The sequence below is a fragment of the Streptomyces sp. V1I1 genome, from assembly GCF_030817355.1.
Classification (GTDB): Bacteria; Actinomycetota; Actinomycetes; order Streptomycetales; family Streptomycetaceae; genus Streptomyces.
This window is the reverse complement of the sequence record NZ_JAUSZH010000001.1, coordinates 6497114-6553316: the sequence shown is the minus strand read 5'-3', so window position 1 is coordinate 6553316 and position 56203 is coordinate 6497114. Positions and strand designations below refer to the sequence as shown.

The following is a 56203-nucleotide window of genomic DNA, read 5'->3' as shown; positions in this document are numbered from 1 at the left end:
CGGCGACCGGTCGTGGTCGATCGACATGCAGCGCTACAACTTCCAGTTCACCGGGCAGCGCTTCTTCCGCATCGAGAACGGCAAGCTGGCGGGTCAGCTGCGGGATGTCGCGTACCAGGCGACGACGACGGACTTCTGGGGCTCGATGGAGAAGGTGGGCGGCCCGCAGACGTATGTGCTGGGCGGCGCGTTCAACTGCGGAAAGGCCCAGCCGGGCCAGGTCGCGGCGGTCTCGCACGGCTGCCCGTCCGCCCTGTTCAGGGGCGTGAACATCCTCAACACCACGCAGGAGGCCGGTCGATGAGCGGTCACCCCGGAATTTGCCGGGGGTCCGGCCCGCGGCGAAGCCGCAATCGGATGCAGTGTCCCCCGGGCAAGCACAGTCTCAACACCACGCAGGAGGCCGGTCGATGAGCCGTATCAGCAAGCCGTACGAGATCGTCGAGCGTGCCCTTGAGCTGTCCACTGCCGACGGTTGTGTCGTCATCGCCGACGAGGAATCGTCGGCCAATCTGCGCTGGGCCGGCAACGCCCTGACGACGAACGGCGTCACCCGCGGCCGCACCCTCACCGTCATCGCGACCGTCGACGGTGCCCAGGGCACCGCGTCCGGTGTCGTGTCGCGGACCGCCGTCACCGCCGACGACCTCGAGCCGCTCGTACGGGCCGCGGAGGCCGCCGCGCGCGGGGCCGGGCCCGCCGAGGACGCTCAGCCGCTCGTCGAGGGGGTCCCCGCCTCCCCCGACTTCACCGACCCGCCCGCCGAGACCTCCTCCGCCGTCTTCGCGGATTTCGCGCCCGCGCTGGGTGAGGCCTTCGCCCGCGCCCGGGCCGGTGAGCGGGAGCTGTACGGCTTCGCCAACCACGAGCTGACCTCCACCTACCTCGGCACGTCGACGGGGCTGCGGCTCCGCCATGACCAGCCCAACGGGACGCTGGAGCTCAACGCCAAGTCCCCGGACCGCTCACGGTCCGCCTGGGCCGGCCGCTCCACGCGGGACTTCAAGGACGTGGACCCGGCGCTCCTCGACGCGGAGCTCGCGCAGCGGCTCGGCTGGGCCGAACGCCGGATCGACCTGCCCGCGGGCCGGTACGAGACGCTGCTGCCGCCCACCGCGGTGGCCGATCTGCTGATCTACCAGATGTGGTCGTCCACGGCCCGGGACGCGGCCGAGGGCCGTACGGTCTTCTCCAAGCCCGGCGGCGGCACCCGCGTCGGCGAGACGCTGTCGCCGCTGCCGCTGACCCTGCGCAGCAACCCGAACGAGCCGGGGCTCGAGTCCGCGCCGTTCGTGATCGCGCACGCGTCCGGCGACGACCACTCGGTCTTCGACAACGGCCTGCCGCTGTCGGCGACGGACTGGGTACGCGGCGGAAAGCTGGAGCACCTGATCACCACCCGGCACAGCGCCGGTCTGACCGGGCTGCCGGTCGCCCCCGGGATCGACAATCTGATCCTGGACGGCGGCGGTGAGCGCTCGCTGGACGAGATGGTCTCCGCGACCGCCCGCGGGCTGTTGCTGACCTGCCTCTGGTACATCCGCGAGGTCGATCCGGCGACGCTGCTGCTGACCGGCCTGACCCGGGACGGCGTCTACCTCGTGGAGAACGGCGAGGTGGTCGGCGAGGTGAACAACTTCCGGTTCAACGAGTCGCCCGTCGACCTGCTGTCCAGGGCCACCGAGGCGGGCCGCACCGAGAAGACGCTGCCGCGCGAGTGGGGCGACTGGTTCACCCGGGCCGCGATGCCCGCGCTCCGGGTCCCGGATTTCAATATGAGTTCGGTCAGCCAGGGCGTATAACCTCGGATACGTCTGCAAGCACACCGAAGGAGACGCGAGAGAAGTGACGGACATCGTCGACGAACTGCAGTGGCGTGGGCTGATCGCCCTCTCCACTGACGAGGACGCATTGCGCAAGGCGTTCGCGGACGGTCCCGTCACGTTCTATTGCGGCTTCGACCCGACCGCGCCGAGCCTGCACCTCGGCAATCTGGTCCAGATCCTCACCATGCGCCGGATCCAGCAGGCGGGCAACCGCCCGCTGGGTCTGGTCGGCGGGGCGACCGGTCTGATCGGCGACCCGAAGCCGAACTCCGAGCGCACGCTGAACGCGCCGGAGGTCGTCGCGGGCTGGGTGGAGCGGCTGCGCGGGCAGATCGAGCGGTTCCTCGACTTCGAAGGACCGCACGCCGCGACCATGGTCAACAACCTGGACTGGACGTCGGGTCTGTCGGCGATCGACTTCCTGCGCGACGTCGGCAAGTACTTCCGGGTCAACAAGATGATCGCGAAGGAGGCGGTCGCGCGGCGGCTGAACTCCGACGCGGGCATCAGCTACACCGAGTTCAGCTACCAGATCCTGCAGGGCATGGACTACCTGGAGCTGTACCGGCGGTACGGCTGCGTCCTGCAGACCGGCGGCAGCGACCAGTGGGGCAACCTCACCGCGGGCACAGACCTGATCCACCGGGTCGAGCCGGAGGCCGACGTGCACGCGCTGGCCACCCCGCTGATCACGAAGGCCGACGGCACGAAGTTCGGCAAGACGGAGTCCGGCACGGTCTGGCTGGACCCGGAGCGGACCACGCCCTACGCCTTCTACCAGTTCTGGCTGAACGCGGACGACCGGGACGTCTCCAAGTTCCTGCGGATCTTCAGCTTCAAGTCCCGCGAGGAGATCGAGGAGCTGGAGAAGCTGACCGAGGAGCGCCCGCAGGCGCGTGCGGCCCAGCGGGCGCTGGCGGAGGAGCTGACGACGCTGGTCCACGGCGCCGACCAGTGCGCGGCGGTTGTGGACGCGTCGAAGGCGCTGTTCGGTCAGGGCGAGCTGGCCGAGCTCGACGAGGCGACGCTGCGTGCGGCGCTCTCCGAGCTGCCGCACGCCCAGGTAGCCGAGCTGGCCCCGGTGGTGGACCTGCTCGCGGAGGTCGGCCTGGTCCCCAGCAAGTCGGCCGCCCGCCGCACGGTCAAGGAGGGCGGCGCCTACGTGAACAACGTCAAGGTCGCCGCGGAGGACGCCGTACCGTCGCGGGACGATCTGCTCCACGGCCGCTGGCTCGTGCTGCGCCGCGGCAAGAAGAACCTCGCGGCGGTCGAGGTCACGACGGCCTGATCCGGCGCACACACCTCACGGCGGCGGCCGGACGGGCATCGCGCCCGGTCGGCCGTCGCCGTTGCTGGATCAGGCTCTCTGCCTGCTGCCCCGTGCGGCGTTGTACGCCATCTCGCCCAGGAAAACGAGCAGAACGGCCGCCGCGATCTGAAGCAGATGGCGGCCCCAGTCGATGCCACTGGTCTCTGCGATCCCGAGCCCCATCGCGATCCAGTTGCCGAGCACAGCGCCGCCGATGCCCAGGATGGTGGTCAGCCAGAGGGGCATGTGCTGCTTGCCCGGCAGGATCGCCTTTGCGATCAGGCCCAGCACGAATCCCACGATGATCGCCCACAACCAGCCCATGGCTGCCTCCTCGTACGGCTCTACGTGAGCAGTGATGCCGCCAGTGTCAGCCGATCGGCCATACAGCGCATGTCGGGCGACGCCATACGCGCTACGGCGCAGCTGGGGACAGGCAGCCGGGCCATGACCCACTCTCGTAGGTGTCGCAGCCGCGGCGTACGGTGGAACACGTCAGGACCGGGGAGCGTCCGGCGCGGAATCCAGGTGGTGGAACGTGATGCGGAAGCACGGCGATACGGAGGTCTTCCGGATCACGGGAGCCCGGCAGGGGCTCGCCGACGATGTGCGCGGCCGACAGCGTCGCTATGTGATCTCGATGTCGGTGCGGACCGTGGCGGTGATCCTCGCCGCGGTCCTGTGGAATGTGGAACGCCACGTGGCGATCGTGGCGCTGGTGCTCGGTGGGGTGCTCCCGTACATCGCCGTGGTGATCGCCAACGCGGGCCGCGAGAACCCCCCTTCGCTGCCCTCGACGTTCGTCCCCACCCCGTCGCGGCCGATGATCGCGCCCGTCCCCGCACCCCCCGGCGCGGAACCCACCGCGGAACCCACCGCGGAAGCCGAGGCGGAAGCCGACGGCTTCGAACGGGACCGTCAGAGACCGGAACAGAGCTGATTCCACGGGGCCGCAAAGCTCAATAAGAGCTCAGATCAATCGTGAAGTTCCAGTGCACTCCACCCCGTTCCCCGTGACATACTTCGAAGCGCGCTCCGCATCCCCCGTCGGAGCGACGGACCGACGCCGGGCAGCTCCCCCCGTGGCTGCTCGGCGTCGCCTTGTTTGGGATGAATATCAATGAGTGACGAAACACCCATCTGCTCCGCCAAGGGCTGCCGCGCCGAGGCGGTCTGGGTGCTCGTGTGGAACAACCCGAAACTGCACACCCCGGAGCGCCGCAAGACCTGGCTCGCCTGTGAGGAGCACCGTGAGCATCTCTCCCAATTCCTGGGTGTGCGTGGCTTCTTGAAGGATGTCGTGACGCTCCCGGAGTGGGAGTCCTCAGCCGCCGATCGCTGACATCGGACGGTCGGGCTGCAAGAACGCCGGGTCGTCGAGGCCCGAGCCCGCCTTCTTGCCCCACATCGCCAGCTTCCATATACGGGCGATCTCCTCGTCGGGAGCCTCCGAGCGCAGCGCCGCGCGCAGATCCGTCTCCTCGCGGGCGAACAGGCAGTTGCGCACCTGGCCGTCGGCGGTGAGCCTGGTGCGGTCGCAGGCCTGGCAGAAGGGGCGGGTGACGGAGGCGATGACCCCGACCCGGTGCGGTCCGCCGTCCACGACCCAGCGCTCGGCGGGCGCGGAGCCGCGCTCCTCCTCGCCCTCGGCGGTGAGCGTGAAGCGCGTACGCAGCGACTCGAGGATGTCACCCGCGGTGATCATGCCGTCGCGCTTCCAGCCGTGCTGCGCGTCGAGCGGCATCTGCTCGATGAAACGCAGCTCGTAGTCGTTCTCCACGGCCCAGGCGAGCAGCTCGGGGGCCTCGTCGTCATTGAGACCCGGCATCAGGACCGTATTGACCTTGACCGGGGTGAGGCCCGCGGCGCGGGCGGCCTCCAGGCCGTCCAGCACGTCGTGGTGGCGGTCGCGGCGGGTCAGGGTCTTGAAGACGTCGGGCCGCAGGGTGTCCAGCGAGACATTGACCCGGTCCAGGCCGGCGGCCTTGAGGGCGGTGGCCGTGCGCTTGAGCCCGATGCCGTTGGTGGTCAGCGACATCCTGGGGCGGGGCCGCAGAGCGGCGCAGCGCTCGACGATCCCGACCAGCCCGGGCCGCAGCAGCGGCTCCCCGCCGGTGAAGCGGACCTCGGTGACGCCGAGGTCTGTGACGGCGATGCGAATCAGCCGGACGATCTCGTCGTCACTGAGCAGATCCGGCTTGGCGAGCCACTGAAGACCTTCTTCCGGCATACAGTACGTACACCGCAGATTGCACCGGTCCGTGAGCGAAACACGCAGGTCAGTGGCCACTCGGCCATAGGTGTCGATGAGCACTGTGGGCCCCTCCCCCATTCGCGGATCTGATGACTTCGAGCCTACGTCAGAGCTCTGACAACGGGGGGGCCCGATTGTCACGAGGTACGGCGCGGCCGCGTCGTAGGACTCTACGACGCGGCCGCGACCCCTGACTCGTACAACGGTCCTGCTCAGTGGGCTCCGGTGCCGGTCAGGGACTTGACCTCGAGCTCCGCGTACTTGCCCTTGTCGGGCTCCTCCTTGGACAGGAGAGAGCCGAGCCAGCCGAGCAGGAAGCCCAGCGGGATCGAGACGATGCCCGGGTTCTCCAGCGGGAACCAGTAGAAGTCCGCCTCCTTGAACATGGAGGTGGGCTTGCCGGAGACGACCGGCGAGAACAGCACCAGCACCACGGCCGAGGTCAGACCGCCGTAGATGGACCACAGCGCGCCCTGCGTGGTGAACCTCTTCCAGAACAGGCTGTAGAGGATCGTCGGCAGGTTCGCGGACGCGGCGACCGCGAAGGCGAGAGCGACGAGGCCGGCGACGTTCAGATCGCGGGCCATTGCGCCGAGCCCGATGGAGACGACGCCGATGGCGACCGTCGCCCAGCGGGCCGCGCGGACCTCTTCCTTCTCGGTGGCGTTGCCCTTGCGGATGACGTTCGCGTAGATGTCGTGCGCGAAGGAGGACGAGGACGCCAGGGTCAGGCCCGCGACCACCGCGAGGATGGTGGCGAAGGCGACCGCGGAGATCACCGCGAGCAGTATGGCGCCACCGGTGGATCCCGAGCCGCCGCCGATCTCCAGAGCCGCCAGCGGCGCCGCCGTGTTGCCCGCCTTGTTGGAGGCGATGATGTCGGCGGGCTTGAGCAGCGCCGCGGCGCCGAAGCCGAGCACGATCGTCATCAGATAGAACGCGCCGATGATGCCGATCGCCCAGTTGACGGACTTACGGGCGGCCTTGGCGGTGGGCACGGTGTAGAAGCGGATCAGGATGTGCGGCAGACCCGCGGTGCCGAGCACCAGGGCGATACCGAGCGAGATGAAGTCCAGCTTCGAGATGCTGGTGGCGCCGTACTTGAGGCCCGGCTCCAGGAAGGCCGACCCCTTGCCACTGTTCGAGGCCGCCGTGCCGAGCAGGTCGGACAGGTTGAAGTTGAACTTCAGCAGGATCAGGAAGGTGATGAGCAAGGTGCCCGCGATGAGCAGGACGGCCTTGACCATCTGCACCCAGGTGGTGCCCTTCATGCCGCCGATGGTGACGTACACGATCATCAGTACGCCGACCAGGGCGACGATCGCGATCTTGCCGGCGTCGCTGGTGATGCCGAGCAGCAGCGAGACCAGCACGCCCGCGCCCGCCATCTGCGCCAGCAGATAGAAGATCGACACGACGATGGTGGAGGTTCCGGCGGCAGTTCGGACCGGGCGCTGGCGCATGCGGTAGGCGAGGACGTCGCCCATCGTGTAGCGGCCGGAATTACGCAGCGGTTCGGCCACGAGCAGCAGCGCGACCAGCCAGGCGACCAGGAAGCCGATGGAGTAGAGGAAGCCGTCGTAACCGAACAGGGCGATGGCGCCCGCGATGCCCAGGAAGGACGCGGCGGACATGTAGTCGCCGGAGACCGCGAGGCCGTTCTGGAAGCCGGTGAACTGGCGGCCGCCCGCATAGAAGTCGGCGGCGTTCTTCGTCTGGCGCCCTGCCCACACGGTGATGATCAGGGTCGCGACGACGAAGCACGCGAAGAGCGTGATGATCAGCGGCCGGTGTTCGCTCGCACCCTCGGCGGCCAGCTGGACGGTGGGATACGCGGCGTACGCGGAGCTCATGCGTCGGCCTCCATGCGGGACTTGATCGCTTCGGCCTTCGGGTCGAGCTTCGCGGCGGCATGACGCGAATAGAGCCAGGCGATGAGGAAGGTGGTGGCGAACTGGGCGAGACCGAAGACGAGGGCGACATTGATGTTGCCGAAGAGCTTGGTGCCCATAAAGCCGCCGGCGTAGTTGGACAGCAGCACGTAGAGCAGGTACCAGGCGATGAATGCGACGGTCAGGGGGAAGGCGAAGGAGCGGTAGGTGCGGCGCAGTTCGCCGAATTCCGCACTCTCCTGCACCTCGACGAACGACTCTGTCGTGGGCTGAGCGGGGCTGGTGTCCGTACCGCCGGGGGGCGGCAGTGCATCGGTAGCCACGGAATCTCCTCGCGACGCGGGTGCGGTGGGGATGGACAAGGGGACCTCACAGTCGGGGGCGGTTTGATGTTGCTCCACCCCCTGACAACGGCACGGAGAGCGCACCGAACCGGTTCAACATCGGCCTTTTTCTTCTGGACACTCGCCGGACTTTCTCCGGCCTTTCCGCCGATTTCTTCCCCAACTCATTGATGGCAGCCCATGATCGGCGATAGCTTCGCTGGTCATGTACCCGACCATTCGCATTGTGCGTCTGGCCGGTTTGTCACGGATGATGTGGAGAACCCATGGCTCATCTGGGATCCAGACGGCGGCGCGTGCTTGCCCTGCCCGCCGGTCTGGCGCTCACGGCCTCGCTCGGCTTCCTCCCCGCGGGAGCCGCCTCGGCAGCTCCGGCGGACGAAGTACCCGCCGCGGTGGTTACCGACGGCCCGAAGCTGTCGTACGTCGTGAACGTCAAGGGCGGGCACGGCACCGCCAAATCGGTCAAGAAGGCAATAGCCAAGGCCGGCGGCTCGGTGGTGATCGCCTACGACCAGATAGGCGTCATCGTCGTCCACTCGCAGAACCCGGACTTCGCCAAGACGATCCGTACGGTCAAGGGCGTCCAGTCGGCCGGTGTAACTCGCACGGCCCCGCTGACCGCCGCGGCCGACACGGCGATCGATTCGGAGCGTCCGCTCACTGCCGCCGAGGCCAAGACCGCGGCCGCCCAGGCGGACGCGGACCAGGACCCGCTCGAGCCCCTGCAGTGGGACCTGCCCGCCATCAAGGCGGACAAGGCCCACGAGAAGTCGCTGGGCAGCAAGAAGGTCACGGTCGCGGTCATCGACACGGGTGTCGACGACACGCACCCGGACCTCGCGCCGAACTTCGACCGCGCAGCGTCGGTCAGCTGCGTGGGCGGCGCGCCCAACACCGCGGACGGCGCCTGGCGTCCGGGCCCGGGCGAGAGCGACCACGGCACGCATGTCGCGGGCACAATAGCCGCGGCGAAGAACGGCATCGGCGTCACCGGCGTCGCGCCGGGCGTGAAGGTCTCCGGCATCAAGGTGTCGCAGCCGGACGGCTTCTTCTACACCGAGGCGGTCGTCTGCGGCTTCGTCTGGGCGGCCGAGCACGGCGTCGATGTGACCAACAACAGCTACTACACCGACCCGTGGCTGTTCAACTGCAAGAACGACGCCGACCAGGCGGCTCTGGTCGAGGCACATGCCCGGGCCATCCGGTACGCGGAGCGCAAGGGCGCGGTGAACGTCGCCGCGGCCGGCAACTCCCGGATGGACCTCGCCGCCGACGAGCTCACCGACACGACGAGCCCGAACGACACCACTCCGGTCGAGCGGGTCATCAACCCGCGTGAGTGCCTGGACATTCCGACCCAGATCCCCGGTGTCGTCACCGTCTCCGCTCTGGGCGCGAAGAACCTGAAGTCGTCGTACTCCAACTACGGCCTCGGCGTGGTCGACATCTCCGCCCCGGGCGGCGACTCGACCCTCTTCCAGAAGCCGGACGCGCCGGCCGTCGACGGCCGGATCCTGTCCACGCTGCCTGGCGGCGGGTACGGCTACAAGGCCGGTACGTCCATGGCCTCGCCGCATGTCGCGGGCGTCGTCGCGCTGATCAAGTCGACGCACCCGCACGCTTCGGCGTCGGGCGTGAAGGCGCTGCTGTACGCGCAGGCCGACGACACCGAGTGCACCAACCCGTACGACATCAACGGCGACGGCACGGTCGACGCGGTGTGCGAGGGCGGCAAGCGCGACAACGCCTTCTACGGGACGGGCGTCGCGGACGCGCTGGACGCGGTTCGCCGGTAGAAGTGCTTGACCCGGGGCCGGGCGCGGGGTTCCGCGTCCGGCCCCCCTCTGCATGGCACCGAGTGCCATAGTGGCTGCATGGTTCAGGCAGCACTCAGTGGTACGGCCCAGGCCTGGGCGGCGCTCGGCGGCGATCCCGCTCTCCTCGACCGCGTCCGGTACGAAGGCACGGGCGGACTGCCCGCCGAACTGCCCGTCATGGAGCTGGCACGCTCCACCGTGGCGGTCTGCGCACTGGCCGCGGCCGAACTCGCCGCCCGCCGCACCGGCGGCCCCGTCCCGTCCGTCCGCGTCGACGACGGAGCGGTGACCGCGGCGTTCCTCAGCGACCGGCTGGTACGGGTCGACGGCGAGGCGCCGACGACCTTCGCTCCCCTGTCCCGCTTCTGGCAGGCGGCCGACGGGTGGGTCCGTACGCACGCCAACTACCCGCACCACCGCGCCAGGTTGCCGGCCGCCCTCGGGCTGCCGGCCGACGCCGGCGTGGAAGCCGTCGCGGACGTGATCGGCCGGCGCGGAGCCGCGGAGGTCGAGGAGACGGTGTACGCGGCGGGCGGTCTTGCGGTCGCCGCCCGTACGCCCGAGGAGTGGGCGGCACACGAGCAGGGGGCGCCGGCTGCCGCCGCGCCGCTGCTGACACGCACGTCGCTCTACGACTTTGGCGAGCAACCACCGCGCCGGCTCCCCGAGTTGACCGGAGACGTGACTCTGCCGGCCGCCGGGCTGCGGGTCCTCGACCTCACCCGCGTGCTCGCCGGGCCGGTCGCCACCCGCACGCTCGCGCTGCTCGGCGCGGATGTGCTGCGCGTCGATGCTCCCCAACTGCCGGAGAGCCAGGAGGCGCACAACGACACCGGCATGGGGAAGCGCTCGACGCGGCTCGATCTCGGCGACCGCGGTGACCGGGGCGGCGACCGGCGGACCTTCGAGGGCCTGCTGGAGAGCGCCGATGTGGTGGTGCTGGGCTACCGCCCCGGCGCCCTGGACCGCTTCCCGGGGCTGACGCCCGAGGCGCTGGCCGTCCGCCGGCCCGGGCTGGTCGTCGCCCAGCTCTCCGCCTGGGGACGGTACGGGCCCTGGCGCGAGCGGCGCGGCTTCGACAGCCTGGTGCAGGTGGCCACGGGCATCGCCGCGATCGAGGGCGATCAGGGACAGCCCGGCGCGCTGCCCGCGCAGGCCCTGGACCACGGCACCGGGTATCTGCTGGCGGCCGGCGTCCTGCGCGCCCTCACCGACCAGCACGACGAGAGCGGGGCCAGGCTGGTGCGGCTCGCCCTCTCCCAGACGGCGGCCTGGCTGGTGAACGGCCTTGAGAGAGGTAAGCCCGAGGAAGCGGCGTACGACCCCGGGCCCTGGCTCACCGAGACGGACAGTCCGGTGGGGCGGCTGCGGCACGCCCTGCCGCCGGTCTCCTTCGCGGGCGGCCCGGCCAACTGGGCGCGCCCGCCCGGCATTTGGGGCACGGACGCGCCCCAGTGGCGCTGAGTACGGTCGCGTGAGGGCTGCGCCGCGTCGGCCTCGTTATGGCGTGATCGCGTTACGGCTTGATCGCGTTACGGCGTGATGAGGACCTTCAGCGCGGTGCGCTCGTCCATCGCCTTGTAGCCGGCCGGGACGCCGTCGAGGCCGACCGACAGGTCGAAGACGGGCGACGGGTCGATCGTGCCGTCCAGAACGTCGGGGAGCAGCTCGGGGATGTACGCGCGTACGGGCGCGACGCCGCCGCGCAGGGCGATGTTCCGGTCGAACATCACGCTCAGGTCGAGGCCGGTTCCGCTGCCGTGCGGCACGCCGACATAGCCGATCGCGCCGCCGTCGCGGGTGATCCCGACGGCCGTACGCATCGACTGCTCGGTGCCGACGGCCTCGATCACGGCGTGCGCGCCCTGCCCGCCGGTCAGCTCGCGGACCGCGGCCACGGCCGCGTCGCCGCGCTCGGCGACGACGTCGGTGGCGCCGAAAGTACGGGCGATGTCGGTACGCACCTCGTGGCGGCCGAGCGCGATGATCCGTTCGGCGCCGAGCCGCTTGGCGGCCAGCACCCCGCACAGTCCGACGGCTCCGTCGCCGACGACCGCGACGGTCGAGCCGGCCGTGACCCCGGCGCCGACGGCGGCGTGGTGTCCGGTGCCCATCACGTCGGAGAGCGCGAGGAGCGCGGTCAGCAGCCGTTCGTCGGATGCGGCGTCGGCGGGGAGCTTGACGAGGGTGCCGTCGGCGAAGGGCACGCGTACGGCCTCGCCCTGGCCGCCGTCGGAGCCGACCGACCCCCAGAAGCCGCCCTGCGGGCAGGACGTCTGCAGGCCCTGCGCGCAGTACTCACAGCTGCCGTCGGACCAGACGAACGGCGCGACGACCAGGTCACCGGTCCGGAAGCCGGTGACAGCGGACCCCGCCTCCTCGACCACGCCGAGGAACTCGTGCCCGATGCGCTGCCCCGGCTGCCGGGCCGACTCCCCGCGGTACGCCCACAGGTCGCTGCCGCAGATGCAGGCGCGCAGGACACGCAGCACCGCATCGGTGGGCTGCTGGATCGCCGGATCGGGCACCTCCTCCACGCGGATGTCGTGCGGGGCGTGGATGACGGTGGCGCGCATGGATGAGGTCCTTGCTGATCAGACGGAGATTCGCCTCTCACGGTACGCCTGCGTGCTCCGGGCGAGCACGCCGGTGGCCAGCAGCAGCTGCGCGGCGCAGTAGGTGAGCATGATCCAGAAGTCGGGTACGGGCAGCTGCGGCCATTCGGCGACACCGGTGGCGATGAGCATGTCGGAGAGCAGGAACAGCGCCCCGCCCGCGCCCGCGACGAGGCCGAGCCCGCTCGACCGGTAGGCCATGGCGGTGAGCAGCACGGAGTACCCGGCTACCGGGATGCGCAGATCGGCGGGGAGGTCGGGCCACAGGAGCGCGACGGCGCCGACGAGAGCGATGCCGTATGCGCCCGCGAACAGCGGTGAGGTGCGCGTATGCCGGAACAGCAGCAGATAGCAGACGTGTCCCGCGGCGAAGGACCCCATCCCGACGAGGAAGGCCCAGTCCGCGCCGGAGAGCAGGAAGACATCGCCGCCCCAGCCGAAGAGGAGCGCGGCGAGGAGCAGGCGGGGTGCGCCGCGGGTGGCGGCGTACGCCGTGAGCAGCGGCATGAGCAGGGGCTTGGCGGCGGTGTGCCCGGCGTCGATGCCGAGGGCGAGCGAGGCGAGGTCGCAGCCGACGGCGAGGAAGAACGTGACGAGGAGTATTCGGCCGAGCCGCTCCCGCGAGGCGGAGCTGCCCCGGCTCACGCGACCCGCTCCGGCTCGGCAGCGGCCGTCTGGACGGCCGGCTGCCAGCCGGGTCCGCGGAAGACCCGTCCGGCCCGCTCGCGCCAGGTGCGGGCCGCCCGTACGTCCCGGGCGATCGCCGCGTACTCGTGCGTGGCCACCCGCAGCGGGTTGTACGTCTCGATGTTCTTGGTGAGCCCGAAGACGGGCCGCTCTGTCTCCGGCGCGAAGGACCCGAAGAGCCGGTCCCACACGATCAGGATCCCGCCGAAGTTCCGGTCCAGATAGCCGCCTTGTGACGCATGGTGCACCCGGTGGTGGGAGGGCGTGTTCAGTACGTACTCGAAGGGCCGCGGCAGCTTGTCGATCCGCTCGGTGTGCACCCAGAACTGGTAGACGAGGTTGGCGGACGAACAGAAGGCGAGCGCGGCCGGATGCACGCCGCAGGCGATGAGTGGCAGATAGAACGGCCAGACGGTCAGACTCGTCCAGGGCTGACGCAGCGCGGTGGAGAGATTGAACTTCCGGCTGGAGTGATGGACGACATGGCAGGCCCACAGGATCCGGATGACGTGGTGGCCGCGGTGGGACCAGTAGTAGAAGAAGTCCTGCGCGAGCAGCATCAGCAGGACGGTCCACCACAGGACGGGGACGCGGGCGGGGGTGAGTTCGTAGACCGCGGTGTAGATCGCGACGATGGGGATCTTCCACAGGACGTCGAAGACGAGACTGCCGAGCCCCATCCCGATGCTGGTGGCGGCGTCCTTCGTCTCGTAGCCGGCGGCGTCCTCGTCCGGACGGAACCGGTAGCTCACTATCTCCAGGACGGTGAGCAGCACAAAGGCGGGTATCGACCACAGCACGACATCGGGCAGGTTCGGCATGCGAGCACCGTAGAGGCGGAGGCCGGACCACGGCTAGACGTTGTTACCCACAAGTATGCGAGACGACTTGTCAGCTGCTATTGGTGACTTCTGCCAACTCGGCCGTCGGACTGTCCGGCCCTCAGACCCCCACCGCGCCGAGCAGCGACCCCGCGCCGTACGTCACGGCCATCGCCAGCGCTCCCCCGCCGACGTTGCGAAGCACCGCCGGTCCCACCGCCGCCGCGCCCAGGCGCGCGCTCCACCAGCCCGTCAGGCACAGGGCCGCGAGCACCGAGAGGACCGTGACCGGCAGGCGCAGGGACGAGGGCGGCAGAACGATCGCCAGCAGCGGGAGCAGCGCCCCCACCGTGAACGCCAGGAAGCTCGCGCCCGCCGCGTGCCACGGGTTGGCCAGCTCGTCCGGGTTGATGCCGAGCTCCATGCGCGCGTGGGCGCGCAGGGCGTCGCGTTCGGTGAGCTGGACGGCGGCCTCGCGGGCCACCTCCGGCGAGAGGCCGCGGTCCGCCAACATGCCGGTCAGCTCCTGAAGTTCCTCCTCCGGCTGTTCGCGCAGCTCGCGCCGCTCCACTGCCAGTGCCGCCTTCTCGGAGTCGCGCTGGGTGGATACGGAGACGTACTCACCGGCCGCCATGGACATCGAGCCGGCCAGCAGTCCGGCGAGACCCGCCGTGAGCAGAGTGGCGCGCGAGCCGGTGGCGCCCGCGACGCCGACGACGAGGCCCGCGGTGGAGACGATGCCGTCGTTGGCGCCGAGGACCGCGGCGCGGAGCCAGTTGAGGCGCACGCCGAGGGCCTCGCCGTGAGCTTCGTCGTGGGGTGCGCCCCGGGATGCGTCAGTCACCCGGGGAGGGTCTCACCCCGGGGTTCACCACACCCGCAACGACCCGCCCCCGGGCTCACCACACGCGCACCCCGCCCCGGGCGAACGCGGGGCTCGTCGCGTCCGCCGGGATCTCGGCCAGCGGCTCGGCGATCTCCTCGACCGTCGGGCCCACCTCGGCCGCGATCGCGTCGAGGAGACCGAGGTCGAAGCCGTAGACGCGGGCGGCGTTGCCGCCGGCCATCGCCGCGACCTCGTCCCTCGGCAGACCCGCGTAGGCGATGCGAAGGCCTTCGCGGGAGTACGGGGTGGTGCCTTCGTCGTGCGGATAGTCGCTGCCCCACATGATCTTGTCCAGGCCGATCCGGTGGCGCAGCGGCACCTCGTGCGGACACATGAAGCTCGCGCCGACGAAGCAGTTGTCGCGCCAGACCTCGCTCGGGCCCTTGCCCATCGAAGCGGCAAGCCCGGCACCGAACTTGGACTCCGCCCTGGAGGCTCGCGAAGCCGCCGCGACCAGCCGCCCGTGGTAGTAGTCCAGCATGTCGAGCACGCCCGGGATCCAGCCCGAGCCCTGCTCGGTGAGGACCAGCTTCAGGTCCGGGTGGCGGCGGAAGGCCCCGCCGAAGATCAGATGCCACAGGGCCCGGTGCGAGAACCAGGTGGTCTCCACCATGAACACCGCGCGGGCGGCCGGTTCTTCGCCGAGCGGCGGCGACGCCGAACCGCCGTGGTGGTTGACCGGTACGCCCAGCTCGTCGCCGACCGCCCAGATCGGGTCGTACGTCCGCGAGTACAGCTCCGGCAGGCCCGACGCGTTCCGCGACCCGCCCCTTCTGGTCGGAGGTCTTCTCGCCGATGGTGAGTTCGACGACGCGGCGTACGGGGAGGTCCGCGACGGGGTCGTACACGGACTCGCGCAGCACCACATCGCCGGTGAGCCTCTCCAGCCTGCGGATCTTCTCGTTGCGGGTGCAGTGGACGAGTACGGGGTCGGCGTCGAAGCCCCGGCCGTCGACCGCGGGCAGGAACTTGAAGTAGATGTCGAGCTTTTCGGCGGGCTCGGGCAGCGGAAGCGGTCCGTCCACCGTGCCCCGCACCTCGACGAAGGTGATGCCGTGCCGGGCGAGCACGGCCCGTACGACCAGGCCGTCGCGCTCGACCGTGATCTCGCCCAGCTTCTTCGGCTCGCCGAACACCTCACGTCCTCCGTTCAGCGCGCGCTCGTGGGTGGCCCGTACGAGGGGCCGCCCGGTGGGCTTGAGCGGCGGCGGCAGTTTGGCCGCCACCGCGTCCGGGTCGCTCTCCCACACCGCCACCACGCTGGTGGACCAGATGTCGGGGAGCTTGGAACTGGATGCGCGGGCCGCGGCGATCTCCGCCTCGGTGCGCGCGCCGTACCGTACGCGTGGGATGTTCCATTCCGGGGGGCTATAACACAGTTACACCGCTGCGGATGAAGGGTAAAGAGCCCTGCGCGCCCGAGAATTGGGGGCACCATGCCACGCACCGCCCTGACCCGCGACGAGGTCCTCGACGCGGCGGCCGCCCTCGTCAAGCAGCACGGCCCGCAGGCCCTGACGATGCGGGGGCTCGCCGCCGAGCTCGGCACGGCGGTCACCTCGATCTACTGGCATGTCGGCAATCGCGAGTCGCTGCTGGACGCACTGGTCGAGCGCACGGTCCAGGAGATGGGCGCGATCCGGCCCGTCGGCCGCACGCCCGCCCAGCGCGTCGTCTCGGTCGCCCGCAGGCTCCGCCGCGAGCTGCGCGAGCGGCCCCATCTGATCGCGATGGTCCACGAACGGGGGCTCACGGAACGGATGTTCCTGCCCGCGCAACAGGCGCTCGTCCACGAGGTGCACGCCGCGGGGCTGCGCGGGGCGCGCGCCGCCGAAGCGGTGCGGGCGGTGCAGTTCCAGGTCGTCGGCTTCGTACTCGTCGAGCGCAACCGCGAACGCTCACCGGTCCAGTCGCCGGGCGAGGGCGAGCTGTGGGACGCGAGGACGGCGGAACACGACCCGGCCCTGGCACGGGCGCTGGCCCGGCCGGCCGATCCGGAGAGGCTTTTCACCTCGTCCGTACGGGCGTTGGTGAACGCGTTGCTGAAGCCGTGACATCCGGCTCCGGCGGGCCGCGCGGCGACCGGGCCGATCCGGAGTTGTCAGTGCGGGCCCGTATTCTCTGTGACCATGCTCGACGACCGTACAACCGCAGCAACGGCGTGGCCGGCCGCGTATCCCCAGGGGTACGCGGTCGTCGACGTGGAGACCACCGGACTCGCTCGCGAGGACCGGATAATCTCCGCTGCCGTGTACCGCCTCGACGCCCAGGGCAATGTCGAGGACCACTGGTACACCCTCGTCAACCCGGAGCGGGATCCGGGTCCGGTGTGGATCCATGGTCTGACGAGCGATGTGCTGGAGGGCGCGCCGCTGTTCGGCGAGATCGCCGGTGAGTTCGCCGAGCGGCTGGACGGCCGGGTCCTCGTCGCGCACAACGCCATGTTCGACTGGTCGATGATCGCCCGGGAGTACGCGCGGACGCAGCGCACCGCGCCCACCCGGCAGCGGCTGTGCACCATCGCGCTCTCCAAGGAGCTGCGGCTGCCGCTGCCCAACCACAAGCTGGAGTCGCTCGCCGCGCACTTCGGGGTCGTGCAGCAGCGGGCGCACCACGCGCTGGACGATGCGCGGGTGCTGGCCGAGGCGTTCCGGCCGAGTCTGCACAGCGCGGCCCGCGACGGGGTGCGGCTGCCGCTGCTCGAGTGCCGTCCCCTCACCGAGTGGTCGGACTCCCCCGCGACCCCGCGGATCGGCTACCAGGCTTCGTACGGACAGAGCAGCTGGCGGCCCTCGCGCAAGCGCCCGGCCTGCCCCTACCCCAACCCCGGGCGGTACGAGGTGGGCGGGCCGCTGACGCAGGGGATGCGGGTGGCGTTCTCCGGCGACACCTCCGTCGACCGGGAGCTGCTGGAGGACCGGGCGATCGAGGCGGGGCTGCACATCGCGACCAGCGTGTCCCGGCTGACCAGTCTGCTGGTGACCAACGATCCGGAGGCGTCGACCTCGAAGACGCTCAAGGCGAAGTCGTACGGCACGCCGGTCGTCGACGAGGCCGCCTTCACGCAGCTGTTGCGTGACGTGGCACCGGCATCATCCGCACCGGCACCAGCGCCAGTACCCGCACCCGCACCCGCACCCGCATCGGAGTGAACCCGGCGCGACTCGCCCGCCGCCCGCTCGCCGAGCGGCGGCCTCGCGTCCCACCCTGTGGCGCATGGCACGTTGCGAGGTATGCGGAAACGACTACGGGATGTCCTTCGAGGTGCACGCGCAGGGCGCGGTGCACGTCTTCGACTGCTTCTCCTGCGCCATTCACCGCATGGCGCCCATCTGTGAGCACTGCCGGGTCCAGATCATCGGTCAGGGCGTCGAGGTCGATGGCCACTGGTACTGCGGCGGGCACTGCGCCCGCGCGGAGGGGAGGGCGGGCATCGTCGACAAGGTGTGACCGGGCACCCGGACGTGGACCCCGCGTCCGGGCCGCAGGCCGCGGCAGGTACGGTCGAAGCCGTGTACCGCTTCCTGTTGTCCCGCCAGTGGGTGATCCTCACCCTCATCGGTCTCGTGCTCATCCCCACGATGATCGAGCTGGGCTTCTGGCAGTTCCACCGCCATCAGCACCGGGTCGCGCAGAACACCCTGATCGCCGAAAACCTTGAGGCGAAGCCCGTCCCCGTGACCGAGCTCACCTCCCCCGGGCACACCGTCCCGCGCGCCGACTACTGGCGGCAGGTCACCGCCACCGGCACCTACGACACCTCGCACGAAGTCGTCGTACGCCGCCGCACCTCCGCCGACGACCGGGTCGGCTTCCATGTACTGACCCCGCTGATCCTGGCCGACGGCCGGGCGGTCCTGATCAACCGCGGCTGGATCCCGGCCGCCGCCGACCAGCGAGCCTTCCCCTCCGTGCCGCCCGCCCCCAAGGGCACCGTGACCGTCACCGGCCGGCTCAAGGCCGACGAGACGACGAAGGCCAGCGGCATCAAGGACCTGGCCGGTCTGCCGCCCCGCCAGGTCATGCTGATCAGCAGCGCGCAACAGGCCAAGGCGCTGGGCCGGACCGTGCTCGGCGGCTATCTGGAGCAGTCCGCGCCCGAGCCCGCCGGCAGCAGCCCCGAACTGATCCCGGACCCCGACCACGACTCCATCGGCGCGCACATGGCGTACGCCGTCCAGTGGTGGCTCTTCACGGCCGCGGTACCCGTCGGCTGGGTGATTCTCGTACGGCGTGAGAAGCGCGACCGCGAGGCCGCGGCGGCGCAGGACGCCCCGGAGCCCGCCCCCGCGACGGTCTGACAGCCGCCAGTGGCAGGGGACACGGCTGCTTAACCCCCGCGCCCGGCGGGCACACGCCACAGCGTGACGTTACGTATCGAGGACTACGCCCTCATCGGCGATCTGCAGTCCGCCGCGCTTGTCGGCAAGGACGGCTCCATCGACTGGCTGTGCCTGCCCCGCTTCGACTCGGCGGCCTGCTTCGCCGCGCTGGTCGGCGACGAGGACAACGGCCACTGGCGGATCGCCCCGAAGGACGCGGGCCTTTGCACCAGCCGCCGTTACATCGGCGACTCGCTCGTCCTGGAGACGGTGTGGGAGACGCGCACCGGCACGGTCAAGGTCATCGACTTCATGCCACAGCGCGACACGACCCCCGATGTCATGCGGATCGTGGAGGGCGTCAGCGGCACGGTCGAGATGAGCGCCGTCCTGCGGATTCGCTTCGACTACGGCTCCATCGTTCCGTGGATGCGGCGCGCGGACGGCCACCGCGTGGCGGTCGCCGGCCCCGACTCCGTATGGCTGCGCAGCGAACCGAACGTCAAGACGTGGGGTCAGCAGTTCAGCACCCGCTCGTCGTTCACGGTCGGCCCGGGCGAGAAGGTCGCGTTCGTCCTGACCTGGTATCCCTCGCACATGCCGCGGCCGGAGCTCATCGACCCCCACGAAGCGCTGGAGAACAGCCTTGGGGACTGGGCCGCGTGGTCCTCGGACTGCGCGAGCGAGGGCCCGTACCGCGAGGCGATCATCCGCTCGCTGATCACCCTCAAGGCGCTCACCTACGCGCCGACCGGCGGGATCGTCGCCGCCCCCACCACCTCTCTGCCGGAAGAGCTCGGCGGCGTACGGAACTGGGACTACCGCTACTGCTGGCTGCGCGACTCCACTCTCACGCTCGGCGCACTGCTGACGGCCGGCTATCTGGACGAGGCGAAGGCCTGGCGTGACTGGCTGCTGCGCGCGGTGGCCGGCGACCCCGCGGACCTGCAGATCATGTACGGGGTGGCGGGCGAGCGCCGGCTGCCCGAGACCGAGCTGCCGTGGCTGAGAGGCTACGCGGGCTCCATACCGGTCCGCATCGGCAATCAGGCCGTGGAGCAGCTGCAACTCGATGTGTACGGAGAGGTCATCGACTCCCTCTTTGTGGCGCGGGAGGCGGGTCTGGCTTCGGAGAAGCACGCCTGGAATCTGCAGCTCAGCCTGCTCGGCTTCCTGGAGTCCAAGTGGCGCGAGCCGGACGAGGGCCTGTGGGAAGTGCGGAGCCCCCGCCGCCACTTCGTGCACTCCAAAGTGATGGCGTGGGTGGCGGCGGACCGTGCCGTGCGCACCCTGGAGGCGAATCCCTCGATACGCGGCGACGCGGACCGGTGGCGGGCGATGCGGGACGAGGTGCACCAGGAGGTCTGCGAGAAGGGGTACGACCCGCAGCGGAACGCGTTCATGCAGTCCTACGGCTCCGACGAACTCGACGCGGCGGCGCTGCTCATTCCGAGGGTCGGATTTCTGCCGCCGGACGATCCGCGGGTGATCGGGACGGTGGACGCGGTACGGGACGAGCTGGGGGCCAACGGCGCTCTCGTACGCCGCTACAGCACCGAGGGCAAGGCGGTCGACGGGCTGCCCGGAGGTGAAGGAGCATTTCTGGCCTGCTCGTTCTGGCTGGTGGACGCGCTGCGGATGACGGGGCAGGTGAAGGAGGCGCGGGAGCTCTTCGAGCGGCTGCTCCTGCTGCGCAACGACGTCGGGCTGCTCGCCGAGGAGTACGACCCGGTGGCCCGTTGCCAGCTCGGGAACTTCCCGCAGGCGTTCAGCCATATCGCGCTGGCGAACTCGGCCCTCGCGCTGTCCCAGGAGGAGACGGCAGGATAGGGACATGGATCTTGGACTGAAGGACCGCGTCTACGTCGTCACGGGTGCGTCGCGGGGGCTGGGCAACGCCAGTGCGCGGGCGCTGGTCGCGGACGGCGCGAAGGTCGTCATCACCGGCCGCGACGCGAAGTCCGTCGCGGACGCCGCCGCCGAACTCGGCCCGAACGCGATGGGCATCGCCTCGGACAACGGCGACCCGGCGGGGGCGGAGCGCCTTGTCGCCGCGGCGCGGGCGCACTTCGGCCGCTTCGACGGCATTCTGATCAGCGTGGGCGGCCCGCCGCCGGGGTTCGCCGCCGACAACACGGACGAGCAGTGGCTGGCCGCGTTCGAGACGGTGTTCCTGGGCGCGGTACGGCTGGCCCGCACGGCGGCCGCGGCGCTCGGCGAGGGTGGTGTCATTGGCTTCGTCCTGTCCGGCTCGGTCCACGAGCCGATCCCGGGCCTGACGATCTCCAACGGCCTGCGTCCGGGCCTGGCCGGCTTCGCGAAGTCCCTCTCGGACGAGCTGGGCCCGCAGGGCATCCGGGTCGTGGGCCTGCTCCCGGCCCGCATCGACACGGACCGCGTGCGCGAACTGGACGCGCTCTCGGGCGACGCGGACGCGGCCCGCACGGCGAACGAGTCCCGCATCCCGCTGCGGCGCTACGGAGCGCCGGAGGAGTTCGGCAACGCGGCGGCGTTCCTGCTGTCACCGGCGGCGTCGTACTTGACGGGCGTGATGCTCCCGGTGGACGGCGGCGCGCGACACGGTTTCTGACGCGGCGCGGGGGGTGCGGGTTCACCGCCGGGCGCGGGGGCCGGGCGGAGCGCTGACCTCGCCCCGCCGGGTGCGGGGTGCGGGTTCGACGCGGTGCGCCGACCTCTCGCCGCCGGGCGCGGCCCGGTGGGCGGAGCCCCCGCGCTACGCGCGGGGGCGTGCGTCCCACCCACCCGCCCGATCACTCCGGTCCACGAGTGCGGGCGCGGGCGCTGACCTCCCATACCCCGGGCGTGGCCCGGTGGGCGAAGCCCCGCGCTCCCCGATTACTCCCGCCCGCGAATGCGGGCAGGGCGGTAGACCGACCTCTCACCGCCGGGTGCGTCCCACTCCGCGCGTCCCCTCGGCGCGGAGCTGCCGCTCGGCCCGAGGGGTGTGGCTGGTGCCACGCACCCCCACACTTCACCTCCAGGGGTCCGGGCCGGAGCCCCGCGCCACCCTCAACTCACCCTCTGCGCCCGGTGCTTCGCCGCCCGCAGGCGGACCTCCGCCGGCAGCACCGCCAGGCCCGCCGAGTCTCGCGCGTGACCCACCGCCTCCTCCGTGAGACGCGTCAGCGTCTCACCCGGCGACGCGTACGGCTCAAGGAGCAGGCTCACCTGTGCCTCGGGCTCGCTCCGGCGGCCCGTCAGCGTCACATGCACACGGGACACGCCGTCCAGGGATTCCGCCTCGCCCTCCAGCACGCCCTCCAGCGCACGGCCCCGCAGCAGCGCGCCCTCGCCGTCGCCGCTGTCGACGAGGACCTCCGCCAGCCGGGGGCGCCGGAGTTGGGCGATCAGCCACCACAGCGCCAGAAGCACCACCACCGTGAGCCCCGCGATGACCGCGGGCCACCACCAGCCCTCGTCGCGCCAGCGGTCGCGGTCCGCCTCGCTCAGCAGCACATCGCTCGGCCCGTCCCACGGCCACCAGGACGGCACCGGCCACCCCGCCCCCGCGGCGAGCACCGCACCGCCCACGCACAGCAGCACCAGCCCGGCGAGGCCGAGCAGTACGCGATTGATCACCCGAAGCATCCGGCCTCACCCCTTCTTCGCCGGCGGCCGGCTGACGTGCACGGTCAGGGCGGGCGGCTTGGCCAGGCCGAGTTCCCTGATACCGGCGCCCAGCGCTGCGTCCAGGTCCGCGCGTACGTCGTCGAGTTCGCGGAAGTGGGACAGCGCCCGCGCCGAGACTTTCGTACGCCCCATCCGTACGCGCGCGGACTGCACCCCGGACACCTCCATCGCCCGGTCCCGCAGCACGAGCGCCGCGGCCTCCCGGTCGAGCCCCGCTCGTACGGACGCGATGTCGCGGCGCATCGGCAGCAGCGCCCGCAGTCCGGGCGTGACGGCGATGACGATCAGGCAGACGCCGACGGCCATCGCGGTCACCGCGGCCACCAGAACCCCCAGATCGTCCACCCGCCACGTCGCGAGGTCGCCCGCGAGAGCGCGGCGCCACTGCATGGCGGGGCGGTCGGCCCGTACCGCCGCGATGTCGTACAGCAGCAGCCCCGCGCCGCCGAGTACCACCAGGGCCAGCAGCCCGGCCGGCACCCGGCGCGCGGACCAGAAGCGCCCGGCCTTGCCGCCGTCGCCGTCGCCCGACGCCGCAGGCGGCTCGTACGCCGCGGCCGACGCCGACTGGTCCAGATCGAGTACGGGCCGTACGGGCTCGCTCATCGGATCCTCCCCTGTGCCGCCCTGCGCGAGTGCACCGAGTGCAGCCGTTCGACCTGCACGGCCACCTCGGGCACATCCATCCCCGCCAACGCCTTTACCCGCTCGGCGACTCGGTGACGCACGGCACCGCACTGACCGCCGATGTCGGAGGGGTAGTCGAGCTCCAGGCTGACCCGCACCCGGGCGGTGTCATGGTGCACCGTGACCGTGGCACGGGGCGGCACGCCGCCCTCCGGCACGCGGTCGAGCGCCTCCCGCGCCGCCTGCGCGGCGATCTTCGCCACCACCCGGTCGGCGATCGCGGTGGCTCCGCGCTCGGCGGCTGCGACGCTCCCCCTGTCTCCGGTGGGGGTACCCCCCGCGGCCACGGCGTGTCACCGCCGCCGGTCGCCGCGATCGCGACCGTGGAAGAAGTCGCCGAGTTCGATGTCGCCGTCGAGGATCCGGCCCGCCACGAAGCCGACCGCCCCCAATGCGGCGACCAGCAGAAAGGCACCGAATCCGCCGAAGTATCCGGCGAAGGCGAGCGCCATGCCGGCCAACATGCCGACCACCGCCATGCTCATCGTGGGCTCCTCTACTGGAGACGCGGCTCCGGCTCGTCCTCTTCTTCATCGGGCAGCTTCACATCGCTGACCGCGATATTGACCTCGACGACTTCGAGTCCTGTCATACGTTCCACCGCGGAGATGACGTTCTCGCGAACCGCGCGGGCGACATCGGCGATGGAGACGCCGTAATCGATGACGATCTCCAGGTCGAGGGCCGTCTGCACCTCACCGACCTCGGCCTTCACCCCGCGGGCGGCAGTGGACTTGCTGCTGCCGGGCACCCGGTCGCGGACCGCGCCGAAGGTGCGGGAGAGGCCGCTGCCCATCGCGTGGACGCCGAGCACATCGCGGGCGGCGAGCCCGGCGATCTTCTCGACCACGCCGTCGGCGATGGTGGTACGGCCACGGGACGCGGGATCGCCACCCCCGCGCTTGGTCACTGAGGTCCTCCTGGGCGTCTCGCCGGAGCCGGACGGCTCGCCGACCGGGTTCTCGGGACGGTTTCGCTGAGCGGGGTCGGTCATGGCCGTGCGTCCTTTCCGGGCGGTGGGGGGCTCCCTTTCCGGGTGGGTGACTCCCTTCCGGTGTGGGGACTCCGCTGCCCACACTAAGTGCGCTTGCCCGGTCTCGCGCCGTGGATGCGGCAGGCTGGAGTAATGACCACTGCTGATGCGGTAAGGCGACGGCTGGGGCTCGGCAGGCTGCTTCCGCTGGGCGGAGCGGCGGACGGGGCCTGGCTGGCCGAGCGGGCGGCCGAGGCGGTGCTGCGGCGGGCGGCGGCCGAGGTACCGGGGGTGGCTCCCGGCCGGCTCAGGCTGGCGCTGGTGGATCCCGGCGCGGCGGCTGCTCCCGCCGTGCCTGCCCCGCCGAGCGCGCTGCCGCCGGGGCCGCTGCGGATCGAGGCGGATTTCGCGGCCGTGGCGCGGGACCCGCTGCCCGTGACCGCGGCCGCGCTGCGCACCGCGCTGTTCACGGCCGCGGTGGGGCTGCTGGATCTGGAGGTCGCGGAGGTGGATCTACGGGTGACCGAGCTGCTGGATGCCGCCCCGGAATCCCTCGCCCCCGCTCTCCCAACCGAGGTACGGGCCGCCGCCCCGACGGACCAGGCGGGCGCCGCGGCGTCCCGGGTCCCGGGAGTCGCGCATCTGACGGCCACCCTGGGCACGGCGGTGCACCACGCGCCCGACCATGTACGCATCGAGGTGGCGACAGCGAGCGGCCACCGCCCCCTGGATGTGGTCCGGGCGGTCCGCGAGGCGGTGACGACGGCGCTCGCGGACGGCCGCCCGGTGGCTGTACTGGTCAGCTCGGTCTCGGTCTGAAGGGGGAAGCGGGGGGAGCGGGGCAGACGGCAGGGATTCAGTCCCCGATGCCCGCGAGATCGCGCAGCCGGCGCGCCTGCGCCGCCCGCTCCGCGGTGCGCTGCTCCTCGTACGAACGCTCGCCCGCACCCTGCAGCAGCGCCTTCGTCTCGATGACCGCGTCCCGCGGAGCCGCGAGCAGCGCGCCCGCCAAGTCCCGGACCGCACTGTCGAGTTCGTCCGCGGGCACGACGAGGTTGGCGAGGCCGGTGCGCTCGGCCTCCTCGGCGTGCACGAAGCGGCCCGTCGCGCAGATCTCCAGCGCGCGGGCGTAGCCGACGAGTGACACCAGCGGGTACGTGCCGGTGAGGTCGGGGACGAGCCCGAGGCTGGTCTCGCGCATGGCGAACTGCACGTCCTGCGCGACGACCCGGAGGTCGCAGGCGAGGGCGAGCTGGAATCCGGCACCGATCGCATGACCTTGGACGGCCGCGATCGTGACGATGTCACTGCGGCGCCACCAGGTGAACGCTTCCTGGTACTCGGCGATGACCGCGTCGAGCTCCTCGTCGGAGCCGCGTGCGAGGTCGAGGAAGGACGGCTCGCCGTCGAAGCCCTCGGGCGTGAACGCCCGCCGGTCGAGACCGGCGGAGAAGGACTTGCCCTCGCCGCGCAGCACCACGACCCGCACATTGCCCGGCAGCGACCGACCCGCCTGCGCCAACGCCCGCCACAGAGCGGGAGATTGGGCGTTGCGCTTGTCCGGGTTGGTCAGGGTTACCGTGGCAACCGCGTCCTCGACGGTGAGCCGTACGCCGTCCTTGTCGAGCACAGAGTCGAGCGAAGTCATGGGGCGCCTCCGGTTCGGGTGCAGTCAGTACAGACGAAAATAAGTGACTGCACAGTAACCACCCGGCCGAGCGAGCGACCGGCCGGGTGGCCACCGTGAAAACCGGTGGACCGAAGGAGCCCGGCCGTCAGGCCGTAGCGGCCTTCTTGCCTCGCGTCGCTCCGCCGCGTCCCCGCAGCGTGACTCCGGACTCGCTGAGCATCCGGTGGACGAATCCGTAGGAGCGGCCGGTCTCTTCGGCCAACGCCCGGATGCTCGCACCGGAGTCGTACTTCTTCTTCAGGTCTGCCGCGAGCTTGTCGCGCGCGGCGCCGGTAACCCGGCTGCCCTTCTTCAGAGTCTCGGCCACCCGTGCCTCCTCATGGGAAGTGCGCTCTGGACTCTCATGATCACCCCTCGAGGGCTTCCTGGCCACCCATTCGGCAAGGTCCGTGCGACAAGCTTTGCCGTGAACCAGCCGGCCGCCACGACCGGAATTTCTCATTCCGGGCGCTAGTGCGCGCATGTCCGAGCGGGATCCCGACAGAAGTAGCAGGTCAGCGACGCGCCGGGGAGACAGGCGCGGCGCGACACCGGACGGAGAGGATCCGCTCGCTGCCACGCCGTGGTACGAGACGCACTCACTCAGATGATGGATCACCCGTAGGCCGAATGATCCATACCGAGTGGATCAGCGCAGGACCGGACCGGAAAGCCCGGAACGAGCCGGGTCAGGCGAGCGCCACCAGGTCCGCGTAGTCCGCGCCCCACAGGTCCTCGACCCCGTCCGGCAGCAGGATGATGCGCTCCGGCTCGAGCGCCTCGACCGCCCCCTCGTCGTGCGTGACGAGGATGACCGCGCCCTTGTAGGTGCGCAGCGCGCCGAGGATCTCCTCACGGCTGGCCGGGTCGAGGTTGTTGGTGGGCTCGTCGAGAAGCAGGACGTTCGCGGACGAGACGACCAGCGTGGCCAGTGCGAGGCGGGTCTTCTCACCGCCGGAGAGGACCCCGGCCGGCTTGTCGACGTCGTCGCCGGAGAACAGGAACGAGCCGAGCGTCTTGCGCACCTGGACGAGATCGAGGTCGGGCGCGGAGGAGCGCATGTTCTCCAGGACCGTGCGGTCCGGGTCGAGGGTCTCGTGCTCCTGGGCGTAGTAGCCGAGCTTGAGGCCGTGGCCCGGGGTGACCGCCCCGGTGTCCGGCTTCTCCACTCCGGCGAGCAGCCGCAGCAGGGTCGTCTTGCCCGCTCCGTTGAGGCCGAGGATGACGACCCGGGATCCCTTGTCGATGGCGAGGTCCACATCGGTGAAGATCTCGAGTGAGCCGTACGACTTGGACAGGCCCTCCGCGGTCAGCGGGGTCTTGCCGCAGGGCGCGGGCTCCGGGAAGCGGAGCTTGGCGACCTTGTCGGAGGCCCGGACCTCTTCGAGACCGGCGAGCAGCCGCTCGGCCCGCTTGGCCATGTTCTGCGCGGCCACGGTCTTGGTGGCCTTGGCCCGCATCTTGTCGGCCTGCGAGTTGAGGGCGGCGGCCTTCTTCTCGGCGTTCTGCCGCTCGCGCTTGCGGCGCTTCTCGTCGGCCTCGCGCTGCTGCTGGTAGAGCTTCCAGCCCATGTTGTAGATGTCGATCGTGGAGCGGTTGGCGTCGAGGTAGAAGACCTTGTTGACGACCGTCTCGACGAGATCGACGTCGTGGGAGATGACGATGAAGCCGCCGCGGTAGGTCCTGAGGTAGTCGCGCAGCCAGACGATCGAGTCGGCGTCGAGGTGGTTGGTCGGCTCGTCGAGGAGCAGGGTGTCGGCGTCCGAGAACAGGATGCGGGCGAGCTCGACGCGCCGGCGCTGACCGCCGGAGAGCGTATGCAGCGGCTGGCCGAGTACCCGGTCGGGCAGGCCGAGCGCGGCGGCGATGGTGGCGGCCTCGGCCTCGGCGGCGTAACCGCCCTTGGTGAGGAACTCCGTCTCCAGGCGCTCGTACTTCTTCATCGCCTTCTCGCGGGTGGCGCCCTTGCCGTTCGCCATCCGGTCCTCGTTCTCGCGCATCTTCTTCAGTACGGAGTCGAGGTCGCGGGCGGAGAGGATCCGGTCGCGGGCGAGTATGTCGAGGTCGCCGGTGCGCGGGTCCTGCGGGAGGTAGCCGACCTCGCCGGAGCGGGTGATGGTGCCGGCGGCGGGGATGCCTTCGCCCGCAAGGCACTTGGTGAGGGTGGTCTTGCCCGCTCCATTGCGGCCTACCAGCCCGATGCGGTCGCCTTTGGCGATACGGAAGGAAGCGGACTCGATGAGGACGCGGGCGCCGGCGCGCAGCTCGACGCCGGAAGTGGTGATCACGGAAAGACTCCAGGGCGGTATGGACGGCGGAAGGGACGGGCGTAGGAGCTTCGACGCCGTCTAATGCGCAAGGAGAATTGCCATACCGGCCAGTCTAGCCGGGCCGTGCAAGTGGTTTTGCGCCGCGTTTCCCGGCTGCATCCGGGCTCGGTCCCGGCGTGGCCCGGTGCAACGCCTTCCGCTGAGTGTCAGTGGCGGCTGCGAGACTGAGACGCAGATCACATTCCACCGTCGAGCATGAAGGAGTGATCGAGATGTCGGAGTCTCCAAGCATCTGTCCGACGCTGCTGTACGCGGACGCGAAGGCTGCGATCAAACAACTCACCGAGGCCTTCGGCTTCGCCGAGCACGCGGTGTACGAGGACGAGGCGGGCGCGGTCGTGCACGCCGAGCTGACTTTCGGCAACGGCATGGTGATGCTGGGCAGCAAGGGCACCGGCAGCGAGTTCGACAAGCTGATGAAGGACGCCGGTCCGGTGGGGGTGTTCGTCCATGTCGACGATGTCGACGCACACCACGGCAGGGCGGTGGAGCGCGGGGCGGACATCATGATGCCGCCGACCGACCAGGACTACGGCGCGCGCGACTATATGGCGCGCGACATCGAGGGCAATGTGTGGAGCTTCGGCACGTACACACCAGGGGCACAGGGGTCTTAGCCTCCCTCGCGGCCCGCGCGTTTTCCTCAATCCCCGGACGGGCTTGGGATCAAGCCCGTCCGGGGATTGAGGAAAGCCGGCTCGCCGTCGCGGGACCGGTCGCTGGGCTAGGCGTCTCCGGTGTGCACCTGGAACGCCGCCCGGCGTACGGCCTTGGCCAGAGCCGGGTCCGGGTGCGCGGCCGCCAGGGCGACCAGGACCTGGACGGTGCGGGGGTGGCCCCCGGCACGGACCTCTTCGAGCAGCGCCGGGACCGTGCCCTGCACCGCGGAGTCGAGATGACGCAGCAGCAGCTGGGGCTCCCCGTGGTCGGCGACGGCCGCCGCGGTGTCCACCCAGAGCCAGGTCGCTTCCTCGCGGGTGAGGACGTCGGCGGCGTCCTCGGGGTCCGCGCCTTCGTACTCGGCGAGCCAGAGCAGGACGTAGGGGCGCAGCGAGGGCTCGTCGGCGGCCGCGCGGACCTCGGCCTCCGCGGGGGCGCCGACGACGCGCAGCGCCTCGAAGGCGAGCCCGCGCAGCAGGGCGTCCTCGCCTCGGGCGACGGCGAGGAGTTCGGTGACCGCGCTGGAGACGGTGCGGGCGGCGAGCCAGGCGCGGTACTCGGCGCGGGCCGGGCCCGGGGTGAGGCGGGCGCAGCCGCGCAGCATGTCCTCGGCTGACTGCTCGATGTTGCCCGCGGGGCTCTGGGCGGCGACGCAGATCTGCTCGAGCTTGACCCAGACCGCCCAGTTGCCGAGGGGGGTGAGGGTGGCGGACCGGCCCTTGTCGAGAGTCAGGGCGCCGACGGCGGACAGGCCCTGAAGGGCCCAGTCGAGAAGCGCGGAGACAGGGATGTCCTGCCCGGCCTCCGGCAGGTCGGACTGCGGGCCGTAGGGCACTTCGCAGCGCTCCTCGCGCAGTTCCGCGACGCGCTGCTGCAACAGGTCCAGCAGGAGCGGTACGAGCACGGGCCCGGCCGAGAGCTGAAGGAGGGAGAGCACCTGGGGCACGGCCTCGACGACCTCGGCGACCGCAGTGGGGGCGACGTCGTCGGGGGCTGGGTGGACCAGCGACCAGGCGTCGAAGAGGGCGACCCAGCCGCGCAGTACGGCCATGTCGTCGCGGTCCCAGGCGCGCAGCCGCCAGCCCGGGCGTGCGGTGTCGCCGTGCAGCTCGACCAGGCCGGCGAGGCGGGCCCGGTCCCAGCCCGCGCGCACCTGGAGCGGGGTCAACTCCAGTGCGGTGGCTGCCCGTTGCTGTGCCCGCTCGGTGAGCTGGGTGGTGCTGGCGTCCCGCTCGACGGCCGCCCAGCGGGCGATCCGTACGGCGTCGGCGAGGACCGCCCTCGCCTGGCGGGCCAGCTCCGAGGGGGCGGGAGTGCCCTCGGGAGGCCGGGGGGCCGTCCGGGTGCGCCGGGTCGTCACGGCCCGCCGTGCGGTGGCCAGCGATTGCGGGCGGACAAGACGGAGTCTGGAGTTGCGCGCCAATTGCTCATCAGGCTTTCGGGACGTCACGGGGAGCAGTCTTCCCGCTGACGGCCCGAAAGCCCAAACGGAACCTGGTCGGCCGTGCTGCGCGGCCGTCTCGCCAGGGCTGCGCCGGACGCCGTCAGGACGCGTCAGGACCTCGTCAGGACTGTGTCAGGACCTCGTCAGGGCTACATCAACGGGGTGAGGAAGCGGCGGAGGGCTTCTTCGTAGCGTGCCGGGTCGGCGTTCCACATGGCGGCGTGCGGGGCGTGCTGGACCGTGTGCAGGCTGATCAGTTCGGGGCGGCGGGCGGCCAGTTCGCGCGACCGCTGCCAGGGGGCGAGCGTGTCGTCCGGGCCGTGGAAGATGAGTGTCGGCACGCGCAGGGACTTCGGGTCCGAGGCGTTGAGCAGCCGGTCGCCGTGCAGTCCGGTCCTGCCCTGCGCCGCCCTGACGGCGAGCGGCAGCAGGGCCGCGGGGGTCCGGTGGGCGGCCAGATTGCGCAGGGTGGCCTCCCAGTCGAGTACCGGGGAGTCCAGGACGAGCCCGCTGATCCGGTCGCGCAGCGCGGAGTTGGCGGCGGCGTGCAGGGCCATCGACGCGCCGGTGGACCAGCCGTGCAGGACGATGTGCTCGGCGCCGTGGCGCACCGCGAAGCGGATGGCCGCGTCCAGGTCGCGCCACTCGGAGTCGCCGAGGTGCCCGAGCCCGTCGGGGGGCCTGGGGGCGCCCTGGTCCCCTCGGTAGGCGATGTCGAGGACGGGGAACCGCTGGGCGTGCAGGAACGGCAGGAGGTTCAGCGGGTGTTCCCGGGTGGCGCCCAGGCCGTGCACGGTGATCACCCACGTCTCCCGCGGGCCCGGCACGAACCAGGCGGGCAGCGTGCCGAGTTCGCCGGGGATGTCGACATCGCGGTGAGCGAGGCCGAGCGCGCTCCACGGGTCGCCGCTGTGCACCTGCGGGGTGAGCCGCACCCGGCTGCCGGGCTCCAGGCTGCCGCGGCTGACCCGCTCCAGGCGGCGTACTACGGTGTCGACGGGGTGCGACACCCCGTTGAGTACGGGGCCGACGACCGCGTGGACGTCCTTGCCGTGGAGTGCGTACGTGCCGGGGCGCTGTGTGGCGAGGCTGCGGGTCAGGGTCACCTGACCGTCGGCCGTGGCGTGCACGGTCGGCCGGGGCTCGCCGGGCAGCGGCTGCCCTGGCCGCGCTTTGAGCACGGCGTCGCTTGCGTAGCGGCCGGCCGCGATCGCGGCCGCGCCGAGACCTATCAGGGTGGTGACGGCCGCTGCCGTCGCTGTAGCCGGGCGCACCGTTCCAGTGTCGGCATCAGCACGCCTCGCTGCCAGTGGACGGCGGTCGCAGATGGTGTCAGCCGGGCTGGCCGTACCCCTGGAGCTTCTCCGCGGCCTCGCGCAGCTGGGAGCCGGAGAGCAGGCTGGGCGTGTGTCCGGGCAGCGATGCCGCGGCCAGCCAGAGGCGGCACATCCACTCCAGCTGGGCGGTGCGGTCGTATGCCTGGTCGAGGGAGTCGCCGTAGGCGACGGTGCCGTGGTTCTGCAGGAGGCAGGCGGTGCGCTCGCGCAGGGCGTGGAGCATGTTCGCGGCCAGCTCGTCCGTTCCGTACAGGGCGTACCGCGCGACACGGACTGTGCCGCCGAGGGCCGCGGCCATGTAGTGGATGGGCGGGAGCTCGGGGACGAGGGTGGAGACGGCGGTCGCGTGCACGGCGTGGGTGTGGACCACGGCACCGGCGTTCGTGTTGCGGTAGACCTCCAGGTGGAGCGGCAGCTCGCTGGTGGGCGCGAGCTCGCCGAGGAGCTGGTTGCCGTCGAGATCGACGGCGACTGCGTCCGCGGGGGTGAGCCGGTCGTAGGGGACTCCGCTCGGGGTGACCAGGACGAGTCCGCCGACCCGCGCCGAGACATTGCCCGATGTGCCCACCACCAGGCCTTCCGCCGCCGTCCTGCGGGCCGTGGCCACGAGGTCTTCCCACGCCCGTTCGATCGCGTCCTGCCGCACCTGATCGGTCATGCGGGCGATCCTGTCAGGCGGGGCCGCGGCGCCGCAGGGGCAGGCGGGTGACGGAGATCACGCAAACCGCCGCAAAGGGCCGTTTTTCGCTTCCGCGCGGCGTCGGTACCGCACTCCCCCCTTACTGTCACCGAGCCGGCACAAAGCCGTCCGACAAGCGGAGTCACGAATCCTCACTTGAGGACACCGCAACGCCCGTCCCAGTTCATCTTCCGTTCACTCAGGTTAACTACGTTCGCCGGGCCACTGACGTCAAACGATTGCCTGGGTAAATGGAACACATCACCTTGCTGCTCGCGATTGTGATCGTGACAGCGCTCGTGTTCGATTTCACGAACGGTTTCCACGACACCGCCAACGCGATGGCGACGACCATCTCGACCGGCGCTCTGAAACCCAAGACGGCGGTGGCCATGTCCGCCGTGCTCAACCTCGTCGGCGCGTTCCTGTCCGTGGAGGTCGCCAAGACGATCTCCAGCGGCATCGTCACCGAGGACGGCATCACACCAGAGGTCATATTCGCGGCGCTCGTCGGCGCCATCCTGTGGAACCTGATGACCTGGCTGATCGGCCTGCCCTCCAGCTCTTCGCACGCCCTCATGGGCGGACTGATCGGCGCCACCATCGCCTCGGTCGGCGTCGGCGGAGTCAACGGCGGCACCGTCGTCACCAAGGTTCTGATCCCCGCGATCGCCGCCCCGCTGGTCGCCGGCATCGCGGCGTTCCTGGCCTCCCGGCTGACGTACAGAATCGGCAAGAACGCCGACGAGAAGGCCACCGCGAAGGGCTACCGCGCCGGCCAGATCACCTCGGCGGGCCTGGTCTCCCTGGCCCACGGCACCAACGACGCGCAGAAGACCATGGGCATCATCACGCTGGCGCTCATCGCCGGCGGCGTGCTCTCCCCCGGCTCCAACCCTCCGATGTGGGTCATCCTCGCCGCCGGTCTCGCGATCGCGCTGGGCACCTACCTCGGCGGCTGGCGCATCATCCGCACCATGGGCAAGGGCCTGACCGACCTCCAGCCGCAGCAGGGCTTCGCCGCCCAGACCAGCGCGGCCAGCGTCATCCTCGCCTCCTCCAACCTCGGCTTCTCGCTGTCGACCACGCACTCCTGCTCCGGCGCCGTGATGGGCGCGGGTCTCGGCCGCAAGGGCGGCGTGGTCCGCTGGTCCACCGCCACCCGGATGTTCGTCGCCTGGGGCCTGACCCTGCCGGCCGCCGGTCTGGTCGCCGCGGGCTCGGAGTTCGTGACCAAGCAGGGCGACTGGGGTGTCGCGGCCGTCGCGGCCTTCCTGATCGGCGCCTGCGTCGCCATCTGGCTCGTCTCCCGCCGCCAGGTGGTCGACCACACCAATGTCAACGACGTGGACGGCGACGCCGAGCCCGCCGGTGTTGTGACCGCCGCCATCGCGGCCGTCAGCCCGCCGCCGGCCGGCACGCCCGCGCAGGACCTCAAGACGACCATCCCGGCTCAGCCCCACGCGGCCGACTCCGAGCCGACGACGCAGCCGGCCACGGTGTAAGGACAGATCAGCATGAAAATCGACTGGGCAGCACTCGGCTCCGTCTTCGGCGTGAGCCTCGTCGCCACCGTCGCCCTGGTGGGCCTGTTCACCCTGGGCGTCGTGGGCCTGACCAAGCAGGAGTCGGCGGCCGGAGGACGCGGCGGCTCCGCGGTCCTGGCGCGCACGGGCGCATACGCCTGCTTCGCGCTCTGCGCGGCGGCCGTGGCGTACGGGATCTATCTGATCGTCGTCTGACGGCGGCTCACTCAGCACAAGGTCGGGCCGGGCACCCCTTCGGGTGACCCGGCCCGGCCTTTTCCCGTGCCGTAGATGTGGGGCTCGGCACACTGTCCCACCGCAGGTCAAGGGCGAGTTGACGGGCGTTCTCGCACGTGGTGGACTGCCGAGGCCATCTACGGCGACAGAAGAGGAAGCCGGTGCGAATCCGGCGCGGTCCCGCCACTGTCACCGGGGGAGCACTCCCCCGGAAGCCAGGAACTCTCACCGCCGATCACGTCGAACCAGGGCGCGGACACCCTGAGTGAGGACATATCGCCATGCGCGGCTGCGGTTCAGTTCCTGCTGTGGGTACGAGGGCCATTCCAGGCGAAACGTCGGCCTGAACCCATGCGTGCCGACCGCACTTTCGCCTACGGCGCCACCGCCGGCCTGGTCGGCGACCTGCTGCTCGGCGACCCTCGCCGGGGGCATCCGGTCGCCGCGTTCGGACGGGCCGCGGGCGCCGTCGAGCGCGTTCTGTGGCGCGACCACCGTGGCTGGGGCGCGCTGCACACCGCCGTGTGCGCCGGGGGCGCCGCGGCTGCCGCCGCGCTCCTCGCCCGCGGGGTACGGGGCCGCTCCGCCTCGTCCGTCGCGCTGACCGCCGCCGCCACCTGGGCCGTCGTCGGCGGCACATCGCTGGGCCGTGAGGCGCGGGCCGTCGGCGGCGCGCTCGCCGCCGGGGACGTGGAGGTGGCCCGGGAGCGGCTGCCGCATCTGTGCGGGCGAGACCCGCAGAGCCTGAACGAGCAGCAGATCGCCCGCGCCGTCGTGGAATCCGTCGCCGAGAACACCTCCGACGCGGTGGTGGGCGCGCTGGTCTGGGGAGCGCTCGCGGGTGTGCCGGGTCTGGTGGGTTTCCGGGCGGTCAACACGCTGGACGCGATGGTCGGCCACAAGTCGCCCAGATACGGGCGGTTCGGCTGGGCCTCGGCGCGCCTCGACGACGTGGCGTGCTGGCCGGGCGCCCGCCTCACCGCGGGTCTGGCGGTGCTCGCCGGCCAGGACCCGCGCGGAGCCGTACGGGCGTGGCGGGACGACGCGAAGAAGCATCCGAGTCCGAACGCGGGCCCGGTGGAGGCGGCGTTCGCGGGGGCGCTCGGCGTACGGCTGGGCGGAACCCTCTCGTACGGCGGACGCGTCGAGCACCGTCCCGTACTCAACGGCACCGGCCGCCCGGTGCAGTTCGGCGACATCGAACGTGCCGTGCGGCTGTCGCGCCGCGTCGGCTGGCTGACACTGGCGGCCTGCGCCACGGGCCGCGTGGCGGGGCACGCGCTGCGTGTGCGGCACGCCGGAAAGGGGCGGGGATGAGCAGACGGAAGGCCGGGGGGCTGCTGGTCGCCGGGACCACCTCCGACGCGGGCAAGAGCGTCGTCACGGCCGGGATCTGCCGGTGGCTCGTACGGCAGGGAGTGAAGGTCGCGCCCTTCAAGGGGCAGAACATGTCGCTCAATTCGTTCGTGACGCGCGAGGGCGCGGAGATCGGGCGGGCGCAGGCCATGCAGGCGCAGGCCGCGCGCGTGGAGCCGAGCGCCCTGATGAACCCGGTGCTGCTCAAGCCGGGCAGCGACCGCTCCAGCCAGGTCGTACTGATGGGCAAGCCGGTGGGCGAGCTGAGTGCCCGCGGCTACCACGGCGGGCGGCAGGAAGCCCTGCTGAGTACGGTCGTGGAGTGCCTGGAAGAGCTGCGGGGCACGTATGAAGCCGTGATCTGCGAGGGGGCGGGCAGTCCGGCCGAGATCAATCTGCGGCGTACGGACATCGTGAACATGGGCATCGCACGGGCCGCACGGCTCCCGGTGCTGGTCGTCGGAGACATCGACCGCGGTGGCGTCTTCGCCTCCTTCTTCGGTACGACGGCGCTGCTGAGCGCCGAGGACCAGGCGCTGGTCGCGGGGTACTTGGTCAATAAGTTCCGGGGCGATGTGTCGCTGCTCGAGCCTGGCCTGGAGATGCTGCACGGGCTGACCGGACGGCACACGTACGGAGTGCTGCCCTTCGCGCACGGCCTCGGCATCGACGAGGAGGACGGGATGGGGGTCCCCCCGGCCGGAGGCTGGGGGAGCGTCTCCCTGCGCGGCGCGGTACGGGAGTCGGTGGTAGCGCCTCCTGTCGGCGAGGACGTGCTGCGCGTCGCCGTGTGCGCCGTACCGCTGATGTCGAACTTCACGGACGTGGACGCGCTGGCCGCCGAACCGGGCGTCGTCGTGCGGTTCGTGGACCGGGCCGAGGAGCTCGTCGACGCCGACCTGGCGGTCGTGCCGGGCACGCGTGGGACTGTGCGCGCCCTGGAGTGGCTGCGCGAGCGGGGGCTCGCGGACGCGCTGAAGCGGCGGGCCGCCGAGGGCAGGCCCGTACTGGGCATCTGCGGCGGATTCCAGCTGCTCGGCGAGCACATCGACGACGAGGTCGAGTCGCGGGCGGGCCATGTCCCAGGCCTCGGCCTGCTGCCCGTACGCATCCGGTTCGCCGTCGAAAAGACGCTGGCCAGGCCCGTCGGTGAGGCGCTCGGCGAAGCCGTAGAGGGTTACGAGATCCACCACGGCGTCGCCGAAGTACTCGGGGGCAGAGCCTTCTTGGACGGCTGCCGGGTCGGCTCCGTGTGGGGCACGCACTGGCACGGGTCGCTGGAGAGCGACGGCTTCCGGCGCGCCTTCCTGCGCGAGGTGGCCGCGGCCGCGGGACGGCGCTTCGTGCCCGCCCCGGACACCAGTTTCGGCGCGCTGCGCGAGGAGCAGCTGGACCGGCTCGGCGATCTGATCGAGGAACACGCGGATACGGATGCGCTGCTGCGGCTCATCGAGTCGGGCGCACCGTCAGGACTTCCCTTCATTCCACCCGGAGCACCCGGAACACTTGGAGCGCCCGTATGAGCACCGTGCTGTTGCTGTCCACCGCCGACACGGATCTGCTGGCGGCCCGGGCCTCCGGCGCGCCGTACCGGATCGGCAATCCGACCCGTATCGATGTTGCCCAGGAGCTGCCCGCGCTCGTCGAGGGCGCGTCCGTCGCGGTCGTACGGCTGCTCGGCGGCAAGCGGGCCTGGGAGGACGGGCTCGCCGCGCTGCGCGCGTCCGGCGTCCCGACCGTGCTGCTGGGCGGCGAGGCCGCCCCCGACGCGGAGTTGATGGCCGAGTCGTCGGTGCCCGCCGGTGTGGTCGCCGAGGCGCTGCGCTATCTCGTCGAGGGCGGCCCCGGCAACCTGGTGGAGCTGGCCCGGTTCCTCTCCGACACCGTTCTGCTGACCGGCCAGGGCTTCGCGGAGCCGCAGAAGATGCCCGAGTGGGGCGTGCACGGCACGCGCGCGTACATCGAGGGGCGGCCGAGTGTCGGCGTGCTCTTCTACCGGGCCCACCACCTCTCCGGGAACACCGCCTTCGTCGATACCCTCTGCGACCGGATCGAGGCGCGGGGCGCCAACGCCCTTCCCGTGTACTGCGGTTCACTGCGCGGCGCCGACCCGCAGCTGTACGAGCTGCTCGGCAAGACCGACGCTCTGGTCGCCACCGTGCTGGCCGCAGGCGGTACACGCGCCAGTGACGCGAGCGCCGGCGGGGACGACGAGGCCTGGGACGTCGGGGCGCTCGCCGAGCTGAACGTGCCCGTCCTCCAGGGGCTCTGCCTGACCTCGTCGCGGGCCGCCTGGGAGGCGTCGGACGCGGCGCTGTCCCCGATGGACGCGGCGATGCAGGTGGCGATCCCCGAGTTCGACGGGCGGCTGATCACGGTCCCGTTCTCGTTCAAGGAGCAGGGCCCCGACGATGTGCCGGTGTACGTCGCCGACCCCGAGCGGGCCGGGCGCGTCGCCGGAATCGCCGTACGCCACGCGAAGTTGAAGCACAAGCCGAACGCGGAGAAGAAGCTCGCGCTCGTCTTCACCGCCTATCCGACGAAGCACTCGCGGGTGGGCAATGCCGTCGGTCTCGACACGCCCGCCTCCGCGGTGCGGGTCCTGGACGCCCTGCGCGACGCCGGATACGCCGTCGAAGGGCATCCGGACAACGGCGACGAGCTGATTCACCGGCTCATCAACGCCGGCGGCCACGATGTGGAGTGGCTGACCGAGGAGCAACTGGCAGCAGCCCCCGCGCGCGTGCCGCTCGCCGACTACCGCGCCTGGTTCGACAAGCTGGACCCGGAGCTGCGCGACAGCATGCTGGAGCACTGGGGCGAGCCCCCCGGCTCGCTCTACGTCGACGGCGACGAGATCGTCCTCGCCTCCCTCCAGTTCGGGAATGTCGTCGTGATGATCCAGCCGCCGCGCGGCTTCGGCGAGAACCCGATCGCGATCTACCACGACCCCGACATGCCGCCCTCGCACCACTACCTGGCGGCGTACCGGTGGCTCGACCATTCCTTCGGCGCCGACGCGGTCGTCCACATGGGCAAGCACGGCACGATGGAGTGGCTGCCCGGCAAGGGGCTCGGCCTGTCGGCGGGCTGCGGTCCGGACGCGGTGCTCGGCGAACTGCCGCTCGTCTACCCGTTCATCGTCAACGACCCCGGCGAGGGCACCCAGGCCAAGCGGCGCGGCCACGCCACGGTCGTGGACCATCTGGTGCCGCCGATGGCTCGCGCGGACACCTACGGCGATCTGGCAAAGCTGGAGCAGCTGCTCGACGAGTACGCGCTCGTCAGCGATCTCGATCCGACGAAGGCCCCGGCCGTACGGGCGCAGATCTGGACGCTCGTGAAGGCCGCCGAGCTCCACCACGACCTGCATGTCGACGAGCAGCCGGACGACGGCGACTTCGACGAGTTCGTCATGCACATCGACGGCTACCTCTGCGAGATCAAGGACGTCCAGATCAGGGACGGTCTGCACATCCTGGGCGGCGGGCCACAGGCGGAGGCCCGGGTCAATCTCGTACTGGCGGTGCTGCGCGCGTCCCAGGTGTGGGGCGGCCAGGCGAACGCCCTGCCGGGGCTGCGGGCCGCTCTCGCCGAGCACTTCGGCCTCGAGGAGAAGGCGCTGCTCGCCGAGCCGGGCGCGGCGGTGAAGGTACCGGTGGAGCTGACCTCGCTGGTCGAGGGACCCGCGCGGACGGGTGCCGACGCGATCGATCTGCTGGAGCAGCTGTGCCGCCGCCTCGCGGAGGGGATGGAGCAGCGGGGCTGGGACGTCTCGACTGCGGCGGCGCTGGTACGGGATGTGCTCGGCGTCGAACTCCCGGACGCGGTGGCCGTGTTGGGGTTCGCCTGCGAGGAGGTCGTGCCGCGGCTTGCCCGTACGACCGACGAGATCGGCAACATCCTGCGGGCGCTGGACGGCGGCTATGTGCCCGCCGGTCCTTCCGGGTCGCCGACCCGCGGGCTGGTCAACGTCCTGCCGACCGGCCGCAACTTCTACTCCGTCGACCCGAAGGCGATCCCGTCCCGGCTGTCGTGGGAGGTCGGCCAGGCGCTGGCCGACTCGCTGGTGGAGCGGTATCTGGCGGACACGGGCGCGTACCCGAAGTCGGTGGGACTGACGGTGTGGGGCACGTCGGCGATGCGCACACAGGGCGACGACATCGCCGAGATCCTGGCGCTGCTGGGCTGCCGGCCGGTCTGGGACGACGCGTCGCGGCGGGTGACGGGCTTCGAGATCGTGCCCGCGCAGGAGCTGGGACGGCCGCGCATCGATGTGACGGTGCGGATCTCGGGCTTCTTCCGGGACGCCTTCCCGCATGTGGTGGGGCTCATCGACGACGCCGTACGGGCGGTGGCGGAGCTGGACGAACCGGCCGAGGCCAACTACGTACGGGCGCACGCGGACGAGGACACGGCCGCGCACGGCGACCGGCGGCGGGCCACGGCGCGGATCTTCGGCTCGAAGCCGGGGGCGTACGGAGCCGGGCTGCTGCCGCTGATCGACGCCCGGAACTGGCGCTCGGACGCCGACCTCGCCGAGGTGTACGCGGTATGGGGCGGCTATGCGTACGGGCGCGGGCTCGAAGGGCGGGCGGCGCGCGGGGACATGGAGACGGCGTTCCGGCGGATCGCGGTCGCCGCGAAGAACGTCGACACGCGGGAGCACGATCTGGTCGACGCGGACGACTACTTCCAGTACCACGGCGGGATGGTCGCCATGGTGCGGCATCTGACGGGTGAGTCGCCCGAGGCGTATGTGGGTGACTCCGCGGTGCCGGACCAGGTGAAGACGCGCACGCTGGGCGAGGAGACGCACCGGGTGTTCCGGGCGCGGGTGGTCAATCCGCGGTGGATGGCGGCGATGCGGCGGCACGGGTACAAGGGCGCGTTCGAGATGGCCGCGACGGTGGACTACCTGTTCGGGTACGACGCGACGGCGGGTGTCGTCGACGACTGGATGTACGAGAAGTTGTCGGCGGAGTACGTCTTCGACCCGGAGAACCGGGAGTTCATGCAGAAGTCCAACCCTTGGGCGCTGCGGGGGATTACGGAGCGGCTGCTGGAGGCGGCGGAGCGGGGGCTTTGGGCGGAGCCGGACGGGGAGACGCTGGAGCGGCTTCGGCAGACGTACCTGGAGCTCGAGGGCGACTTGGAGGGGGACGAGTGAGGAGGCCTGCCAGCTGCTGGGGCTCCGCCCCACACCCTCCCCCTACGCCCTGCGGGCGTAGGGGGACCCCCACGCCTCAAACGCCGGCGAGGCTTGATTCGGGGCTCCGCCCCGGGCCCCGCGCCTCAAACGCCGGCGGGGTTCCAACGGGGCCCGTTGGGGGTCCCCCCGGACGAAGTCTGGGGGAGATTGAGGACTGGGGGTCCAGGGGACGAAGCCCCCTGGTTACGGGAAAGGGCGGGGTGGGGCAATCTCCCCGCCTGAACACGATCGAGGAGCCCGCATGAGCACCCCATACCCCTTCACCGCGATCGTCGGCATGGACGACCTGCGGCTCGGGTTGCTGCTGAACGCGGTCTCGCCCGCCGTGGGTGGTGTGCTCGTCCGCGGCGAGAAGGGCACCGCCAAGTCCACCGCCGTACGGGCCCTTTCCGCCCTCCTGCCCGAGGTGCCGGTCGTCGCCGGGTGCCGGTTCTCCTGCGACCCCGCGGCGCCCGACCCCGCGTGCCCCGACGGTCCGCACGAGGCCGGTGGCGGTGTGGCGCGGGCCGCACGGATGGTTGAGCTGCCCGTCGGGGCGTCCGAGGACCGGCTCGTCGGGGCCCTCGACATCGAGCGGGCGCTGGCCGAGGGCGTCAAAGCCTTCGAGCCGGGGCTGCTCGCGGACGCGCACCGCGGGATTCTCTACGTCGACGAGGTCAACCTGCTGCATGACCATCTGGTCGACCTGCTGCTGGACGCGGCCGCCATGGGCGCCTCGTACGTCGAGCGTGAAGGCGTCTCGGTGCGGCACGCCGCCCGTTTTCTGCTCGTGGGGACGATGAACCCCGAAGAGGGCGAGCTGCGGCCGCAGTTGCTGGACCGATTCGGGCTCACCGTCGAGGTGGCGGCGTCGCGCGAGCCCGACCAGCGGGTGGAGGTGGTGCGGCGGCGGCTCGCCTACGACGACGATCCGGCCGGATTCGCCGCTCGCTGGGCGGACGACGAGGCGGCCCTGCGGGCGCGGATCGTGGCCGCGCGGGCGCTGCTGCCCGACATCCGGCTGGGGGACGGCGCGTTGCGGCAGATCGCCGCGACCTGCGCGGCCTTCGAGGTGGACGGCATGCGCGCGGACATCGTGATGGCACGGACCGCGACGGCGCTGGCCGCGTGGGCGGGGCGCAGCGACGTACTCGCCGAGGACGTGCGGCAGGCCGCTCTGCTGGCACTCCCGCACCGGCGGCGGCGCAATCCCTTCGACGCGCCCGGTCTGGACGAGGACAAGCTCGACGACACGCTGGAGGAGTTCGGCGGCGAGGAGGACGATCCGGATCCCGACGGTCCGGGCGGCGGTGGCCGCCCGCCTCAGGACGGTCCCGGCACACCGCCGCAGGGCGATGCGGGGCAGGGCGACGCTGAGCAGGCTGACACGCCCGCGCAGCCGCATGAGGCCGACGGCGGGGAGCCGCAGGTCGCGGGCGGCGGTGAGCAGCAGGCCGTACGGGCCGCGGAGCCGTTCCGTACGAAGGTGCTGAGCGTGCCCGGCCTGGGCGAGGGCGCGACGGGGCGCAGGTCCCGTGCGCGGACCGAGCACGGCCGGACGACGGGGGCGCGGCGGCCCCGAGGGGCGCTCACCAAGCTGCACTTGGCGGCGACCGTGCAGGCCGCGGCCCCGCACCAGCGGGCGCGCGGGCGCAGCGGCCGCGGCCTGGTGGTGCGGCGTGACGATCTGCGGCAGGCGACCCGGGAGGGGCGCGAGGGGAACCTCGTGCTGTTCGTCGTCGACGCATCGGGGTCGATGGCGGCCAGGCAGCGGATGAGCGCGGTCAAGGGCGCGGTGCTGTCACTGCTGCTCGACGCCTACCAGCGGCGCGACAAGGTCGGCCTGATCACCTTCCGCGGGAAGGACGCGGAGGTGGCGCTGCCGCCGACGTCGTCGGTGGACGCGGCCGCCGCGCGTCTTGAGACGCTGCCGACGGGTGGCCGTACGCCGCTGGCGGCCGGGCTGTTGCGGGCGCACGACGTACTGCGCGTGGAGCGCCTGCGCGATCCGTCCCGCCGGCCACTGCTGGTCGTGGTGACGGACGGCCGCGCGACGGGCGGGGTCGATCCGGTCGCGCTGGCGGCGCGGGCCGGGCGGCTGCACGCCTCGGAGGGCACGGCCGCGATCGTCGTGGACTGCGAGTCCGGGCCGGTACGCCTCGGTCTTGCCGGCACGCTCGCGGGCGATCTCGGCGGCACGGCCGTCACACTCGACGAGCTGCGGGCCGATTCCATCGCCGGGCTCGTCCGCGACGTACAAGGATCAAGGAGGGCAGCCTGATGCCACAGGGACAGCCGGCCGTCGTGCCGGACGACGGACTCACGACGCGTCAGCGCCGTAACCGCCCACTCGTCGTCGTGCATACGGGCATCGGCAAAGGGAAGTCGACGGCCGCGTTCGGGCTCGCGCTGCGCGCCTGGAACCAGGGGTGGCCGATCGGGGTTTTCCAGTTCGTGAAGTCCGCGAAGTGGAAGGTCGGCGAGGAGAACGCGCTGAAGGTCCTCGGCGCCTCCGGCGAGGGCGGCCCGGTCGCCTGGCACAAGATGGGCGAGGGCTGGTCGTGGGTCCAGCGCGACAGGCAGCTCAACAACGAGGAGGCGGCGCGCGAGGGCTGGGAGCAGGTCAAGCGCGACCTGGCGGCCCAGACGTACCAGCTGTATGTGCTGGACGAGTTCGCGTATCCCATGCACTGGGGGTGGGTGGACACGGCCGAGGTGATCGACGTACTGCGGAACCGGCCCGGCAGCCAGCATGTGGTCATCACCGGCCGCAACGCTCCGGCGGAGCTCGTCGACTTCGCCGATCTGGTGACCGACATGTCGAAGGTGAAGCACCCGATGGACGCCGGTCAGAAGGGGCAGCGGGGCATCGAGTGGTAGCACGTCTCGTGATCGCCGCGCCGTCGTCCGGCAGCGGCAAGACCACCGTCGCGACGGGCCTGATGGCGGCCTTCGTCGCGACGGGGCTTTCCGTGTCCCCGCACAAGGTCGGCCCGGACTACATCGACCCGGGCTACCACTCCCTCGCGACGGGCCGCCCGGGGCGGAACCTGGACGCGTATCTGTGCGGTACGGAGCTGATGGCACCGCTGTTCGCGCACGGCGCGGCGGGGTGCGACCTGGCGGTCGTCGAGGGCGTGATGGGACTGTACGACGGTGCGGCGGGGGCAGGTGAACTGGCGTCCACGGCACAGGTGGCGAAGCTGCTGCGGGCGCCGGTGGTGCTGGTGGTGGACGCGTCGTCGCAGTCGCGGTCGGTGGCGGCGCTGGTGCACGGGTTCGCGTCGTGGGATCCGCAGGTGCGGATCGGGGGCGTGATCCTGAACAAGGTCGGGTCGGACCGGCATGAGGAGTTGCTGCGGGAGGCGCTGGACGAGTCGGGCGCACCGGTGCTGGGGGTGCTGCGGCGGGTGGACGCGGTGGGGACGCCCAGCCGCCACCTCGGGCTGGTGCCGGTCGCCGAGCGGCGGGCGGATGCGGTTGAAGCGGTGCGGGCGATGGGGGAGCAGGTGCGGGCGGGGTGCGACTTGGAGGCCCTGCTCGCGCTGGCGCGCAGCGCGCCCGCAGTGCCGGACGCGGCGTGGGACACGGGGGTGGCCTGCGGCGCTGTTCCCCACCCCGCCCTTTCCCGTAACCGGGGGCTCCGCCCCCAGGGTCCGGGGCGGAGCCCCGGGGAACAAGGCCGCCGCCGGCCGCTCGTCGCCGTCGCCGGTGGGCCCGCCTTCACCTTCTCCTACGCCGAGCACACCGAACTCCTCACCGCCGCCGGCGCCGACATCGTCACCTTCGACCCCCTCCGGGACGAGCAACTGCCCGACGGGACAAGCGGACTGGTCATCGGCGGCGGATTCCCCGAGGTGTACGCCCCCGAGCTGTCCGCCAACGAACCGCTCCGCAAGGCCGTCGCCGAGCTTGCGCACTGCGGCGCGCCCGTCGCCGCCGAGTGCGCCGGGCTGCTGTATCTCGCGCGGTCGCTGGACGGGCAGCCGATGTGCGGGGTGCTGGACGCCGAGGCGCGGATGGCGGACCGGCTGACGCTCGGCTACCGCGAGGCCGTCGCAGTGAGCGACAGCGCGCTCGCCGCGGCCGGGACGCGGATGCGCGGGCACGAGTTCCACCGGACCGTCGTCGAGCCTGCCGCAGGAGCCGCCCCCGCCTGGGGGATGCACCGGCCCGAGCGCCGCGTCGAGGGGTTCGTACAGCAGGGCGTGCATGCGAGCTATCTGCATACGCACTGGGCTTCCGAGCCCGGCACTGCCCGCCGATTCGTTGAAAGGTGTACGCGATGAGCAGGTTGATCGGGGTCGGAGTGGGGCCCGGTGACCCGGAGTTGGTGACCGTGAAGGGCGTGCGCGCCCTTCAGGAGGCCGATGTCGTCGTCGTGCCCGTGATGGCCGCATCCGACGGAAAAGACGGCGGCGAGCCGGGACGCGCCGAGTCGACCGTCCTGCACTACGTCGACGCCGACAAGGTCGTACGGGTCGTCTTCGCGCTCAACGAGCGCAGCGACCGCGCCCGGCGCGAGGCCGCCTGGGACGCCGCAGGCGAGTCCGTCGCCGCGCTGCTGCGCGACCGCGGCACCGTCGCCTTCGCGACCATCGGCGACCCCAACGTGTACTCCACGTTCACCTACCTCGCCGAGACCATCGGTGGACTCGTGCCGGACGTCGTCGTCGAGACCGTGCCCGGCATCACCGCGATGCAGGATCTCGCGGCCCGCAGCGGCGCGGTCCTCACCGAGGGCACCGAGCCGCTGACCCTGGTGCCGGTGACCGCGGGGGCCGCCGTGCTCAAGGACGCTCTGGAGGGGCCCGGAACGGTCGTCGCCTACAAGTTCGGGCGGCTCGCGGCGGAGGTGGCGACCGCGCTGCGGGAGACGGGGCGTACCGAGGGCGCGGTGTGGGGGTCGGCGCTCGGGCTTCCCGAGGAGTCGATCCGGCCGGCGGCGGAGCTGGCCGAGGGCCCGTTGCCGTATCTGTCGACGCTGATCGCGCCCGCGCCGCGCGGCGGCGGCCGCGGGGGCAAGCTGTGAACTCCTCACTCGGCGAGGCCCACCACCAGCCAGATGAAGCCCACTCCCCCGGCCGTGCAGAGCAGGGTGGAGCGGGCGGGGTGGGAGTGGTGCGCCTCGGGGAGGATCTCGGCCGCGGCGAGATAGAGCAGGGCACCACCGAAGAACCCGAGATAGCTGCCGAGGAATTCGACCGGCAGCGTGAACAGCAGAGTGGACGCGGCGCCGACGACGGGGGCGAGCGCGTCGGCGACGAGCATCGCGACCGCCCTGCCGCGGGAGTTCCCGTACAGGCTGGTGATCGTGTACGTGTTGAAGCCGTCGGCGAAGTCGTGGGTGATGACGGCGAGCGCCACGGTCGCGCCCATGCCCTCGCCCACCTGGAAGGCCGCGCCGATCGCGATGCCGTCCATCAGGCTGTGGCCGACCATCGCCGCGGCCGCCGTCAGACCCACCTGCGGGACGCGCTCATCCGCGCCGTGTGCGGCCTGACGGACGGCCAGCAGCCGTTCCACCAGGTGCGCGGCGAGGAAGCCGCCGACGAACAGCAGCAGTGCCTGCGGCACTCCGAACACCTCGTTGCCCGCCGCCCTAAGTGCCTCGGGCAACAGGTCCAGGCCGACCACACCGAGCATCAGCCCGCCGGCCAGGCCCAGCACGAGGTGGCGGCGGTCAGTGACGCGCCCAGCCGTCCAGCCGCCGAACAGCGTCATCAGGAACGCGCCGAGCGCGACGAACACCGCCATGCGCCTTTGCTAGCGGATTGACCGGCCTCACGGCACAACAGAGATCTAGATCCACCCGAATGACCCGAGCGACACGTAAGAGACGAACCATCCGAGAGGACCACTGCTGATGGCCGATGCCGCCACCCACGGCAAGGTGACCTTCGTCGGCGCCGGCCCGGGCGCCGCCGATCTGCTGACGTTCCGGGCCGCGCGGGCCATCGCCGACGCCGACATCGTCATCTGGGCGGCGAGCCTGGTGCAGGCGGACGTTCTCGACCACGCTCGCGAGGGCGCCGAGATCCTCGACTCGGCGGCGATGTCGCTCGAGGACGTCGTCGCGGTGTACGAGCGGGCCCGCGACGAGGATCTGAAAGTGGCCCGCATCCACTCCGGCGACCCCGCCCTGTGGGGCGGCACACAGGAACAGCTCGACCGGTGCGTGGAGCTGGGACTCGCCGTCGAGATCGTGCCGGGCGTCTCGTCGTTCTCGGCGGTCGCGGCGATCGCGCAGCGCGAGCTGACGATCCCGGAGGTGGCGCAGTCCGTGATCCTGACCCGGCTCGGCGGCGGCAAGACGCCGATGCCGCCGGGCGAGGAGGTACGGGAGTTCGCGCGGCACGGCACGACGATGGCGCTGTTCCTGTCGGCGGCACGCTCGGGCCAGTTGACGCAGGAGCTGCTTGAGGGCGGCTATCCGACCAGTACGCCGGTAATCGTGGCGTACCAGGCGACCTGGCCGGAGGAGCTGATCCTGCGCTGCACGATCGGCACGCTGGAGGAGACCGTCAAGGAGCACAAGCTCTGGAAGCACACGCTGTTCCTGGTGGGGCCGGCGCTGGCGGCTTCCGGGACGCGTTCGCACCTCTACCACCCGGGGCACTTCCACGGCTTCCGGAAGGCCGACCCGGCCGCCCGCAAGGCGCTGCGCGCACAGGGCGCGAACGAAGGAGCAATCGAAGGAGCGACGCAGAAGTGATCGGCCTGATCTCAGCGACAGCGGCGGGCGCGGCCGCCCGTGACCGGCTTGCGGCGGCGTGGCCCGGCCGCACGAAGGTGTACGAAGGGCCGGTGCGCGAGAGCGTCGAGCGGGCCTTCGCGGAGTGCGAACAGCTGGTGTGCTTCCTGGCGACGGGCGCGGTCGTACGGATCGTCGCCCCGCTGTTGGCGGGCAAGTCCGCCGACCCGGGCGTGGTGTGTGTGGACGAGGGGCAGCGGTACGCGGTGTCCCTGCTGGGCGGCCACGGTGGCGGCGCGAATGCCTTGGCAGCGGCAGTGGGTGACGTTCTCGGTGCGGAGCCGGTCGTCACGACGGCGACGGACGCCGCCGGGATCCCGGGCCTGGACACGCTGGGCTGGCCGGTCGAGGGCGCGGTCGCGTCCGTGACGCGGGCGGTGCTCGACGGCGACCCGGTGGCTCTGCGGGCGGACGCGGTGTGGCCGCTGCCGCCGCTGCCGGGGAATGTGGCGCCGGGGGGCGAGGGCGCTGCCGCCGCTCTTCATGTCACGGACCGGGTCGTCGAAACCGGCCCGCACGACGCGGTGTTGCGGCCGCCGTCGCTGGTCGTCGGGGTCGGTGCGTCCAAGGGCGCTCCCGTCGAGGAGATCCTCTCGCTGGTCGGGACGGCGCTGAGCGAGGCGGGGCTGTCGGTTCGATGCGTCGCGGAGCTGGCGACCGTCGACGCGAAGGCGGACGAGCCCGGCATCGTCGGGGCCGCTCAACGGCTCGGGGTGCCCCTGGTGACGCATGCCGCCGAGCGGCTCGCCAAGATCGCCGTGCCGAACCCGTCCGGCGCGCCGCTCGCCGCGGTGGGCACGCCGTCCGTCGCCGAGGCCGCGGCGCTCGCGGGCGGCGGCGAACTCCTCGTCCCGAAGCGGAAGTCGAACCCCGCCGACCGGGCCGCGATGGCGACCTGCGCGGTCGTGCGCAGGGCGCCGCGCGGGCGGCTCGCCGTGGTCGGGCTCGGGCCCGGGGCCCGCGATCTGGTCACCCCTCGCGCCACGGAGGAGCTGCGGCGCGCGTCCGTACTGGTCGGGCTCGATCAGTACGTCGACCAGATCCGCGACCTGCTCAGGCCCGGCACCCGGGTCATCGAGTCCGGCCTCGGTGCGGAGGAGGAGCGGGCCCGTACGGCTGTCGCCGAGGCCCGCGCCGGGCATGCGGTCGCGCTGATCGGCAGCGGTGACGCGGGCGTGTACGCGATGGCCTCCCCCGCGCTCGCCGAGGCGTCCGACGACATCGACGTGGTGGGCGTGCCGGGCGTGACCGCGGCGCTGGCCGCAGCCGCGATCCTGGGCGCGCCGCTGGGGCACGACCATGTCTCGATCAGCCTGTCGGATCTGCACACGCCGTGGGAGGTCATCGAACGCCGGGTGCGGGCCGCCGCGGAGGCGGACATCATCGTGACCTTCTACAACCCGCGGAGCCGCGGCCGCGACTGGCAGCTCCCGAAGGCGCTGTCCATCCTTGCCGAACACCGGGAGCCGCAGACGCCGGTGGGTGTCGTACGCAACGCGTCCCGGCCGGACGAATCCAGCCGCCTCACGACACTCGCCGGACTGGATCCGGCGACGGTGGACATGATGACCGTCGTGACGGTCGGCAACACGGCCACGCGCGAGATCGCGGGCCGAATGGTGACCCCGCGCGGCTACCGGTGGCAGTCATGACGCCACCCCGCCGGCCGCGCGGGCACACGTCGCCGCGCCGCGCACCGACGCCGTACCCCCTGGACATGTTTTAGAAGTCCCGCCGCACCCCCGCCGCAAGCTCAGCCGCACCACCCCCACCTCAAGGAGAACGCGTGACCACCCCGCCCGCACTGCTCATCGCCGGCCACGGCACCCGTGACGAAGCCGGGGCCGAGGCCTTCCGGGACTTCGTACGGGAGCTGGGGCGGCGCCATCCCGAACTCCCCGTCGGGGGCGGCTTCATCGAACTGTCCCCGCCGCCCCTCGGCGAAGCCGTCGCCGAGCTGGTGGAGCGCGGTGTGCAGCGCTTCGCCGCGGTGCCGCTGATGCTGGTGTCCGCCGGGCACGCCAAGGGCGACATCCCGGCCGCGCTGGCCCGCGAGCGGGAGCGGCACCCCGGGATCTCGTACACCTATGGCCGTCCCCTCGGCCCGCATCCCTCGCTGCTGCGCGTCCTGGAGCGGCGGCTCGACGAAGCACTGGGCTCCGTCTCCCGTACGCCCGCGGACCGCGCCGATGTGACCGTGCTGCTGGTGGGCCGCGGTTCGACCGACCCGGACGCCAACGCCGAGGTGCACAAGGCGGCCCGGCTCCTGTGGGAGGGGCGTGGATACGCGGGCGTGGAGACGGCGTTCGTGTCGCTCGCCGCGCCCGATGTGCCGAGCGGTCTGGACCGGTGCGTAAAGCTGGGGGCGCGCCGGATCGTGGTGCTGCCGTACTTCCTGTTCACCGGGATCCTGCCGGACCGGGTGCTCCAGCAGACGCAGGGCTGGGCGGAGGCGCACCCCGAGGTGGAGGTCGTGTCGGCCGATGTGATCGGTCCGACCGAGGAGTTGCTCGACCTGGTGATGGAGCGCTACCGGGAGGCCGTCGCGGGCGACATCCGGATGAACTGCGACACCTGCGTGTACCGGATCGCGATGCCGGGCTTCGAGGACAAGGTGGGCCTTCCGCAGCAGCCGCACTTCCACCCGGACGACGACGGGCACCACCACGGTCACGGGCACGGAAGCGCCCATCACCACCACGGCAGCCATGCGCACTCACACTGACGCACACGACCTGCGGCACCACGGTGACGCGGAGGTGCGCGACGCCGATCTGACGGACCTCGCGGTCAATGTCCGCACCGGGACTCCCCCGGCCTGGCTCCGTGAGCGCATCGCCGGCTCGCTGACCGGCCTTGCCGCCTATCCGGACGGGCGGGCGGCGCGGGCGGCGGTCGCGCGGCGGCACGGTCTGCCGGTGGAGCGGGTGCTGCTGACGGCGGGGGCCGCCGAGGCGTTCGTCCTGCTCGCCCGTGCACTGACGGTACGTCACCCACTGGTGGTGCACCCGCAGTTCACGGAGCCGGAGGCGGCGCTTCGGGACGCGGGGCACGAGGTGGCGCGGCTGCTGCTGCGGGAGCAGAACGGCTTCCGGCTCGACCCGGCTGCCGTGCCCGACGCGGCGGACCTGGTGATGATCGGCAATCCGACCAACCCCACGTCCGTACTGCATCCGGCAGCCGACATCGCCGAACTGGCCCGCCCCGGACGGCTGCTGGTGGTGGACGAGGCCTTCATGGACGCGGTGCCGGACGAGCCCGAGGCGCTGGCGGGCCGGACCGATGTACCGGGCCTTGTGGTGCTGCGCAGCCTGACGAAGACCTGGGGGCTGGCGGGCCTGCGTATCGGCTATGTGCTGGCCGAGCCGGAGACCATCGAGGCACTGGAGCGGGCTCAGCCGCTGTGGCCGGTGTCGACGCCCGCGCTGGCGGCGGCCGAGGCGTGCATGGAGCCCGCCGCGCTCAAGGAGGCCGAGCAGGCCGCCCATTTGATGGCGACAGAGCGGGCCCATCTGCTGGCGGGGCTGGCGGAGTTCGAGGAGGTACGGGTGGTGGCGGCGGCCGAGGCCCCGTTCGTGCTCGTACACGTCCGGCGAGGCGCCGAGGTGCGGAAGCGGCTGCGCGGTCTGGGCTTCGCGGCCCGCCGCGGCGACACATTCCCGGGCCTCGGCCCGGGCTGGCTGCGGCTGGCGGTACGCGACCGGGTGACGACCAACCGCTTTCTGCAGGCGCTCGACCAGGCGCTGACGATGGTGGGGGACTAGACCGCGGGACGCCGGACGGGCTGATGTGTCAGCCCGTCCGGCGTTCGAGGACCGGGGTTCGGGACGGAGCCCCGAGGCGGGGTCCGGGGCGGAGCCCCAGGTCAGCGGCGGGCGCGGGCGCGGACCAGCAGCAGCGCGCCTCCCCCGAGCGCGAGCATCATGGCCGCCCCGCCCGCGATGTACGTCGTCGTGGCGCTGCCGCCGGTCTCCGCGAGGTTCTCCCCGGCGGGGTTCTCCCCGGCGGGGTTCTCACCGGACTGGGCCTGCACGCCTTCGCCCGACTTGTCGGACGGCTCCTGCGTGTCGTCCGACGGCTCCTGCGTGTCGGGGGCGGTGGCGTTGGCGGCGGCCTTGGGCGACTCGCACTTCGCCTCGACGAGGGTGACCACGCCGGTCACGTCGGCGACGTTCAGCTTGGCAGGGTTGACCGAGACCTTGAGCTCCAGCGCGGTGGCGGCGGCCGTACGGGACGTGGTGTGCGTCTTCGACAGATCGAGCGTCACCTCGCCGACGCCGGGCACATCGACCCGGGTGGTGCCCTTGGCGGAAAGCGTGACCTTCTTGCCGAGCACGGTCACATGGCCGAGCACATTCGACTCGGCGACCGGCTGCTTGCCCGCCTCGCAGACGGCCTTCGACGTGACCTTCTCGACCTCGATCAGGGAGAGCAGCGGCAGCCCGGGCACGTGCACCCGGGCGCGCACGAGGTTGGAGTACCCCTCGGCCCTGTGCTTGTCGACGGTCGCCTTCGCGGTGGCCACGTCCGCGCGCAGCACCTGGATGGGCCTGCCCTGGTCGACCCCGTCCAACTGCACGGTCAGCGCGGTCTTCTCGGCACTCGCCGGGGCCTGCACCTCGTTGAGCGTGGCCTTGAGCGGGACGTCGACGGTCTTGCTGAGCAGGGAAACATCGAGACCGGTACGGAGCACGACCGCACTCGCCCGACCCTCGCCGCTCCCGGTGGCGTGCGCCGGGGCGGCGAGGGCCACGGGGCCGGCGACCAGCGCGGCGGCGGCCGTGACGGCGGCGCAGCGGCGTGCGGCGGGCATGCGGAAGGTGTTGCTGTTCAAGGTGGTGGAACCCCCACAAGAGACATGGCGTCGCCGACCGCCCCACTGGGACGCGTGGGCGGCGGCGACCAAGACACCGGAATCCTGTACGCACTGAGAGTGAACTGACAGACGCCTGGCGCGAGTTCACCCCAAAGTGGGGTTTCCGTGCCCGTATTCGATTCTTGAGGTACGGATGTTCCCCTGAACCGCGCGTGTCACGGCGACGGGGTGGTGCGCCGGTCGACCCCGCGGGATCGCGTGTGGAGTGCTCAACCAGTGTTTCCAGCCCTGGGCCACGCTCGGTCAGCACGGCGGCGGTGTCCGTCAGCCGACCACCCGGCCGTTGAGGATCACCCGCCGCGGCCCCGCCAGCGCCCTGACGTCTGCCCGCGGATCCTCGTCGTACACCACCAGATCCGCCGGTGCGCCCTCCTCGAGCACCGGGCGGCCCAGCCACTGGCGCGCCCCCCAGGCCGTCGCCGACAGGGCCTGCAGCGGCGGGATGCCGGCCTTCACCAGCTCGGCCACCTCGGCCGCCACCAGGCCGTGCGCCAGCGAGCCGCCCGCGTCCGTGCCGACGAAAATGGGCACCCCCGCGTCGTACGCCGCGCGCACCGTGTCGTAGCGGCGCTGGTACAGCCGCCGCATATGGGCGGACCAGACAGGGAACTTGGCCTCGCCGCCCGCCGCGAGGTCCGGGAACGTGGCGATGTTGACCAGCGTCGGCACGATCGCGACACCCCGCTCCGCGAACAGCGGGATGGTGTCCTCGGTGAGCCCGGTGGCGTGCTCGATGCAGTCGATGCCCGCCTCGACCAGGTCCCTCAGCGCTGCCTCGGCGAAGCAGTGGGCGGTCACCCGCGCGCCCAGCCGGTGCGCCTCGGCGATCGCCGCCTCGACCGCGCCGCGCGGCCAGCAGGCGGTCAGATCCCCGGCGTCCCGGTCGATCCAGTCGCCGACGAGCTTGACCCACCCGTCGCCGCGCCGGGCTTCCTGGGCGACGTACGCGACGAGGTCGTCGGGCTCGATCTCATGGGCGAAGTTGCGGATGTAGCGGCGGGTGCGCGCGATGTGACGGCCCGCCCTGATGATCTTCGGCAGGTCCTCCCGGTCGTCGATCCAGCGGGTGTCGGACGGTGATCCCGCGTCCCGGATGAGCAGCGTGCCCGCGTCCCGGTCGGTGAGGGCCTGCTTCTCGCTGGTCGCCTCGTCGACCGCGCCGTGGTGGTCGAGCCCGACATGGCAGTGCGCGTCGACCAGGCCGGGGAGCGCCCAGCCCTGGACGGTGACGGCCTCGGCGCGGGGCCGGTCGTAGGAGATCCGGCCGTCCACCACCCACAGTTCGTCCCGCGCCTCCTCAGGCCCGACGAGCACCCGCCCCTTCACATGCAGCACTGCGTGATCGCTCATATCGAGCACTGTACGAGGCGCTGTGGAGGCGGCCCGCCGGGCGGTCACCGGGGCCTGCCGGCGACGGTGAACAGCATTTCTCCTGGTATCAAAGTCGGCGTTAATTAAAAATGCGGGAAGATGCTTTATTCCAGGCAGCTTCCCGTATTCTTCTGCCCCCGTTACGCGATCCTAAACGCCAAGATTTCGATAGGATCGAACTGCGTAATTCGGACGGGTCTCGTTGCCGTTACGGATGTGTGACCGACCCCACAGAGCGCCCGATTCGCCCCTTATTTACAGCACAAATCACCTGAAACCGCCGGTCGGCAGCACTAGCGCCCGCGCCCGCGCGATAACACAAAGAGGCGCTCCACCCAACCCCTTCCCTCAGTGCATTTTCGGAATTAGCTCGGTAAATTACTTCGGCATGACCGCCGCACAAGAAGACCTTGTACGAGCCAACCCCCCGAACGAATTCCCGGAGATCGACACCCCCCGAGTGGAGGACGGAGCCGCGATCTGGCGCATCGCCCGCGACTCCGAGGTCCTGGACCTCAACTCCTCGTACAGCTATCTGCTGTGGTGTCGCGACTTCGCAGCCACCTCGCTGGTGGCGCGTGGCCGTGACGGTGAGCCGATCGCCTTCGTCACCGGCTATGTGCGCCCCGACCGCCCGGAGGCCCTGGTCGTCTGGCAAGTCGCCGTCGACCACGCGCACCGCGGCCGGAGGCTCGCCGGTGTGCTGCTCGACGCGCTGACCGCCAAGGTCACGGACGAGCGCGGGGTGCGCGAGGTCGAGACGACCATCACCCCCGACAACACCGCGTCCGACCGGCTGTTCACCTCGTACGCCAAGCGCCACGGGGCGCCGCTCGCGCGTGAAGTCCTGTTCGACGGCGGACTGTTCCCCGAAGGAACGCACCAGCCGGAAGTGCTGTACCGCATCGGCCCCTTCTCCGCCTGACCCCCCACATCTGGAGACTTGCTGTGACCATCACCCCGCCCGCCCTGAGTGTCTTCGAGACCCTGGAGTCGGAGGTGCGCAGCTACTGCCGCGGTTGGCCCGCTGTGTTCGACCGTGCGCAGGGCAGCTACCTCCACGACGAGGACGGACACACCTACCTCGACTTCTTCGCCGGCGCCGGATCGCTCAACTACGGGCACAACAACCCGGTGCTGAAACGCGCGTTGATCGACTACATAGAGCGCGACGGCATCACGCACGGCCTGGACATGGCGACCACGGCCAAGCGCGCCTTCCTGGAGTCGTTCCAGAACGTGATCCTGCGGCCGCGCGACCTTCCGTACAAGGTCATGTTCCCTGGCCCGACCGGCACCAACGCGGTCGAGTCGGCGCTCAAGCTGGCCCGCAAGGTGAAGGGGCGCGAGTCCGTCGTCTCGTTCACCAACGCCTTCCACGGCATGTCGCTCGGCTCGCTCGCCGTCACGGGCAACGCCTTCAAGCGGGCCGGCGCCGGCATCCCGCTGGTGCACGGCACACCGATGCCGTTCGACAACTACTTCGACGGCCAGGTCCCCGACTTCCTCTGGTTCGAGCGCCTCCTCGAGGACCAGGGCTCCGGCCTCAACAAGCCGGCCGCTGTGATCGTCGAGACCGTGCAGGGCGAGGGCGGCATCAATGTGGCCCGCGCCGAGTGGCTGCGCGCGCTCCAGAACCTGTGCCACCGCCAGGACATGCTGCTGATCGTCGACGACATCCAGATGGGCTGCGGCCGCACCGGCGGCTTCTTCTCCTTCGAGGAGGCGGGCATCACGCCGGACATCGTCACTCTGTCGAAGTCGATCAGCGGCTACGGACTGCCCATGTCGCTCTGCCTGTTCAAGCCGGAGCTGGACATCTGGGAGCCGGGCGAGCACAACGGCACGTTCCGCGGCAACAACCCCGCCTTCGTCACCGCCGCCGCCGCGCTCGACACCTACTGGGCCGACGGCCAGATGGAGAAGCAGACCCTCGCTCGCGGCGAGCAGGTTGAGCAGGCGCTGCTGGCCATCGCCGGCGAGAGCGGCGAGCCGGGCGTGAGCTTCCGGGGCCGCGGTCTGGTGTGGGGCCTGGAGTTCGAGGACAAGGCGCGCGCCTCGGCGATCTGCGCCCGCGCCTTCGAGCTGGGGCTGCTCCTTGAGACCTCCGGCCCGGAGAGCGAGGTGGTCAAGCTGCTGCCCGCGCTCACCGTCTCCCCCGAGGAGCTCGACGAGGGTCTGCGCATCCTGGCCCGCTCCGTCCGCGAGACGGCCTGACCCCCCGTACCAACCCCCGCAGGAACCCGGCGGGGAAGAGGAAAGGCAACAACTCACCGTGATTGTCCGATCGTTCAAGGACATCGAGAACACCGACCGCCATGTGAAGGCGGCGTCCGGGACCTGGGAGAGCAAGCGCATCGTGCTCGCCAAGGAGAAGGTCGGCTTCTCGCTCCACGAGACCGTGCTGTACGCGGGTACGGAGACGTCGATGTGGTACGCGAACCACATCGAGGCCGTGCTCTGCGTGGAGGGCGAGGCCGAACTCACCAACGACGAGACCGGCGAGACGCACTGGATCGAGCCCGGCACGATGTATCTGCTGGACGGCCATGAGCGCCACACCATGCGTCCCAAGACCGATTTCCGCTGTGTCTGCGTCTTCAACCCGCCCGTCACCGGACGGGAGGACCACGACGAGAACGGCATCTATCCGCTGCTCACCGAGGAGGGCTGATCCATGACCACC

54 protein-coding genes, 2 pseudogenes and 1 riboswitch (2 of these 57 cut by a window edge) are annotated in these 56203 nt (G+C 71.4%); of the genes and pseudogenes, 32 read left to right on the top strand and 24 right to left on the bottom strand.

What is annotated here, in order from left to right:
• From QFZ67_RS30680 to tyrS, 3 genes are all read left to right on the top strand, one after another.
• Positions 1-304: the 3' portion of a TldD/PmbA family protein gene (locus tag QFZ67_RS30680; RefSeq protein WP_307664305.1), read on the top strand. It extends 1220 nt beyond the left edge of the window; 304 of the gene's 1524 nt are visible here — the last part of the coding sequence; its start codon lies off the left edge, out of view; it ends in the stop codon at positions 302-304.
• A 106-nt stretch (positions 305-410) separates the two neighbouring features.
• Positions 411-1802: a metallopeptidase TldD-related protein gene (locus tag QFZ67_RS30675; RefSeq protein ID WP_307664304.1), complete on the top strand. Its 1392-nt coding sequence runs from the start codon at positions 411-413 to the stop codon at positions 1800-1802.
• A 43-nt stretch (positions 1803-1845) separates the two neighbouring features.
• Positions 1846-3114, top strand: a complete 1269-nt coding sequence (gene tyrS, locus QFZ67_RS30670) for a tyrosine--tRNA ligase (RefSeq protein ID WP_307664303.1) — start codon at positions 1846-1848, stop codon at positions 3112-3114.
• Between the two features lie 69 nt (positions 3115-3183).
• On the opposite strand, the gene QFZ67_RS30665 is transcribed toward tyrS, so the two are convergent.
• Positions 3184-3459, bottom strand: a complete 276-nt coding sequence (locus QFZ67_RS30665) for a GlsB/YeaQ/YmgE family stress response membrane protein (RefSeq protein WP_307664302.1) — start codon at positions 3457-3459, stop codon at positions 3184-3186.
• Between the two features lie 217 nt (positions 3460-3676).
• Here QFZ67_RS30665 and QFZ67_RS30660 point away from each other — a divergent pair, with 217 nt between their 5' ends.
• Positions 3677-4075, top strand: coding sequence for a DUF3099 domain-containing protein (locus QFZ67_RS30660; RefSeq protein WP_307666023.1), 399 nt, complete (start codon positions 3677-3679; stop codon positions 4073-4075).
• A 180-nt stretch (positions 4076-4255) separates the two neighbouring features.
• On the top strand, positions 4256-4477 hold the full coding sequence (locus QFZ67_RS30655; RefSeq protein WP_307664301.1) for a hypothetical protein: 222 nt from the start codon (positions 4256-4258) through the stop codon (positions 4475-4477).
• Here QFZ67_RS30655 and moaA read toward each other — a convergent pair.
• From moaA to QFZ67_RS30640, 3 genes are all read right to left on the bottom strand, one after another.
• Positions 4460-5449: a GTP 3',8-cyclase MoaA gene (moaA, locus tag QFZ67_RS30650; protein WP_307664300.1), complete on the bottom strand. Its 990-nt coding sequence runs from the start codon at positions 5447-5449 to the stop codon at positions 4460-4462. The genes QFZ67_RS30655 and moaA overlap by 18 nt on opposite strands.
• Positions 5450-5601: 152 nt before the next feature.
• A complete protein-coding gene (locus tag QFZ67_RS30645; protein ID WP_307664299.1) occupies positions 5602-7242 on the bottom strand; it encodes a cation acetate symporter in 1641 nt (546 codons plus the stop codon).
• Positions 7239-7604 carry a DUF485 domain-containing protein gene (locus tag QFZ67_RS30640; protein ID WP_307664298.1) on the bottom strand — a complete coding sequence of 122 codons (366 nt, stop codon included), beginning with the start codon at positions 7602-7604 and terminating at the stop codon, positions 7239-7241. Before QFZ67_RS30640 ends, QFZ67_RS30645 begins: the two co-directional genes overlap by 4 nt.
• 287 nt (positions 7605-7891) lie before the next feature.
• Between QFZ67_RS30640 and QFZ67_RS30635 the strand changes: the two genes are divergently transcribed.
• Both QFZ67_RS30635 and QFZ67_RS30630 read left to right on the top strand, forming a co-directional pair.
• A complete protein-coding gene (locus tag QFZ67_RS30635) occupies positions 7892-9424 on the top strand; it encodes a S8 family serine peptidase (protein ID WP_307664297.1) in 1533 nt (510 codons plus the stop codon).
• Positions 9425-9502: 78 nt separating this feature from the next.
• On the top strand, positions 9503-10909 hold the full coding sequence (locus QFZ67_RS30630) for a CoA transferase (protein WP_307664296.1): 1407 nt from the start codon (positions 9503-9505) through the stop codon (positions 10907-10909).
• A 68-nt stretch (positions 10910-10977) separates the two neighbouring features.
• On the opposite strand, the gene QFZ67_RS30625 is transcribed toward QFZ67_RS30630, so the two are convergent.
• From QFZ67_RS30625 to QFZ67_RS30600, 6 genes and pseudogenes are all read right to left on the bottom strand, one after another.
• Positions 10978-12021 carry a zinc-dependent alcohol dehydrogenase family protein gene (locus QFZ67_RS30625; RefSeq protein ID WP_307664295.1) on the bottom strand — a complete coding sequence of 348 codons (1044 nt, stop codon included), beginning with the start codon at positions 12019-12021 and terminating at the stop codon, positions 10978-10980.
• An 18-nt stretch (positions 12022-12039) separates the two neighbouring features.
• Positions 12040-12705: a lysoplasmalogenase gene (locus QFZ67_RS30620; protein WP_307664294.1), complete on the bottom strand. Its 666-nt coding sequence runs from the start codon at positions 12703-12705 to the stop codon at positions 12040-12042.
• Positions 12702-13568 (bottom strand): sterol desaturase family protein, encoded by an 867-nt coding sequence (locus QFZ67_RS30615; protein ID WP_307664293.1) that lies wholly within the window; start codon positions 13566-13568, stop codon positions 12702-12704. The genes QFZ67_RS30620 and QFZ67_RS30615 overlap by 4 nt, the downstream gene beginning before the upstream one ends.
• Before the next feature lie 121 nt (positions 13569-13689).
• Positions 13690-14412 carry a VIT family protein gene (locus QFZ67_RS30610; RefSeq protein WP_307664292.1) on the bottom strand — a complete coding sequence of 241 codons (723 nt, stop codon included), beginning with the start codon at positions 14410-14412 and terminating at the stop codon, positions 13690-13692.
• Between the two features lie 55 nt (positions 14413-14467).
• Positions 14468-15205 (bottom strand): annotated as a pseudogene (locus tag QFZ67_RS30605) (amidohydrolase family protein); the annotation flags it as partial.
• Positions 15204-15806, bottom strand: a pseudogene (locus QFZ67_RS30600) (acetoacetate decarboxylase family protein); the annotation flags it as partial. The pseudogenes QFZ67_RS30605 and QFZ67_RS30600, both read right to left, overlap by 2 nt.
• 84 nt (positions 15807-15890) lie before the next feature.
• Here QFZ67_RS30600 and QFZ67_RS30595 point away from each other — a divergent pair.
• The 6 genes from QFZ67_RS30595 (at position 15891) to QFZ67_RS30570 (ending at position 21366) form a co-directional block, all read left to right on the top strand.
• A complete protein-coding gene (locus QFZ67_RS30595) occupies positions 15891-16508 on the top strand; it encodes a TetR/AcrR family transcriptional regulator (RefSeq protein WP_307664291.1) in 618 nt (205 codons plus the stop codon).
• A gap of 75 nt (positions 16509-16583) precedes the next feature.
• Entirely contained in the window at positions 16584-17606 is a 1023-nt protein-coding gene (locus QFZ67_RS30590; protein ID WP_307664290.1) for a DEDDh family exonuclease, read from the top strand.
• A 64-nt stretch (positions 17607-17670) separates the two neighbouring features.
• Complete coding sequence (locus QFZ67_RS30585; RefSeq protein WP_307664289.1) at positions 17671-17904, top strand: hypothetical protein; 234 nt, start codon at positions 17671-17673, stop codon at positions 17902-17904.
• A gap of 62 nt (positions 17905-17966) precedes the next feature.
• Complete coding sequence (locus tag QFZ67_RS30580; protein WP_307666022.1) at positions 17967-18755, top strand: SURF1 family protein; 789 nt, start codon at positions 17967-17969, stop codon at positions 18753-18755.
• A 63-nt stretch (positions 18756-18818) separates the two neighbouring features.
• Complete coding sequence (locus QFZ67_RS30575; protein ID WP_307664288.1) at positions 18819-20606, top strand: glycoside hydrolase family 15 protein; 1788 nt, start codon at positions 18819-18821, stop codon at positions 20604-20606.
• Between the two features lie 4 nt (positions 20607-20610).
• Positions 20611-21366 carry an SDR family oxidoreductase gene (locus QFZ67_RS30570; RefSeq protein WP_307664287.1) on the top strand — a complete coding sequence of 252 codons (756 nt, stop codon included), beginning with the start codon at positions 20611-20613 and terminating at the stop codon, positions 21364-21366.
• 440 nt (positions 21367-21806) lie between these two features.
• Here QFZ67_RS30570 and amaP read toward each other — a convergent pair whose 3' ends face one another.
• From amaP to QFZ67_RS30545, 5 genes are read right to left on the bottom strand one after another with little or no spacing between them, the layout of a single operon-like run.
• Positions 21807-22385: an alkaline shock response membrane anchor protein AmaP gene (gene amaP, locus QFZ67_RS30565; RefSeq protein ID WP_307664286.1), complete on the bottom strand. Its 579-nt coding sequence runs from the start codon at positions 22383-22385 to the stop codon at positions 21807-21809.
• Between the two features lie 6 nt (positions 22386-22391).
• The gene (locus QFZ67_RS30560; protein ID WP_307664285.1) at positions 22392-23033 is read right to left on the bottom strand and encodes a DUF6286 domain-containing protein; all 642 of its coding nucleotides are present in this window, start codon (positions 23031-23033) and stop codon (positions 22392-22394) included.
• On the bottom strand, positions 23030-23401 hold the full coding sequence (locus QFZ67_RS30555) for a hypothetical protein (RefSeq protein WP_307664284.1): 372 nt from the start codon (positions 23399-23401) through the stop codon (positions 23030-23032). Before QFZ67_RS30555 ends, QFZ67_RS30560 begins: the two co-directional genes overlap by 4 nt.
• 6 nt (positions 23402-23407) lie before the next feature.
• Positions 23408-23599, bottom strand: coding sequence for a hypothetical protein (locus tag QFZ67_RS30550; RefSeq protein ID WP_307664283.1), 192 nt, complete (start codon positions 23597-23599; stop codon positions 23408-23410).
• Between the two features lie 11 nt (positions 23600-23610).
• Entirely contained in the window at positions 23611-24108 is a 498-nt protein-coding gene (locus QFZ67_RS30545) for an Asp23/Gls24 family envelope stress response protein (protein WP_307664282.1), read from the bottom strand.
• 132 nt (positions 24109-24240) lie between these two features.
• Between QFZ67_RS30545 and QFZ67_RS30540 the strand changes: the two genes are divergently transcribed.
• On the top strand, positions 24241-24906 hold the full coding sequence (locus QFZ67_RS30540) for a hypothetical protein (RefSeq protein ID WP_307664281.1): 666 nt from the start codon (positions 24241-24243) through the stop codon (positions 24904-24906).
• Between the two features lie 37 nt (positions 24907-24943).
• Here QFZ67_RS30540 and QFZ67_RS30535 read toward each other — a convergent pair whose 3' ends face one another.
• From QFZ67_RS30535 to QFZ67_RS30525, 3 genes are all read right to left on the bottom strand, one after another.
• The gene (locus tag QFZ67_RS30535) at positions 24944-25735 is read right to left on the bottom strand and encodes an enoyl-CoA hydratase/isomerase family protein (protein WP_307664280.1); all 792 of its coding nucleotides are present in this window, start codon (positions 25733-25735) and stop codon (positions 24944-24946) included.
• Between the two features lie 127 nt (positions 25736-25862).
• Positions 25863-26084 (bottom strand): helix-turn-helix domain-containing protein, encoded by a 222-nt coding sequence (locus tag QFZ67_RS30530; protein WP_018518904.1) that lies wholly within the window; start codon positions 26082-26084, stop codon positions 25863-25865.
• A gap of 361 nt (positions 26085-26445) precedes the next feature.
• Positions 26446-28044 (bottom strand): ABC-F family ATP-binding cassette domain-containing protein, encoded by a 1599-nt coding sequence (locus QFZ67_RS30525; RefSeq protein WP_307664279.1) that lies wholly within the window; start codon positions 28042-28044, stop codon positions 26446-26448.
• Positions 28045-28298: 254 nt separating this feature from the next.
• Between QFZ67_RS30525 and QFZ67_RS30520 the strand changes: the two genes are divergently transcribed.
• Entirely contained in the window at positions 28299-28703 is a 405-nt protein-coding gene (locus QFZ67_RS30520; RefSeq protein WP_307664278.1) for a VOC family protein, read from the top strand.
• Between the two features lie 107 nt (positions 28704-28810).
• Here the strand turns inward: QFZ67_RS30520 and QFZ67_RS30515 are convergent, their stop codons facing one another.
• The 3 genes from QFZ67_RS30515 to QFZ67_RS30505 all read right to left on the bottom strand — a co-directional run bounded on the left by QFZ67_RS30515 (position 28811) and on the right by QFZ67_RS30505 (position 32185).
• Positions 28811-30196, bottom strand: coding sequence for a hypothetical protein (locus QFZ67_RS30515; RefSeq protein ID WP_373430146.1), 1386 nt, complete (start codon positions 30194-30196; stop codon positions 28811-28813).
• 143 nt (positions 30197-30339) lie between these two features.
• Entirely contained in the window at positions 30340-31464 is a 1125-nt protein-coding gene (locus QFZ67_RS30510; RefSeq protein ID WP_307664277.1) for an alpha/beta hydrolase, read from the bottom strand.
• A 58-nt stretch (positions 31465-31522) separates the two neighbouring features.
• Complete coding sequence (locus QFZ67_RS30505) at positions 31523-32185, bottom strand: class II aldolase/adducin family protein (protein ID WP_307664276.1); 663 nt, start codon at positions 32183-32185, stop codon at positions 31523-31525.
• Positions 32186-32457: 272 nt separating this feature from the next.
• Here QFZ67_RS30505 and QFZ67_RS30500 point away from each other — a divergent pair, with 272 nt between their 5' ends.
• The 9 genes from QFZ67_RS30500 (at position 32458) to cobI (ending at position 45548) form a co-directional block, all read left to right on the top strand.
• The gene (locus QFZ67_RS30500) at positions 32458-33711 is read left to right on the top strand and encodes an inorganic phosphate transporter (RefSeq protein ID WP_307664275.1); all 1254 of its coding nucleotides are present in this window, start codon (positions 32458-32460) and stop codon (positions 33709-33711) included.
• Between the two features lie 12 nt (positions 33712-33723).
• Positions 33724-33948, top strand: coding sequence for a hypothetical protein (locus tag QFZ67_RS30495; protein WP_307664274.1), 225 nt, complete (start codon positions 33724-33726; stop codon positions 33946-33948).
• 123 nt (positions 33949-34071) lie between these two features.
• A riboswitch (cobalamin riboswitch) is annotated at positions 34072-34215 on the top strand.
• Between the two features lie 105 nt (positions 34216-34320).
• Positions 34321-35286: a cobalamin biosynthesis protein gene (locus QFZ67_RS30490; RefSeq protein ID WP_307664273.1), complete on the top strand. Its 966-nt coding sequence runs from the start codon at positions 34321-34323 to the stop codon at positions 35284-35286.
• Complete coding sequence (locus QFZ67_RS30485) at positions 35283-36848, top strand: cobyric acid synthase (protein WP_307664272.1); 1566 nt, start codon at positions 35283-35285, stop codon at positions 36846-36848. The genes QFZ67_RS30490 and QFZ67_RS30485 overlap by 4 nt, the downstream gene beginning before the upstream one ends.
• Positions 36845-40495: a cobaltochelatase subunit CobN gene (cobN, locus tag QFZ67_RS30480; RefSeq protein WP_307664271.1), complete on the top strand. Its 3651-nt coding sequence runs from the start codon at positions 36845-36847 to the stop codon at positions 40493-40495. The genes QFZ67_RS30485 and cobN overlap by 4 nt, the downstream gene beginning before the upstream one ends.
• A 283-nt stretch (positions 40496-40778) precedes the next feature.
• Positions 40779-42797, top strand: a complete 2019-nt coding sequence (locus tag QFZ67_RS30475) for a putative cobaltochelatase (RefSeq protein WP_307664270.1) — start codon at positions 40779-40781, stop codon at positions 42795-42797.
• The gene (gene cobO, locus QFZ67_RS30470; RefSeq protein WP_307664269.1) at positions 42797-43396 is read left to right on the top strand and encodes a cob(I)yrinic acid a,c-diamide adenosyltransferase; all 600 of its coding nucleotides are present in this window, start codon (positions 42797-42799) and stop codon (positions 43394-43396) included. Before QFZ67_RS30475 ends, cobO begins: the two co-directional genes overlap by 1 nt.
• On the top strand, positions 43390-44805 hold the full coding sequence (locus QFZ67_RS30465; RefSeq protein WP_307664268.1) for a cobyrinate a,c-diamide synthase: 1416 nt from the start codon (positions 43390-43392) through the stop codon (positions 44803-44805). Before cobO ends, QFZ67_RS30465 begins: the two co-directional genes overlap by 7 nt.
• Entirely contained in the window at positions 44802-45548 is a 747-nt protein-coding gene (gene cobI, locus QFZ67_RS30460) for a precorrin-2 C(20)-methyltransferase (RefSeq protein ID WP_307664267.1), read from the top strand. Before QFZ67_RS30465 ends, cobI begins: the two co-directional genes overlap by 4 nt.
• Before the next feature lie 5 nt (positions 45549-45553).
• Here the strand turns inward: cobI and QFZ67_RS30455 are convergent, their stop codons facing one another.
• Entirely contained in the window at positions 45554-46273 is a 720-nt protein-coding gene (locus QFZ67_RS30455) for a ZIP family metal transporter (RefSeq protein WP_307664266.1), read from the bottom strand.
• Positions 46274-46382: 109 nt separating this feature from the next.
• Between QFZ67_RS30455 and cobM the strand changes: the two genes are divergently transcribed.
• The 4 genes from cobM (at position 46383) to cobC (ending at position 51034) form a co-directional block, all read left to right on the top strand.
• Positions 46383-47231 (top strand): precorrin-4 C(11)-methyltransferase, encoded by an 849-nt coding sequence (gene cobM / locus QFZ67_RS30450; RefSeq protein ID WP_307664265.1) that lies wholly within the window; start codon positions 46383-46385, stop codon positions 47229-47231.
• Entirely contained in the window at positions 47228-48922 is a 1695-nt protein-coding gene (gene cobJ / locus QFZ67_RS30445; RefSeq protein ID WP_307664264.1) for a precorrin-3B C(17)-methyltransferase, read from the top strand. The genes cobM and cobJ overlap by 4 nt, the downstream gene beginning before the upstream one ends.
• A gap of 134 nt (positions 48923-49056) precedes the next feature.
• The gene (locus tag QFZ67_RS30440) at positions 49057-49995 is read left to right on the top strand and encodes a sirohydrochlorin chelatase (RefSeq protein WP_307664263.1); all 939 of its coding nucleotides are present in this window, start codon (positions 49057-49059) and stop codon (positions 49993-49995) included.
• Positions 49979-51034 (top strand): Rv2231c family pyridoxal phosphate-dependent protein CobC, encoded by a 1056-nt coding sequence (cobC, locus tag QFZ67_RS30435; protein ID WP_307664262.1) that lies wholly within the window; start codon positions 49979-49981, stop codon positions 51032-51034. Before QFZ67_RS30440 ends, cobC begins: the two co-directional genes overlap by 17 nt.
• A gap of 101 nt (positions 51035-51135) precedes the next feature.
• On the opposite strand, the gene QFZ67_RS30430 is transcribed toward cobC, so the two are convergent.
• Together QFZ67_RS30430 and QFZ67_RS30425 are read right to left on the bottom strand one after the other, a co-directional pair.
• Complete coding sequence (locus QFZ67_RS30430; RefSeq protein WP_307664261.1) at positions 51136-52104, bottom strand: SCO1860 family LAETG-anchored protein; 969 nt, start codon at positions 52102-52104, stop codon at positions 51136-51138.
• 306 nt (positions 52105-52410) lie between these two features.
• Positions 52411-53496 (bottom strand): amidohydrolase family protein, encoded by a 1086-nt coding sequence (locus QFZ67_RS30425; RefSeq protein ID WP_307664260.1) that lies wholly within the window; start codon positions 53494-53496, stop codon positions 52411-52413.
• Positions 53497-53905: 409 nt separating this feature from the next.
• On the opposite strand from QFZ67_RS30425, the gene ectA reads away from it, so the two are divergent.
• The 4 genes in view from ectA to thpD are tightly spaced (at most 58 nt apart) and all read left to right on the top strand, a layout consistent with a single transcriptional unit that may run on beyond the window.
• Positions 53906-54442 carry a diaminobutyrate acetyltransferase gene (gene ectA / locus QFZ67_RS30420; protein ID WP_307664259.1) on the top strand — a complete coding sequence of 179 codons (537 nt, stop codon included), beginning with the start codon at positions 53906-53908 and terminating at the stop codon, positions 54440-54442.
• Positions 54443-54465: 23 nt separating this feature from the next.
• Positions 54466-55734 carry a diaminobutyrate--2-oxoglutarate transaminase gene (gene ectB, locus QFZ67_RS30415; RefSeq protein ID WP_307664258.1) on the top strand — a complete coding sequence of 423 codons (1269 nt, stop codon included), beginning with the start codon at positions 54466-54468 and terminating at the stop codon, positions 55732-55734.
• 58 nt (positions 55735-55792) lie between these two features.
• On the top strand, positions 55793-56191 hold the full coding sequence (locus QFZ67_RS30410) for an ectoine synthase (protein ID WP_307664257.1): 399 nt from the start codon (positions 55793-55795) through the stop codon (positions 56189-56191).
• Positions 56192-56194: 3 nt separating this feature from the next.
• Positions 56195-56203: the start of an ectoine hydroxylase gene (gene thpD / locus QFZ67_RS30405; RefSeq protein WP_307664256.1), read on the top strand. 888 nt of this gene lie beyond the right edge of the window; the window shows 9 of its 897 coding nt (coding positions 1-9); the start codon lies at positions 56195-56197; the stop codon falls past the right edge of the window.

Bases quoted from the DNA above. Each gene is read 5' to 3' on its own strand.
- cobO (WP_307664269.1), top strand. From the start codon at position 42,797: ATGCCACAGGGACAGCCGGCCGTCGTGCCGGACGACGGACTCACGACG.
- QFZ67_RS30655 (WP_307664301.1), top strand. From the start codon at position 4,256: ATGAGTGACGAAACACCCATCTGCTCCGCCAAGGGCTGCCGCGCCGAG.
- cobM (WP_307664265.1), top strand. From the start codon at position 46,383: ATGGCCGATGCCGCCACCCACGGCAAGGTGACCTTCGTCGGCGCCGGC.
- QFZ67_RS30500 (WP_307664275.1), top strand. From the start codon at position 32,458: ATGGAACACATCACCTTGCTGCTCGCGATTGTGATCGTGACAGCGCTC.
- QFZ67_RS30560 (WP_307664285.1), bottom strand. From the start codon at position 23,033: ATGAGCGAGCCCGTACGGCCCGTACTCGATCTGGACCAGTCGGCGTCG.
- QFZ67_RS30475 (WP_307664270.1), top strand. From the start codon at position 40,779: ATGAGCACCCCATACCCCTTCACCGCGATCGTCGGCATGGACGACCTG.
- QFZ67_RS30505 (WP_307664276.1), bottom strand. From the start codon at position 32,185: ATGACCGATCAGGTGCGGCAGGACGCGATCGAACGGGCGTGGGAAGAC.
- QFZ67_RS30645 (WP_307664299.1), bottom strand. From the start codon at position 7,242: ATGAGCTCCGCGTACGCCGCGTATCCCACCGTCCAGCTGGCCGCCGAG.
- QFZ67_RS30595 (WP_307664291.1), top strand. From the start codon at position 15,891: ATGCCACGCACCGCCCTGACCCGCGACGAGGTCCTCGACGCGGCGGCC.
- QFZ67_RS30490 (WP_307664273.1), top strand. From the start codon at position 34,321: ATGCGTGCCGACCGCACTTTCGCCTACGGCGCCACCGCCGGCCTGGTC.
- QFZ67_RS30570 (WP_307664287.1), top strand. From the start codon at position 20,611: ATGGATCTTGGACTGAAGGACCGCGTCTACGTCGTCACGGGTGCGTCG.
- amaP (WP_307664286.1), bottom strand. From the start codon at position 22,385: ATGCTTCGGGTGATCAATCGCGTACTGCTCGGCCTCGCCGGGCTGGTG.
- QFZ67_RS30535 (WP_307664280.1), bottom strand. From the start codon at position 25,735: ATGACTTCGCTCGACTCTGTGCTCGACAAGGACGGCGTACGGCTCACC.
- QFZ67_RS30550 (WP_307664283.1), bottom strand. From the start codon at position 23,599: ATGAGCATGGCGGTGGTCGGCATGTTGGCCGGCATGGCGCTCGCCTTC.
- QFZ67_RS30540 (WP_307664281.1), top strand. From the start codon at position 24,241: ATGACCACTGCTGATGCGGTAAGGCGACGGCTGGGGCTCGGCAGGCTG.
- QFZ67_RS30545 (WP_307664282.1), bottom strand. From the start codon at position 24,108: ATGACCGACCCCGCTCAGCGAAACCGTCCCGAGAACCCGGTCGGCGAG.
- QFZ67_RS30495 (WP_307664274.1), top strand. From the start codon at position 33,724: ATGAAAATCGACTGGGCAGCACTCGGCTCCGTCTTCGGCGTGAGCCTC.
- ectA (WP_307664259.1), top strand. From the start codon at position 53,906: ATGACCGCCGCACAAGAAGACCTTGTACGAGCCAACCCCCCGAACGAA.
- QFZ67_RS30590 (WP_307664290.1), top strand. From the start codon at position 16,584: ATGCTCGACGACCGTACAACCGCAGCAACGGCGTGGCCGGCCGCGTAT.
- QFZ67_RS30485 (WP_307664272.1), top strand. From the start codon at position 35,283: ATGAGCAGACGGAAGGCCGGGGGGCTGCTGGTCGCCGGGACCACCTCC.
- QFZ67_RS30625 (WP_307664295.1), bottom strand. From the start codon at position 12,021: ATGCGCGCCACCGTCATCCACGCCCCGCACGACATCCGCGTGGAGGAG.
- QFZ67_RS30615 (WP_307664293.1), bottom strand. From the start codon at position 13,568: ATGCCGAACCTGCCCGATGTCGTGCTGTGGTCGATACCCGCCTTTGTG.
- QFZ67_RS30425 (WP_307664260.1), bottom strand. From the start codon at position 53,496: ATGAGCGATCACGCAGTGCTGCATGTGAAGGGGCGGGTGCTCGTCGGG.
- cobI (WP_307664267.1), top strand. From the start codon at position 44,802: ATGAGCAGGTTGATCGGGGTCGGAGTGGGGCCCGGTGACCCGGAGTTG.
- QFZ67_RS30520 (WP_307664278.1), top strand. From the start codon at position 28,299: ATGTCGGAGTCTCCAAGCATCTGTCCGACGCTGCTGTACGCGGACGCG.
- QFZ67_RS30660 (WP_307666023.1), top strand. From the start codon at position 3,677: ATGCGGAAGCACGGCGATACGGAGGTCTTCCGGATCACGGGAGCCCGG.
- QFZ67_RS30665 (WP_307664302.1), bottom strand. From the start codon at position 3,459: ATGGGCTGGTTGTGGGCGATCATCGTGGGATTCGTGCTGGGCCTGATC.
- cobN (WP_307664271.1), top strand. From the start codon at position 36,845: ATGAGCACCGTGCTGTTGCTGTCCACCGCCGACACGGATCTGCTGGCG.
- QFZ67_RS30635 (WP_307664297.1), top strand. From the start codon at position 7,892: ATGGCTCATCTGGGATCCAGACGGCGGCGCGTGCTTGCCCTGCCCGCC.
- QFZ67_RS30455 (WP_307664266.1), bottom strand. From the start codon at position 46,273: ATGGCGGTGTTCGTCGCGCTCGGCGCGTTCCTGATGACGCTGTTCGGC.
- QFZ67_RS30585 (WP_307664289.1), top strand. From the start codon at position 17,671: ATGGCACGTTGCGAGGTATGCGGAAACGACTACGGGATGTCCTTCGAG.
- cobC (WP_307664262.1), top strand. From the start codon at position 49,979: ATGCGCACTCACACTGACGCACACGACCTGCGGCACCACGGTGACGCG.
- QFZ67_RS30675 (WP_307664304.1), top strand. From the start codon at position 411: ATGAGCCGTATCAGCAAGCCGTACGAGATCGTCGAGCGTGCCCTTGAG.
- QFZ67_RS30630 (WP_307664296.1), top strand. From the start codon at position 9,503: ATGGTTCAGGCAGCACTCAGTGGTACGGCCCAGGCCTGGGCGGCGCTC.